Annotated in this window: 51 protein-coding genes (1 of these 51 cut by a window edge); 26 read left to right on the forward strand and 25 right to left on the reverse strand. The window is 65.1% G+C overall.

Annotation, left to right across the window (positions count from 1 at the left end; genetic code table 11):
- Positions 1–33: 33 nt before the first annotated feature.
- Together I6F09_RS31835 and ubiG are read left to right on the forward strand one after the other, a co-directional pair.
- Positions 34–501 carry a PH domain-containing protein gene (locus I6F09_RS31835; RefSeq protein ID WP_036014717.1) on the forward strand — a complete coding sequence of 156 codons (468 nt, stop codon included), beginning with the start codon at positions 34–36 and terminating at the stop codon, positions 499–501.
- Between the two features lie 14 nt (positions 502–515).
- Entirely contained in the window at positions 516–1283 is a 768-nt protein-coding gene (ubiG, locus tag I6F09_RS31840) for a bifunctional 2-polyprenyl-6-hydroxyphenol methylase/3-demethylubiquinol 3-O-methyltransferase UbiG (RefSeq protein WP_036026212.1), read from the forward strand.
- Positions 1284–1376: 93 nt separating this feature from the next.
- Here the strand turns inward: ubiG and I6F09_RS31845 are convergent, their stop codons facing one another.
- The gene (locus I6F09_RS31845) at positions 1377–2597 is read right to left on the reverse strand and encodes a citrate synthase family protein (RefSeq protein WP_225189819.1); all 1221 of its coding nucleotides are present in this window, start codon (positions 2595–2597) and stop codon (positions 1377–1379) included.
- A gap of 76 nt (positions 2598–2673) precedes the next feature.
- On the opposite strand from I6F09_RS31845, the gene I6F09_RS31850 reads away from it, so the two are divergent.
- Positions 2674–3768 (forward strand): citrate synthase/methylcitrate synthase, encoded by a 1095-nt coding sequence (locus tag I6F09_RS31850; RefSeq protein ID WP_225189820.1) that lies wholly within the window; start codon positions 2674–2676, stop codon positions 3766–3768.
- Between the two features lie 111 nt (positions 3769–3879).
- Here the strand turns inward: I6F09_RS31850 and I6F09_RS31855 are convergent, their stop codons facing one another.
- Positions 3880–4509, reverse strand: coding sequence for a DnaJ domain-containing protein (locus I6F09_RS31855; protein ID WP_225189821.1), 630 nt, complete (start codon positions 4507–4509; stop codon positions 3880–3882).
- Between the two features lie 127 nt (positions 4510–4636).
- Between I6F09_RS31855 and I6F09_RS31860 the strand changes: the two genes are divergently transcribed.
- Positions 4637–4906, forward strand: a complete 270-nt coding sequence (locus I6F09_RS31860) for a BolA family protein (protein WP_050995968.1) — start codon at positions 4637–4639, stop codon at positions 4904–4906.
- 201 nt (positions 4907–5107) lie between these two features.
- Here the strand turns inward: I6F09_RS31860 and I6F09_RS31865 are convergent, their stop codons facing one another.
- The 3 genes from I6F09_RS31865 to I6F09_RS31875 form a co-directional block, all read right to left on the reverse strand.
- Positions 5108–6460 (reverse strand): hemolysin family protein, encoded by a 1353-nt coding sequence (locus I6F09_RS31865; RefSeq protein WP_036014704.1) that lies wholly within the window; start codon positions 6458–6460, stop codon positions 5108–5110.
- A 67-nt stretch (positions 6461–6527) separates the two neighbouring features.
- Entirely contained in the window at positions 6528–7670 is a 1143-nt protein-coding gene (gene aroB / locus I6F09_RS31870) for a 3-dehydroquinate synthase (protein WP_036014703.1), read from the reverse strand.
- The gene (locus tag I6F09_RS31875; RefSeq protein ID WP_036042618.1) at positions 7667–8293 is read right to left on the reverse strand and encodes a shikimate kinase; all 627 of its coding nucleotides are present in this window, start codon (positions 8291–8293) and stop codon (positions 7667–7669) included. Before I6F09_RS31875 ends, aroB begins: the two co-directional genes overlap by 4 nt.
- A 174-nt stretch (positions 8294–8467) precedes the next feature.
- Here I6F09_RS31875 and I6F09_RS31880 point away from each other — a divergent pair, with 174 nt between their 5' ends.
- The 4 genes from I6F09_RS31880 (at position 8468) to I6F09_RS31895 (ending at position 12848) form a co-directional block, all read left to right on the forward strand.
- Complete coding sequence (locus I6F09_RS31880) at positions 8468–8614, forward strand: hypothetical protein (protein WP_036026218.1); 147 nt, start codon at positions 8468–8470, stop codon at positions 8612–8614.
- Positions 8615–8631: 17 nt separating this feature from the next.
- Complete coding sequence (gene xerD / locus I6F09_RS31885) at positions 8632–9588, forward strand: site-specific tyrosine recombinase XerD (protein ID WP_225113633.1); 957 nt, start codon at positions 8632–8634, stop codon at positions 9586–9588.
- A gap of 271 nt (positions 9589–9859) precedes the next feature.
- Positions 9860–10822, forward strand: a complete 963-nt coding sequence (locus I6F09_RS31890; RefSeq protein WP_036014693.1) for an acetyl-CoA carboxylase carboxyltransferase subunit alpha — start codon at positions 9860–9862, stop codon at positions 10820–10822.
- A 490-nt stretch (positions 10823–11312) separates the two neighbouring features.
- Positions 11313–12848 carry a murein L,D-transpeptidase family protein gene (locus tag I6F09_RS31895; RefSeq protein ID WP_057030185.1) on the forward strand — a complete coding sequence of 512 codons (1536 nt, stop codon included), beginning with the start codon at positions 11313–11315 and terminating at the stop codon, positions 12846–12848.
- Between the two features lie 20 nt (positions 12849–12868).
- Here I6F09_RS31895 and ligD read toward each other — a convergent pair whose 3' ends face one another.
- The 9 genes from ligD to I6F09_RS31940 form a co-directional block, all read right to left on the reverse strand.
- Positions 12869–14686, reverse strand: a complete 1818-nt coding sequence (gene ligD, locus I6F09_RS31900) for a DNA ligase D (RefSeq protein ID WP_225189822.1) — start codon at positions 14684–14686, stop codon at positions 12869–12871.
- 111 nt (positions 14687–14797) lie between these two features.
- The gene (locus I6F09_RS31905; protein WP_225189823.1) at positions 14798–15493 is read right to left on the reverse strand and encodes an ABC transporter ATP-binding protein; all 696 of its coding nucleotides are present in this window, start codon (positions 15491–15493) and stop codon (positions 14798–14800) included.
- Positions 15486–16217: an ABC transporter ATP-binding protein gene (locus I6F09_RS31910; RefSeq protein ID WP_225189824.1), complete on the reverse strand. Its 732-nt coding sequence runs from the start codon at positions 16215–16217 to the stop codon at positions 15486–15488. Before I6F09_RS31910 ends, I6F09_RS31905 begins: the two co-directional genes overlap by 8 nt.
- Positions 16207–17310 (reverse strand): branched-chain amino acid ABC transporter permease, encoded by a 1104-nt coding sequence (locus I6F09_RS31915; protein ID WP_225189825.1) that lies wholly within the window; start codon positions 17308–17310, stop codon positions 16207–16209. The genes I6F09_RS31910 and I6F09_RS31915 overlap by 11 nt, the downstream gene beginning before the upstream one ends.
- Positions 17311–17388: 78 nt before the next feature.
- Complete coding sequence (locus tag I6F09_RS31920) at positions 17389–18606, reverse strand: substrate-binding protein (RefSeq protein WP_036026233.1); 1218 nt, start codon at positions 18604–18606, stop codon at positions 17389–17391.
- Between the two features lie 4 nt (positions 18607–18610).
- Entirely contained in the window at positions 18611–19468 is an 858-nt protein-coding gene (locus tag I6F09_RS31925; RefSeq protein ID WP_225113637.1) for a branched-chain amino acid ABC transporter permease, read from the reverse strand.
- A 36-nt stretch (positions 19469–19504) separates the two neighbouring features.
- A complete protein-coding gene (locus tag I6F09_RS31930; RefSeq protein WP_225189826.1) occupies positions 19505–21019 on the reverse strand; it encodes an amidase in 1515 nt (504 codons plus the stop codon).
- Between the two features lie 149 nt (positions 21020–21168).
- Positions 21169–22353: a substrate-binding domain-containing protein gene (locus I6F09_RS31935; RefSeq protein WP_225189827.1), complete on the reverse strand. Its 1185-nt coding sequence runs from the start codon at positions 22351–22353 to the stop codon at positions 21169–21171.
- Positions 22241–22495 (reverse strand): hypothetical protein, encoded by a 255-nt coding sequence (locus I6F09_RS31940; RefSeq protein ID WP_162130848.1) that lies wholly within the window; start codon positions 22493–22495, stop codon positions 22241–22243. The genes I6F09_RS31935 and I6F09_RS31940 overlap by 113 nt, the downstream gene beginning before the upstream one ends.
- Positions 22496–22532: 37 nt before the next feature.
- Between I6F09_RS31940 and I6F09_RS31945 the strand changes: the two genes are divergently transcribed.
- The gene (locus I6F09_RS31945; RefSeq protein ID WP_225189828.1) at positions 22533–22976 is read left to right on the forward strand and encodes a MarR family transcriptional regulator; all 444 of its coding nucleotides are present in this window, start codon (positions 22533–22535) and stop codon (positions 22974–22976) included.
- Between the two features lie 86 nt (positions 22977–23062).
- Here the strand turns inward: I6F09_RS31945 and I6F09_RS31950 are convergent, their stop codons facing one another.
- Together I6F09_RS31950 and secA are read right to left on the reverse strand one after the other, a co-directional pair.
- Positions 23063–23467, reverse strand: a complete 405-nt coding sequence (locus I6F09_RS31950; protein WP_225189829.1) for a DUF6006 family protein — start codon at positions 23465–23467, stop codon at positions 23063–23065.
- A gap of 477 nt (positions 23468–23944) precedes the next feature.
- The gene (secA, locus tag I6F09_RS31955; RefSeq protein WP_109141738.1) at positions 23945–26785 is read right to left on the reverse strand and encodes a preprotein translocase subunit SecA; all 2841 of its coding nucleotides are present in this window, start codon (positions 26783–26785) and stop codon (positions 23945–23947) included.
- 352 nt (positions 26786–27137) lie between these two features.
- Between secA and I6F09_RS31960 the strand changes: the two genes are divergently transcribed.
- Both I6F09_RS31960 and argJ read left to right on the forward strand, forming a co-directional pair.
- Complete coding sequence (locus I6F09_RS31960; RefSeq protein WP_225148475.1) at positions 27138–28052, forward strand: peptidylprolyl isomerase; 915 nt, start codon at positions 27138–27140, stop codon at positions 28050–28052.
- A gap of 100 nt (positions 28053–28152) precedes the next feature.
- Positions 28153–29394 carry a bifunctional glutamate N-acetyltransferase/amino-acid acetyltransferase ArgJ gene (gene argJ / locus I6F09_RS31965; protein ID WP_036014660.1) on the forward strand — a complete coding sequence of 414 codons (1242 nt, stop codon included), beginning with the start codon at positions 28153–28155 and terminating at the stop codon, positions 29392–29394.
- 43 nt (positions 29395–29437) lie between these two features.
- Here argJ and I6F09_RS31970 read toward each other — a convergent pair whose 3' ends face one another.
- A complete protein-coding gene (locus I6F09_RS31970; RefSeq protein WP_225189830.1) occupies positions 29438–30763 on the reverse strand; it encodes a TadE/TadG family type IV pilus assembly protein in 1326 nt (441 codons plus the stop codon).
- 137 nt (positions 30764–30900) lie between these two features.
- Here I6F09_RS31970 and I6F09_RS31975 point away from each other — a divergent pair, with 137 nt between their 5' ends.
- Positions 30901–31311, forward strand: coding sequence for a (deoxy)nucleoside triphosphate pyrophosphohydrolase (locus I6F09_RS31975; RefSeq protein WP_225113640.1), 411 nt, complete (start codon positions 30901–30903; stop codon positions 31309–31311).
- A 119-nt stretch (positions 31312–31430) separates the two neighbouring features.
- Here I6F09_RS31975 and I6F09_RS31980 read toward each other — a convergent pair whose 3' ends face one another.
- Positions 31431–32279 (reverse strand): methyltransferase domain-containing protein, encoded by an 849-nt coding sequence (locus I6F09_RS31980; RefSeq protein ID WP_109141735.1) that lies wholly within the window; start codon positions 32277–32279, stop codon positions 31431–31433.
- 64 nt (positions 32280–32343) lie between these two features.
- On the opposite strand from I6F09_RS31980, the gene I6F09_RS31985 reads away from it, so the two are divergent.
- From I6F09_RS31985 to I6F09_RS32000, 4 genes are read left to right on the forward strand one after another with little or no spacing between them, the layout of a single operon-like run.
- The gene (locus tag I6F09_RS31985; protein WP_225189831.1) at positions 32344–33153 is read left to right on the forward strand and encodes a ComF family protein; all 810 of its coding nucleotides are present in this window, start codon (positions 32344–32346) and stop codon (positions 33151–33153) included.
- A gap of 34 nt (positions 33154–33187) precedes the next feature.
- Complete coding sequence (gene grxC / locus I6F09_RS31990) at positions 33188–33463, forward strand: glutaredoxin 3 (RefSeq protein WP_036026245.1); 276 nt, start codon at positions 33188–33190, stop codon at positions 33461–33463.
- On the forward strand, positions 33460–34338 hold the full coding sequence (locus I6F09_RS31995) for a carbon-nitrogen hydrolase family protein (protein ID WP_225189832.1): 879 nt from the start codon (positions 33460–33462) through the stop codon (positions 34336–34338). The genes grxC and I6F09_RS31995 overlap by 4 nt, the downstream gene beginning before the upstream one ends.
- Complete coding sequence (locus I6F09_RS32000; protein ID WP_036014648.1) at positions 34335–34817, forward strand: DUF1178 family protein; 483 nt, start codon at positions 34335–34337, stop codon at positions 34815–34817. The genes I6F09_RS31995 and I6F09_RS32000 overlap by 4 nt, the downstream gene beginning before the upstream one ends.
- On the opposite strand, the gene I6F09_RS32005 is transcribed toward I6F09_RS32000, so the two are convergent.
- Both I6F09_RS32005 and I6F09_RS32010 read right to left on the reverse strand, forming a co-directional pair.
- Complete coding sequence (locus I6F09_RS32005) at positions 34814–35713, reverse strand: EamA family transporter (protein ID WP_225189833.1); 900 nt, start codon at positions 35711–35713, stop codon at positions 34814–34816. The genes I6F09_RS32000 and I6F09_RS32005 overlap by 4 nt on opposite strands.
- A 140-nt stretch (positions 35714–35853) precedes the next feature.
- A complete protein-coding gene (locus I6F09_RS32010) occupies positions 35854–36507 on the reverse strand; it encodes a DedA family protein (RefSeq protein ID WP_225189834.1) in 654 nt (217 codons plus the stop codon).
- 294 nt (positions 36508–36801) lie between these two features.
- Between I6F09_RS32010 and cobS the strand changes: the two genes are divergently transcribed.
- From cobS to I6F09_RS32055, 9 genes are all read left to right on the forward strand, one after another.
- On the forward strand, positions 36802–37800 hold the full coding sequence (cobS, locus tag I6F09_RS32015; protein WP_036014642.1) for a cobaltochelatase subunit CobS: 999 nt from the start codon (positions 36802–36804) through the stop codon (positions 37798–37800).
- Between the two features lie 141 nt (positions 37801–37941).
- Entirely contained in the window at positions 37942–39843 is a 1902-nt protein-coding gene (cobT, locus tag I6F09_RS32020) for a cobaltochelatase subunit CobT (protein WP_036014640.1), read from the forward strand.
- Entirely contained in the window at positions 39840–40943 is a 1104-nt protein-coding gene (locus I6F09_RS32025) for an esterase-like activity of phytase family protein (protein ID WP_057027427.1), read from the forward strand. The genes cobT and I6F09_RS32025 overlap by 4 nt, the downstream gene beginning before the upstream one ends.
- Before the next feature lie 54 nt (positions 40944–40997).
- Positions 40998–41966, forward strand: coding sequence for a tripartite tricarboxylate transporter substrate-binding protein (locus I6F09_RS32030; RefSeq protein WP_225189835.1), 969 nt, complete (start codon positions 40998–41000; stop codon positions 41964–41966).
- Positions 41967–42171: 205 nt separating this feature from the next.
- The gene (locus I6F09_RS32035) at positions 42172–43284 is read left to right on the forward strand and encodes an NADH:flavin oxidoreductase/NADH oxidase (RefSeq protein WP_225189836.1); all 1113 of its coding nucleotides are present in this window, start codon (positions 42172–42174) and stop codon (positions 43282–43284) included.
- Positions 43285–43399: 115 nt separating this feature from the next.
- Positions 43400–43807 (forward strand): hypothetical protein, encoded by a 408-nt coding sequence (locus tag I6F09_RS32040; protein ID WP_036014633.1) that lies wholly within the window; start codon positions 43400–43402, stop codon positions 43805–43807.
- A 286-nt stretch (positions 43808–44093) separates the two neighbouring features.
- Positions 44094–45293: an efflux RND transporter periplasmic adaptor subunit gene (locus tag I6F09_RS32045; RefSeq protein WP_225157210.1), complete on the forward strand. Its 1200-nt coding sequence runs from the start codon at positions 44094–44096 to the stop codon at positions 45291–45293.
- A complete protein-coding gene (locus I6F09_RS32050; protein ID WP_225189837.1) occupies positions 45290–48454 on the forward strand; it encodes a multidrug efflux RND transporter permease subunit in 3165 nt (1054 codons plus the stop codon). Before I6F09_RS32045 ends, I6F09_RS32050 begins: the two co-directional genes overlap by 4 nt.
- A 287-nt stretch (positions 48455–48741) precedes the next feature.
- Positions 48742–49932: an ABC transporter substrate-binding protein gene (locus I6F09_RS32055; RefSeq protein WP_036014626.1), complete on the forward strand. Its 1191-nt coding sequence runs from the start codon at positions 48742–48744 to the stop codon at positions 49930–49932.
- A gap of 213 nt (positions 49933–50145) precedes the next feature.
- Here the strand turns inward: I6F09_RS32055 and I6F09_RS32060 are convergent, their stop codons facing one another.
- Genes I6F09_RS32060 through I6F09_RS32075 form a run of 4 tightly spaced genes read right to left on the reverse strand, consistent with a single transcriptional unit; the run spans position 50146 to position 54744 of the window.
- On the reverse strand, positions 50146–50532 hold the full coding sequence (locus tag I6F09_RS32060; RefSeq protein WP_057027794.1) for an MAPEG family protein: 387 nt from the start codon (positions 50530–50532) through the stop codon (positions 50146–50148).
- Between the two features lie 27 nt (positions 50533–50559).
- Positions 50560–51642 carry a lipocalin-like domain-containing protein gene (locus I6F09_RS32065; protein WP_225189838.1) on the reverse strand — a complete coding sequence of 361 codons (1083 nt, stop codon included), beginning with the start codon at positions 51640–51642 and terminating at the stop codon, positions 50560–50562.
- On the reverse strand, positions 51632–54094 hold the full coding sequence (locus I6F09_RS32070) for an FtsX-like permease family protein (RefSeq protein ID WP_225189839.1): 2463 nt from the start codon (positions 54092–54094) through the stop codon (positions 51632–51634). Before I6F09_RS32070 ends, I6F09_RS32065 begins: the two co-directional genes overlap by 11 nt.
- Entirely contained in the window at positions 54091–54744 is a 654-nt protein-coding gene (locus I6F09_RS32075; protein ID WP_036014611.1) for an ABC transporter ATP-binding protein, read from the reverse strand. The genes I6F09_RS32070 and I6F09_RS32075 overlap by 4 nt, the downstream gene beginning before the upstream one ends.
- 144 nt (positions 54745–54888) lie before the next feature.
- Here I6F09_RS32075 and I6F09_RS32080 point away from each other — a divergent pair, with 144 nt between their 5' ends.
- Positions 54889–56214, forward strand: coding sequence for an MFS transporter (locus I6F09_RS32080; RefSeq protein WP_225189840.1), 1326 nt, complete (start codon positions 54889–54891; stop codon positions 56212–56214).
- A gap of 258 nt (positions 56215–56472) precedes the next feature.
- Here I6F09_RS32080 and I6F09_RS32085 read toward each other — a convergent pair whose 3' ends face one another.
- Positions 56473–56695, reverse strand: the 3' portion of a protein-coding gene (locus tag I6F09_RS32085; protein ID WP_036026276.1) for an MFS transporter. It continues 986 nt past the right edge of the window; 223 of the gene's 1209 nt are visible here — the last part of the coding sequence; the start codon falls outside the window, past its right edge; it ends in the stop codon at positions 56473–56475.

Genomic DNA, 56695 nt, shown 5'->3' on the forward strand with positions numbered 1-56695 from the left:
GGGGCAGGGTGGGGTAGTGGGTTAAGCTAGATCATGGCGCGTTACATCGACGAGATCCTGCAGCCCGGCGAGCGCGTGCTGTATTCGACCAATGCGCATTGGATCTTCTACTTTCCGGCCATCGTGGCCTGGATCGCGGCGCTGGCCCTGCTCATCCTGTCGCGGCAGGCGACCGTCGACTGGCTCGTTCTGCTTTGCCTCGGGGCCGCGGGTCTCGCGGCTCTGGCGGCCCTGTATTGGACCGTGAAGGGCTGGTTCCATCGTTTCACCACCGAGACCGACGTCACCAACCTCAGGGTCGTGCACAAGACCGGCTTCATCAAACGCCGAACCTTCGAGATGGCGCTGGACAAGGTCGAGAGCGTCGACGTCGACCAGACCATTCTTGGACGTATTCTCAACTACGGCGACGTGACGATTCGCGGCGTCGGCGAGGGTATCGAGACGATCAAGACCATCGCCTCGCCGCTCGCCTTCCGTAGTTCGATCACCACGCGGTAGGACCGCGCCCAACCATGAGCATGCAGCAAAATACTTCTCTTTCCGCCCAGCTCGGCTCGAGCGTCGACGCCGCCGAGATCGCGAAATTCTCGAAACTCTCGGCGGAATGGTGGGATCCCAAGGGCAAGATGGCGCCGCTGCACCGGATCAACCCGTTGCGGCTCGGCTATATCCGCGACGCCGCCTGCCGCAAGTTCGAGCGCAACGTGCGCAGCCTCAATTGTCTTGGGTCCTTGCGCGTGCTCGACATCGGCTGCGGCGCCGGCCTGCTCTGCGAGCCGCTGTCGCGCCTCGGAGCGCAGGTCATCGGCATCGATCCCTCCGCGAGCAACATCGCGGCGGCGAAGCTGCACGCCGACAAGAGCCATCTGGCGATCGACTATCGCTGCACCACGGTGGAGGAGATCGACCCGCGCGAGCGCTTCGACATCGTGCTGGCGATGGAGGTGGTCGAGCACGTCACCGACGTCGGCATGTTCCTGAAGCGCTGCGCCGCGATGCTGAAGCCGAACGGCCTGATGGTGGTCTCGACGCTGAACCGCAACTGGAAGAGCTTTGCCCTCGCCATCGTCGGTGCCGAATACGTCCTGCGCTGGCTACCGCGCGGCACGCATGAGTGGAACAAGTTCGTCACGCCCGACGAACTGACGAAATACCTGCTCGACAACCGTCTTGTCATCACCGAGCAGACCGGCGTCGTCTACTCGCCCTTCGCCGACAAATGGTCTCTGTCGTCGGATATGGACGTGAACTATATGGTGGTCGCGGAAGCGATGGTGTGAACTGCCCAGGGTGAGTGCGAGCCGTCATTCCAGGAACGCTGTCCTCCTGCGTTCGCAGCGACGACAGCGGAGATTGCCGCACTGACAGAGGTTCTAACCGGCAGCCCCCGCCCTGCGTCCCGGCGCAGGCCCCACATATCTTGCCCTCGGTCTGATCAGCTTGCCGAACTGCAATTGCTCGCTGGCATGCGCGATCCAGCCGACGCTGCGGGCCATCGCGAACAGCGCCAGCTCGCTGCCGGCGGGCAGGCGCAGTGCGTGGACCAGCACGGCGAGCGCGTAGTCGATATTGACGAACTCGCCGGTGGCTTCCGCGATCCGCTCTGGCACTTCCCTGGTGAATTTGCGCGGCGCGCCGGAGCGCGACAGCGCGTTCAGCAGCGACTGCGCGCGGGGGTCGCCGTGCTTGTAGACGCCGTGGCCAAAGCCGGCAAAGCGTTCACCGAGGGCGACACGCTCGCGCACGACAGGCTCGACGTCGCGGTCGACCAGCGTCTTGACGAGCTGTGAGGCCAGGACGCCGGCGCCGCCATGCTTCGGCCCTTTCAACGCGGCGAGCCCGGCGATGACCGAGTCATAAAGGTTGAGGCCGGTCGAGGCAGCGCAGCGCGCGGTGAAGGTCGACGCGTTCAGCTCGTGATCGGCGAGCAGTACCAGCGCGCGGCGGATCAGGTCGGGCGCGTGCTTGTTGTCCGCCGCCCAGGCGCGCGCGACCTGCTGATGCAGCGGCTCGGCCGAGGCGTCCGCATTGAGCATGGTCGCAACCAGCAGGCGGACGATGCGCGCGCCGACCATAGCGCGGCCATCGGGTGCCCGGGTGAAGGCGCGGGGATCGACGCTGGCGGCCAGTGCGAGCACGGCGATGGCGCGGTCGATCGGTGCGGCCCGGCGCGCGGCCTTCGCGATCACGCGCATTTCCTCGGAGAGTTCCGGTTGATTGTCGGGGGCAAACGGATCGACGTCGGCGACATCCCACAGCAGCGTCGCGGCGTGCTCCAGCGTGTCACTCTCGGAAAGATCGACGCAATTGACGCCGCGATAGATGGCGCCCTCCTCGGTGATGGTCGAGATCTCCGTGTCCATCACCGGCAGATCGGCATCGAAGCTGCGCAGGCCGCGTGGCTCCGGCGACGGCACACGGCGCTCCTTCAGCGCCCGAACGTCCTCGGCGCGATAGCGGTTCTTTCGCGAGTCCGGCGTCGGCTCGGAGCGGATCAGGCCGCGGCTGACATAGGCGTAGAGGGTGGCCGGAGAGATCGCGAGCTCGGCGGCGGCTTCCCGAGCGGAGAGGTACAGCCCATTAGAATTTTTCATATTGATTTATGTAATCAAGATTGATCAATGTGTCGAGAGGCCTGACCTTGTTCTCCGTGAACAGGAGATTTGGGTCATGAACATCCACCTCACCAAAAGCCAGATCGGGCTGGACGGCGTTCCCGCGGCCGAGACCGTGCTGAGCCATGTCGACGGCGAGCGCGGCGAGCTCATCATCGCCGGGGAGCACGTCGGGCGGCTCGCCGCCATCTCGAGCTTCGAAGGCGTTACCGCCCGGCTCTGGAATGGCGCCAGCAAGACCACCCTCACCGAAGCCAATGTGCGCTCAAACCTGGGCGTGGCGCGCGAGCGCGCCTTCGCGCGGCTGCCGGACCTGCTGCCGGCGACGCGCGGCATGGGCATCATCGACGGGTTTCGTGCCGCCGTCGCCGGACTTCGCGCCGAGCACCGGCTGGAGCACGAGGCGACGATCGTCGGCGCGTTTCCGGTGATCGCGGGCGCGCTGGTCCGGCGCGCCAAGGGGCTCGAGCCGGTCGCGCCCGATCCCACCGTGAGCCATGCCGCCGACACGCTGCGCATGTTGCACGGCCGTTCGCCTGCAACGCGCGAGGTCACGGCGCTCGACGCCTATCTCGTCACCGCCAGCGACCACGGCATGAACGCATCGACCTTCGCCGCGCGCGTGGTGGCCTCGACGCAGGCCGACCTGTTCGCGGCCGTCACCGCCGGCTATTGCGCGCTGACCGGTCCGCTGCATGGCGGCGCGCCGGAGCCGGTGCTGGAAATGCTGGACGCGATCGGCTCGCGCGAGCGCATTCAGTCCTGGGTCGACGCGGCGCTGGCGCGCGGCGAGCGCATGATGGGTTTCGGTCACCGCGTCTATCGCGTCCGCGATCCGCGCGCCGACGTGCTCAAGACCGCGGTCGAGGCGCTTGCGTCCAATGGCACCGATTTGCCGTTTGCCGGCGAGGTCGAGGCTTATATCCGCAGCGCCTTGCGCAAGAAGAATCCGGAGCGGCCGCTGGAGACGAACGTCGAGTTCTTCACCGCGATCCTGCTCGATGCGCTAGCGATTCCGCGGCAGGCGTTCACGCCGATCTTCGCGGTCGCGCGCGCCGCAGGCTGGACCGCGCACGCCCGCGAACAGCAGCGGACGGGGCGTCTGATCAGGCCGAGCTCGTCCTATGTCGGGGCGATGCCGGAGGGGTAGGGAATGTGTAGTCCGGATGGAGCGAAGCGTAATCCGGGAAAGTCGCCATTGGGAGAGAAAGGTCCCGGATTACGCTTGCGCTCCATCCGGGCTACGAAGCTGGGGAAGGCCTTACGCCTCGCGCACGACCGTCTTCAGATAGTTGTAGGCCTTGATGATCTCGATCAGGCGGTCTTCGGTCGAGCGGTCGCCGCCATTGGCGTCGGGGTGGTGCTGTTTCACCAGCGCCTTGTACTTGGTCTTGACGTCGGCAAGCGTCGCGCTGGGGCCGAGGCCCATGACCTGAAGCGCCTTGCGCTCGGCGTTCATCACTTTGCGCGTCTCGGCCTTGGGCTCCGCTTCGGGGCCCTTGCGCCAGCTGGCGCGGCCGTTGATCTCGCTGAACATGCTGAAAGGATCGGCCGCCATGTCGATCTCTTCCGCGCCCTTCTTGCCGCCATTGGCGCCCATCTTCCAGGTGGGACGGTGACCGGTCAGCGCATCCTTCTGATAGCGCGCGACGGCTTCGGCATTCATGCCGGAAAAGAAATTGTAGTTCTGGTTGTACTCGCGCACGTGGTCGAGGCAGAAGTGCCAGTACTCGCGCTGGTTCTCGCGGCCCTTCGGCGCCCGGTGCGAGCCCTTGTTGGCGCAGCCCGCCCATTCGCAATTGACCGCGGTGTCGCGCGACTTCACTTCCGGCTGCTTGCCCCGCGGCTTCACGCGGATGGAGTCGAAGAATTTTGATGAATCGATCGGCATGGCTGACTTTGACTACGCAATGCAAAAACCTTCAAGTCTTGACATTGCAATTCGCTGAGCACCCGGTCGCGACGAGCTTGGACGTCCGGGTATTGACGGGATGCGAGCGCGCACCTTAATGGCACACATGGCTATGAAAGACACTATCAGCAACAAGTTGCAGGAAGCTTTCACGCCGGAAAGCCTGCAAGTCGTCGACGAGTCACATTTGCATGAGGGCCACGCCGGCCACCGAGCAGGCGGCGAGACGCACTTCCGTGTGTATATCGTGTCTGCCGCCTTCAAAGGGAAGAGCCGGATCGACCGTCATCGCATGATAAATTCAGCGCTCGCCGCGGAACTCGCCGGCAGCGTGCACGCGCTGGCGATCAATGCGCAGGCGCCGGGGGAAGGTTGAATTCTCTGACCCCTGCCCTGGAGGGGGAGGGTCGATCGCGCGCAGCGCGAGCGGGGTGGGGTGATCTCTCCACTCGGGTACTGTTGGACGTGGGAAGACCGTCACCCCACCCCGCTACGCATTGCGCTGCTCTTCATGCGTAGCGACCCACGGGCGAGCTACGCTCGTCCCGGACCCCTCCAGGGGAGGGTAAGGGAAAAATTAGAACGACGTCCCGGCCCGTCTCGGCTTTGCCTCTTCGAGCTCGGCCTCGCGCGTCACCGGTGAAATACGGAGCGCGGTGATGCGGTTGCGCTCGCGGCGGAGGACGCGGAAGCGGAAACCGTGGAAGGTGAAGCTCTGGCCGCGGTCGGGGATCGAGCGCGCCTCGTGAATGACGAGGCCGGCGACCGTGGTTGCCTCTTCATCGGGCAGATGCCAGTCCATGGCGCGGTTGAGGTCGCGGATCGGCACCGACCCGTCGACCACGACGGAGCCGTCCGGCTGACGGCGCACGCCGGCGACCACCACGTCATGCTCGTCGGAGATGTCGCCGACGATCTCCTCCAGAATGTCTTCCAGCGTCACGAGGCCTTCGACCTCACCATACTCGTCGACGACGAGTGCGAAATGGGTCTTGCGGCGGCGGAACGCCTTGAGCTGCTGGGATATCGGCCGCATCTCCGGCACGAACCAGGGCGGCAGCATGATGGTGGTGACGTCGATGCGCGACGTGTCGCCCTCCGATGCGCGGATCGCGCGCAACAGATCCTTGGCGTGCAGAATGCCGATGATGTTCTCCGACTTGTCCCGCCACAGCGGAATGCGGGTGTATTCGGTGGCCAGCACCTCCCGCACCAGCTCCTCCGGCGGCAGGTCGGCGTTGATCATCACCATGGCCGTGCGGTGGACCATCACGTCAGACACCGTCAGCTCGCCGAGACGGAAGACGTTGTGAATGTACTCGGCCTCGCCGCTCTCGATCTTGCCGTGCACGGCCGATTCCTCGACCAGGCCCTCGATCTCCGAATCCGTCAGGATTTCGTGTTGCGAGAACTCCTGCACCCCCATCAGACGGAGGATCGCGCTCGACGCCGTGTTGAGGCACCAGCTCAGCGGGTAGAACAGGAGGTAGGAAAAATGCAGCGGATAGGCAATCCACTGCGACACTGGCATCGGCTCCCTGATCGCAAGCGTCTTCGGCACCTGCTCGCCGATGACGATGTGCAGCGAAGAGAAGACCAGAAAACCCGCCACGAACGAGGTGAAGTGCAGCGTGGCCTCCGACATTCCGAGCGGGCTGAGGACGGGGCTCAGCAGCGCAGACACCGTCGGCTCACCGATCCAGCCGAGACCGAGCGAGGCCATGGTGATGCCGAGCTGGCAGCAGGCGAGATAGGATTCGATGTTCCCCATCATCGTCTGCAGCAGGCGCGCGCCGAAGCGGTTCTGCTCGACCATGGCCTTGACGCGGAAGCCGCGGCTCTTCACCAGCGCAAATTCCGCCGCCACGTAAAACGCGTTGGCGGCGAGCAGGAGGGCCGCAAGCAGCAGATTGATCGAGATCGAACTCATGTTTGCCTCGCGACCGCCCCGGCGTTCCCCGCCGTTTCGCGGGCGGCCGATCTGAACGGTCCCGTTATCACTGCGCGAGCTTCTCTTTCAGGAAGTCGCGCACCGGCGCCGGCTCGACGTCCTTTGCGATCACCGCGCGGCCCACGGCCTCCAGTAGGATGAAGGTGAGCTTGCCGCGCTTGACCTTCTTGTCCTGCGCCATCAGCGCCATCAGCGCGTCGGCATCGGCGAGCCCTTCCTGCGCAAAGCCGGCGATGTCCTGCAGGCGCGTCGGCAGGCCTGCCTCGATCAGGTGGCGCTCGATGCGCGCCGCCTCACGCTCGCCGATCATGCCGAGCTTCGCGGAGAACTGCGCTGCCAGCGTCATGCCGATGGCGACGCCCTCGCCGTGGAACAGGCGGTCGGAGAAGCCGGTCACAGCCTCCAGCGCGTGGCCGAAGGTGTGGCCGAGATTGAGCAGCGCGCGCTCGCCGGTCTCGCGCTCGTCGCGCGCGACGATTGCGGCCTTGGCCCGGCAGGAGGTCGCGATCGCATGCTCGCGGGCCGATCCGCCCCTCGAGATGTCGGCATGGTTCTTCTCCAGCCAGCTGAAGAAGGCCTCGTCGCCCAGCACGCCGTATTTGGCGACCTCGGCATAGCCGGCCCGGAACTGGCGCGGCGACAGCGTGTCGAGCACGGCGGTGTCGGCGATGACGAGCACCGGCTGGTGGAAGGCCCCGAGCAGATTCTTGCCCTGCGGCGAGTTGATGCCGGTCTTGCCGCCGACGCTGGAATCGACCTGCGCGAGAAGCGAGGTCGGCACCTGCACGAAATCGACGCCGCGGCGCAGGATCGCCGCGGCAAAGCCGGCGAGATCGCCGACCACGCCGCCGCCGAGCGCGATGACGAGATCGTTGCGCTCGATCTTCGCTGCGATCAGGGCCTCGCTGACCTTTTCGAGCCCGGCATAGGTTTTCGAGATCTCGCCTTCCTCGACGACGATGCGCGAGGTCGGAATACCGCTGGCTGCGAGCGACGCCTCAGTGGGCTCGAGCCAGTATTTCGCGACGGTGCGGTCGGTCACGATGGCCGTGCGCACGCCGGGACGCAGAGCGGCGACACGCTCGCCGAGCGAGGCCAGCACGCCGCGGCCGATGACGATGTCATAGGCGCGGTCACCGAGTGCGACGTCGACCTTGATGGGATCGGAATGTTTCAACGGCGCAGTCATCTTGACGCACTCGCAATGTCGGCAGGCGGTTGGGCTGGCTCTCCGCCGCAGAGACGGGCGTGCAGCGCCTCGATGCATTCCTCGACGATTCTGTCGTGCGGCACGTCGCGCGAGGCGATGGTGAGGTCGGCATTGGCATAGATCGGCTCGCGCTGGGCGAGAAGGCGCGTCACGGTTCCTTCGGGATCGGCGGTCTGAAGCAGCGGACGGTCGGCACGGCGCCGCACGCGGCGCATGATGACGTCATGGTCCGCCCTCAGCCAGATCGAGATGGCCTTCGCCGCGATGCGTGCGCGCGTCTCCTCGCGCATGAAAGCGCCGCCACCGGTCGCCAGCACGATCGGCCCGCCCTCGAGCAGCCGCGCGATCACACGGGCCTCGCCGTCGCGGAAATAGGGCTCGCCATGGGCCGCAAAGATCTCCGGGATGGTCATGCCGGCATGGGCCACCTCGATTTCGGTGTCGGCATCGATGAAGGGCAGCCTGAGCCGGGCCGCGAGGCGGCGGCCGATGGTGGATTTGCCCACCCCCATCATGCCGACGAGCACGATCGAGCGCGCCCCGAGCGCCGACAGGATGTCGGCCTCGGGCGAAGCAGGAAGCGGCAACGCGGCGTCGGACATCGTCTCGCTCGACTGGATCTCGCTCGAACTGCCGCCAGATGCGGCATGGCTTTGGCCACCTATACGACCCCATGGGGGCCCTCGCCAGAGGACTCTTGCCACGAAACGGCGAACATGTTGGATGATTTCATTGGTTAATTTGGCTGCCGCGCCCCGACCCGAGACCCCAGAACGATGCCGAGCCTGTTCCGCTTCCTGACGGTCGTCGCCGTGATCGGCGGCATCGTCTATGGCGTGGTCTTCGCGCTGGCGAACTTCGTCAACCCGAAGCCGCGGGAAATGACGGTGACGATCCCGCCGGACAAGTTTCTCAAGAAATAGGAGCTAGCCTCCCGGGCATGCCCGCCAAACCCTCAGACACCAGGCTCATCGGCCTGTTCCTCGACATGCTCGCCGCGGAACAGGGCGCCGGCCCCAACACGCTCGATGCCTACCGCCGCGACCTCAGCGATTTCTCGGAATTTCTGGGCCGCGTCGGCCATACATTCGTGGATGCCGAGACCCAGACGCTGCGCGACTATCTCGTCGATCTCGACACCCGCGGCTTCAAATCCACCAGTGTGGCCCGCCGGCTGTCCGCGATGCGGCACCTCTACCGTTTCCTGCTGAACGAGCGCATCCGCGGTGACGATCCCGCCGCGATCCTGTCAGGTCCGAAGCGCGGCCGCGGCCTGCCGAAAGTGCTGTCGATCGCCGACGTCGACCGCATGCTCCGCCGCGCCAGGGAATTGAGCGAGGCGGAAGATGCCTCGCCGTCGAAACGGCTGCGTGCCTTGCGGCTCTATTGCCTGCTCGAGGTGCTTTACGCCACGGGCCTGCGCGTCTCCGAGCTGGTGGCGCTGCCGCGCTCGGCGGCCAAGCGCGACGCCCGCATGATCGTGGTGCGCGGCAAGGGCAACAAGGAACGGCTGGTACCGCTCAACGACGCCTCGCGGCAGGCGATGGCGGACTATCTCGCCGCCACGGAAGCGGCAAAGGCCGACAGGAAGAACAGCGTGGCCGCGTCGAAATGGCTGTTCCCCTCGTTCGGCGAGAGCGGACATCTGACGCGCCAGCATTTTGCCCGCGACCTCAAGGAGCTCGCGGTTGCGTCCGGCTTGCAGGCCCGCCTGGTCTCCCCGCACGTGCTGCGCCACGCCTTTGCCAGCCATCTGCTGCACAACGGCGCGGACCTGCGCATCGTGCAGACCCTGCTCGGTCACACCGACATCTCGACCACCCAGATCTATACCCATGTGGTCGAGGAGCGGCTGAAGAGCTTGGTGCGCGACCTGCACCCGCTGGCGGAGAAGTAGTTGCTGCTGGTAGCCCGGATGGAGCGACGCGTAATCCGGGGCCGCCTCCTCGCGGCCAGACCTTCCCGGATTGCGCTGCGTTCCATCCGGGCTACGGGTAAAGGGTGAAACCGCCTTGACTTCGGCCACATCTCCGCGGAAAGAGCCGGGGCCTCACGGCTGATTTGGCCGACTGCACCAGCACACAAGCCAAACCATTGAAGACGCTACACTTCTTTCCGCCGCCCCAACTTGCTTCGCTTCTCGCGCCCCGTCCCCCTATATTGAGTTGATGCTAGACCAGATGCGCAGCTATCTCGACTTCGAAAAGCCCGTCGCCGAGCTCGACTCCAAGGTCGACGAATTGCGCGCGCTCGCCGCCACCGGCACCGACATCAGCGACGAGGTCGGGCGGATCGAGGACAAGGCGGCGCAGGCGCTGGCCGACCTCTATGCGAACCTGACGCCGTGGCAGAAGACGCTTGTGGCGCGGCATCCGCAGCGGCCGCATTTCAACGACTTCATCAAGGGCCTGATCACCGAATTCACCCCGCTCGCCGGCGACCGCAAGTTCGGCGAGGACGAGGCGCTGGTCGCCGGCTTCGGCCGCTTCCGCGGTGAGCCGATCTGCGTGATGGGCCAGGAAAAGGGCGATTCCACCGAGAGCCGCATCCGGCACAATTTCGGCATGGCGCGGCCGGAAGGGTATCGCAAATGCGTGCGGCTGATGGAGATGGCCGAGCGGTTCGGCCTGCCGGTGCTGTCGCTCGCCGATTCGGCCGGCGCCTATCCCGGCATCGGCGCCGAGGAGCGCGGCCAGGCGGAAGCCATCGCGCGCTCGACCGATGCGTGCCTGGCGCTGACCGTGCCCAACGTCGCGATCATCACTGGCGAGGGCATGTCGGGCGGCGCCATCGCCATCACCACCGCCAACAAGGTCTTGATGCTCGAGCACGCGATCTACAGCGTGATCTCGCCGGAGGCGGCGTCCTCCATTCTCTGGCGCGACGGCACCAAGGCGCAGGAAGCCGCCAACAACATGAAGATCACCGCCCAGGACATGCTCCGCTTCGGCGTCATCGACGCCATCCTGAAGGAGCCGGTCGGCGGCGCCCACCGCGACCCCGCCGCCATGATCGCCACCACGGGCGAGGCCATCGCCAAGGCGTTCGACGAGCTCCGGAACTTTGATGGGGATGCCATCCGCAAGCAGCGGCGGCAGAAATTCCTCGATATCGGCCGCAAACTGGGCTGATTCGCCTCGATTCCGCTCTCGTAAGGTGGGCAAAGCGAAGCGTGCCCGCCAATCCCGGCTGTACGAACGGCTCGTGGGCACGGCGCTTCGCGCCTTTGCCCACCCTACCAGGCCTTTCGAGCAGCCCCCGGTAACCCCGCCTTAACCCTTTTTTTGCCCAAATCGGCGATCTGAGTCCCCTCGGCCCGAAAGCCCAAGTTCCGTCCCAAGTCGCGTCCATTTAGTCTTCGTTGACCATGCCACTGGGCCAACGCCCTCGTGATCCCCGCTCGGGTTGCGACCACATGACCCAGAGGTTAGAATTTTAATCAATGGCTTCAGGGCATAAGCGCTGGAGCGGGGTCTGACCGGGCCCGTCTCGGCGGGTCGGTTTACCGGTCGGATTGCGCTTCGGAATAATTGGGGTTCGCGCTTCAATGCCCGGCACGGTGTGGGGTCCATCTTGATTTCTCGTTCGCTTGCTCGCGCGCTCTTGGTTTCGGTTGCGCTGATGACGGCCGGCGGTCTGCTCGCCGGCTGCAACACCGATCAGGTCTCGCTTGCGACCAACGCCAAGGCCAATCAGCCGGTGCCGCCGAAGCTGATCGCCGCGATGGCTGAGAAGGACATGGACCTGCAATCGCCGATCCTGGTCCGCCTGTTCAAGCAGGAGGCCGAGCTCGAGGTCTGGAAGCAGACCCGCTCGGGCCAGTTCGCGCTGCTCAAGACCTATCCGATCTGCCGCTGGTCGGGCGATCTCGGCCCCAAGGTGCGCGAAGGCGACCGCCAGGCGCCGGAGGGATTCTACTCGATCAATCCGAGCCAGATGAATCCGCAATCGTCCTATTACCTCTCGTTCAACACCGGCTACCCGAACGCGTTCGACAAGGCGCTGGGCCGCACCGGCTCGCAGCTGATGGTGCATGGCGATTGTTCGTCGCGCGGCTGCTACGCGATGACGGACGAGCAGATCGCGGAGATTTATTCGCTCGGCCGCGAGTCCTTCTTCGGCGGCCAGAAGGCGTTCCAGCTGCAGGCCTATCCGTTCAAGATGACGCCGGTGAACATGGCCAGGCACCGGAACAATCCGAACATGCCGTTCTGGAAGATGATCAAAGAAGGCTATGATCATTTCGAGGTGACGCGGCAGGAGCCGAAGGTCGATTTCTGCGAGAAGAGATACGTGTTCGACGCCGCCAAGCCGGCGGACGCCAAGCGCGATCTGGTGTTCGACGCCTCTGCCAAATGTCCGGCCTATGTGATCCCCGAAGAGATCGCCAGCGCGGTCCGCGAGAAGCAGGCCAAGGACGAAACCGAATACGCAAGGCTCGTCGCCAAGGGCACGCCGGTGGCGCGGATGAACACCGGCATTGACGGCGGCATGCACAAGGTGTTCGCCGCCAAGATTCCAGAAGGCTCGACCGGCCTGTCCGAGAGCGCCGAAGGCACCACGCTGCAGATGCTGGCCATGGCGAAGGCGCCGGGCACGATCCCCGGCCACGTCAACCCGCCCAAGCCGAACCTCGATGCGGTGGCAAGTGCGCCGGCGCCGCGGGAAGAGCCGGTGGTCGCCGTCAGCGCGCCTGCCGCGAGCACCCGCGTTGCCGCGGCGTCGCCCGCTGCGAAGTCTGAAAGCGGCGGCTTCTTCTCCAATCTCGGCCGCAAGATGGGGCTCGGCACCGCCGACACCACCGCGACCGCGACGCCTGCGCCGCAAGCCACCGCGTCCGTGGCCCCGGCCGCCCAGACGTCCACGACGCCGGCCACGGCCGCCTCGCGACTCAAGGCCGCCGTGACCCGCTTCGTGCCGGGACATGACAAGTCCAAGGATTCAGTCAAGGAGGCGGCGAAGGATACGCCGAAGCCGGCCGTAGCAGCCGCCAAGCCGGCCGAGCCGCCGAAGCCCGACACCCGCCTCGCCGCGACGCGTCCGGCGCTGAAGCCATCGGTGAGCGAAGGCGCGGGCGACAGCACCCCGATGATATCAGGCGCCGCGCCGGTGGTGCAGTCGAACTCGTTCGACAGCCGCTTCTCGGCGGTGAAGTAGGCTAGCGCCCGAGCGCGCAATTATCGCTCTTTCCTCCGCACCGCACGGTAGGGACTGTGAATCGTGAACGCGTCGGGCACTATGCCGCTTTCGATCCGCTTCCATGTCACCTGTGCAGCAATGGGAAAGTTCTCGCGTGCCCGCGGCGAGAAGGTGCCGATCGCGGTGGTGCCGCGGCCGTTGCGCAAATAGTCGAGAAAAATGCGGCCGCTGCGCCTGGCCTGGGCCGAGAGGACGTAGCGGTCCGGCCGACGCAATGCGAAATCGGCCACGAGGCTGCGCGCCACGCGATGCGCCTGATCGTGCAGCATTGCCACCTCAAGCGGTGCCGTCAGATGAATGCCCTTGCCACCGGTCAGCTTGGGCCAGGTCGCAAACCCCTCACGGCTCATCAGCGCGCGAAGCTCCAGAGCGGTCTCGATCACAGCATGCCATTCGACGCCCTCGCCGGGATCAAGGTCGATCACGATGCGGTCGGCGTGCTCGATATCCTCAACAGTCGAATTCCACGGGTGCAATTCGACTGCGCCGATCTCGACGAGCCCGAGGAAGCCCTCAAGACTGTCCACCCAAAGCCGCGTGCCTTCGCCGCCTTCGCGCTTTCGGATGCGTAGCTGGTGCACCGCTTGCGGAATGTCCTTCGGCAGCGGCCCCTTGTGATAGAACGTCGTGCCGTGCACGTGCCGCACCAGCTTGAGCGGGCGATGTCCTAGATGCAGCAGCGCCTTCTTCCAGACACGCGCCCAGTAATGCGCGAGCTCTTCCTTGGACGGCACGATCGCATCGGGCAGCAGCTGCAGGATATTCTCTTTGGGAACGCCGAGCTTCGGCCGCCCGACCGATGAAGGCACCAACCGGGGCGCCCTGACCTTCCGCGGCGCAAGATCGTCGCGCAGGCCCTTGAATACGGCTTCACGCAGCAGGCCATCGTCGGTCAGGGCGCCATATTCCACCTCGGCATTCACCAGCGGCTCAACCCACGTGGCCTTGGGCTTCTTGACCGGCAGATCGAGCGGAGAATCGCGCCGGATCAGTGGGTCGAGCCGCTCACGCAATTCACGCGCGGTCGCCTCGGTGTATCCGGTGCGGACCTTACCGGCATAAAGCAGGCGCTCATCCTCGTGACGTCCGACATAAAGTGAAGCCACCTTGCGCGGGCGCGCGCCCAGCTTTTCGACGAATGCCACGATCGGAAACGTCTCGCTCTTCTTGCATTTCAGCTTGAGCCAGGTTTCCTGCCGTCCGGAGCGATAAGGTGCGTCGGCGCGCTTGGCCAGCAGCCCTTCGAGGCCAAGCCTGCAAGCATGGCGAAGGATTTGCTCGCCGTCGGCTTCGACGTGCTCGACGTAGATGAAAGTCTCGGGCGCTTCTTTCAGAAGCCGCCGCAGCAGCTGCTTGCGCTCGACAAAGGCGACGGCGCGCAAATCGTATCCGTCAAGGTACAACAGATCGAACGCGTGATAGCGAATGCGGCGGCTCTGCCTGGCGCCGAGCTCGCGCCGCAGCTGCTGGAAATCCGGCAGGCCATTACTGCCGTAGACGACGGCCTCGCCATCAATGATCGCACTCCCGGCTCTGAGCTTTCGCGCGCCGGCTGCAATCGACGAGAACTGCCCGGTCCAATCGTATCCGGCGCGCGAATAGACCGTCGCCGCGCCCGCCTGCAGGTGAAGTTGCGCGCGATAGCCGTCGGCCTTTATCTCGAACACCCAGCCGCTGCCTTGCGGCGGGTTCTCGCGTAGCGTGGGATCGCATGGCACGATGTATGATCGAATCGGAATCTTCCGCGCGCCGGCTAGGCGCGATAGTCCCGACTGACGCAACGCAACGGCACACATGCGGGATTCAACGCGCCCCGACAGATTCGTTCCGATCTGAAATAAAATCGATGGAATGCCGCGAAGCTCTTGAACAACCCGAATATTTCGCAGTGCGAGGGGCGCCGCGCGCTAAGGCGCCAGATACCGCATCAGCTCCGGACTGCCTTTCACCTCGCCGGCGTCGCCCTGCAGCGCGACGCGGCCGCGGTCGAGCACATAGGCGTAGTCGGCGACTCGCAAAGCGAGGTCGAGGTGCTGCTCGACGATGATGACGGCGATGCTCTTGGCAAGCTCGATCAGGCGCTCGGTGATCTCCTCGATGACGCCGATCCAGACGCCCTCGGTGGGCTCATCCAGCAGCAGCAGTTTTGGATCCCCGAGCATGGCGCGGCCGATCGCGAGCATCTTGCGCTCGCCGCCGGAAAGCGTGCCGGCGGGCTGGTCGAGGCGCTGGCCGAGCTTTGGGAAGATCGCCAGCAAGCGGTCGATGGCGGAGGAATCCTTCTTAGCCAGCGAGCCGACGGCGAGATTGTCGCGCACCGACAGGCGCGCGAACACCGAATGCTCCTGTGGCACATAGCCGATGCCGGCGCGGACGCGCTCCTGGGTGGCGCGGCGACTGATGTCGCGGCCGTCGAAGGCGACCTCGCCCTTCCATGCCGGCAGCTCGCCGACGATGGTCTTCATCAGCGTGGTCTTGCCGGCGCCGTTGCGGCCGAGCACGGCAACACCGCCGCGCCAGGGAATGCCGAGGCTGACGTCGAACAGGACCTGGCTGCGGCCATAGCCGGCGTCGAGATGCTTGATGTCCAAAAATTCAGGCACGGCGCAGATAGATCTCCTGGACGGATGTGTTGGCCTGGATCTCGGACACCGTGCCTGTTGCCAGCACCTTGCCCTGGTCGAGCACGGTGAGGCGATCGCAGATGTCGCGAATGAAATCGAGGTCGTGCTCGACGATGACTAGCGAGCAATGTTTTTTGATCGGCTGCAGCAGCTCGCCGGTGACGCGGCGCTCTTCCAGGCTCATGCCGCCGGTGGGCTCGTCGAGCAATAGGAGCTTCGGCTTACCGGCGAGCGCCATCGCGATCTCCAGCCATTGCTGCTGGCCGTGCGACAGCGCAGCGGCCGCATCGAAGGCGCGGTCGGCGAGACGGAACTGCGTCAGCATGGACATGACCCGGTCGTGCAACGCACCGCGCGTGCGCGAGAACACGAGGTCGAACAGCGAGGACTGCGCCTGCAGCGCGAGCAGGATGTTGTCGTAGAGCGTGAGCGACGGCAGCACGGATGTGATCTGGAATTTCAGGCTCATGCCGGCGCGCGCACGTTCGGTCGGCGTGAACGCGGTGATGTCGGTGTTGACGAAGGAGACCTTGCCTTGGGTCGGCACTTCGGCGCCGGCGATGCACTTCATCAGCGTGCTCTTGCCCGAGCCGTTCGGGCCGATCAGGCCGTGAAACTCATTCTCGCCGACCGTGAGGGCTGCGCCGTCGAGCGCGGTGAGCTTGCCGAAGACCTTCTTGATGCCGGCCGCTTCAAGGAGCATTGCGCCTCTCCTTTTGCTTGGCACCAAAGCTGCCGACGCGTTCGCGCTCGCCGAGCACAAAACTGATCAGGCCGAGCGGCCGGAACAAGATCACGAGCAGGAGCAGCAGGCCGAGGATTATCGGCCAGATCTCGCGGTAATTGTCCGAGAGCCAGAAGCTGACGCCCTCGACGATGACAGCGCCGACGACGGCACCGATCAGCGTGCCGGAGCCGCCGAACAGCACATAGAGCACGACCTGGGTCGAAACCACGACGCCCACCATGTTGGGCCAGACGAAGCCTTCGTGGAAGGCATAGAGGCTGCCGGCGAGGCCTGCGACGGCGCCGCCGATGGTGAAGATAATGGCTTTGAGATGCTGCGCCTTGTAGCCGAAGAAGGCGATGCGCTGCTCGTTCTCGCGCAGGCCTGCGAGCGCAAGGCCGAATTGCGAGCGAACCAGGAAGCGGCAGAGCAGATAGACCACGACGAGGATGCCGAGCACGAGATAATAGAACGCTGGGCCTTCCGTGAAGTCGTATGACCCAAGCGACATCGGCGCGATCGAGGGGATGCCGTTCTGGCCGCCGAGATAGTACCAGCCGCGCGCGAGCCGATCGGCGGCGTAGGAGCCGGTCAGCGTGCCGAGCGAGACGAAGATCACGCTGGAGGGATGCCGTCCCAGCAGCAGGAAGCCGCCGAGCAGCAGCGCGAAGGTGAGGCCGATCAGCGTGCCTGCCGGCAACACCAGGAAGATGTTGGTGATGTCGAGGTCGCGCGCGAGCAGGGCGACGCCGTAACCGGCCGAGCCGAAGAACAGCGCCTGGCCGAAGCTCATGATGCCGGCATAGCCCCAGACCAGGTCGAAGGACAGCGCAAACAGCGCGAGGATGATCACGCGCGTCGCGAAAACCGTGAGATAGTCCTGCAGCACCAGCGGCGCGAGTAGCGCCGCGAGGAGCACGAGGCCCTCGATGACAGGCAGGATTTTTCGTCTTGCCTTGACCTCGTCATTGGCCCGTTTCGCCGCTGCGCCCTCAGCCATCGCACCGTCCATTTCGTCGTCCACGTCGGCGACGATGGCCTCTCTTACCACACTCATCGGCTTCAGCATTCCGAGTTCAACATCGTCAGAGGCAGCCGTGTCAATCACGGCGGGATTCACCTCTCCCCGAGAGGGGAGAGGCGAAAATCAGCATTCCTTGGGATCGACGAGGCCGTTGCTGCGCCCGACGATCTCGTAATTTCCGCTCTTGGCGACGGCGGTGTACATCTTCATCTTGCAGTGCCGCTTGCCCGGCACCATCTCGGCGGGTCCGCCCGGACCTTCGGCGATCTTGGCATGGTCGAGCGCGGCGGCCACGGACTCGCGGTCGATCTTGCCGGCTTCCTTGACCGCGGCTTCCCACAGCTTGAGACCGCGATAGGTGCCGGTGGCAGCGCTGCCGGCGGCGAACAGGAAGTTGCCCGGGAAATCCTTCTCATAGGCCGCCTGAATCTTGGCGTCGAACGGGTTCTCCTTGGTCAGCACCTTGAAATAGTCGAGGCAGCTCGCAAGGCCCTCGATCTCCGCGGCCTGGTTGATGTTGAGCGTGTTCTCGTCGTAGTAGACGCAGGCCAGGCGCCCGCCGTTCTTGAGGAAGCCTGCTTCATAGAGCTGCTTGAAGAACGGGCCGACGCCGGGCGGGATGACGGTGTTGAAGACGACGTCGACCTTGTTGGAGATGATGCGGTTGACGGTCGCGGAGAAGTCGACCTGGTCGAGCGGGTAGTACTCCTCGAAGACGACCTCGCCACCATTCGATTCGATCACCTTGCGGGCGTAGACGTTGAGCGTGTGCGGCCAGACGTAGTTGGCGCTGGGCAGCGCGAACTTCTTGCCGCCGTTCTTGATCAGCCAAGGAATGAACTCGTCGCATTGCTGCGCCGGCGTCGGGCCGGTGCAGAACAGGTACGGCGTGCACTCCTTGCCCTCGTAGAGCTGCGGATAGATGTAGAGCGTCTTGCCGCGCGAAACGATCGGGTCCTTGATCGCGTTGCGCATCGAGGAGGTGATGCCGCCGAGCACCATATCGACCTTGTCGCGCTGGATCAGCTTGCGAACGTTTCCGACGGCGACGGATTCGTTGGACGCGGTGTCCTCGATATAGAGCTCGAGCGGACGGCCGAGCAGGCCGCCGGCCGCGTTGATCTCCTTGATCACCATTTTCGCGACGTTGGCGTCGGCGTTGCCGGCATAGGCGATCGGGCCGGTGAGGTCGGTGGCGATGCCGACCTTGATCGGCGCCTCGGCCGCATTGGCCCAGGGCGCCGGAATCACCCAGCTGCCGACGCCGGTTGCGACCGCGCCGGATGCAAAGGCGAAATTGGACAGGAAACGACGTCGCGTGAGCTGAGTACGATCGAGCATGTGATTAAACCCCTTTTCCAGCGATGAGACCTTGCGGACGGAATTTGATGAAGACGATGGCGAGCACGAAGACGAGCACGTCGGCGACGACGGGTGCCATTACCCAGGGCAGCGCCGCGCTCAGCGTGCCGATGACGCCGGCGCCCGCGACCGGGCCGATGAAGGAGCCGACCCCGCCGACCATGACCGCGACAAAACCCTGGATCAGGAAGCGCAGGCCGAGATCGGCAAACAGGCTGAACACCGGCACGATCAGCGCGCCGGCAAGGCCCGCGAGCGCCGCACCGAAGGCGAACGTCGCGCCGTAGATCAGCGGCGTCGAAATGCCCGACGCACGCGCCAGCGACGGGTTCTCCAGCGTCGCCCGCACGCGCAGGCCGAAACTCGTCCGCGACAACAGCAGATAGCAGAGGCCCATCACCAGCAGCGTGATGATGATGATGGTGAAGCGCCACGCCGAGATGTGCATGGCGCCGATGTCGATCGAGCCGCCGATCGGCTCCGGCACGGTGAGGTAGAAGCCGCCGATCAGCCCGCGAACGGCCTCGCGGATGATCAGGCCGAGCGCATAGGTGCCGAGCATGGCAACGATCGGCGCGGCGTAGAATCGTCGGATGATCAGCGCCTCCAGCACGAAGCCGAGCGCACCGACCACGAAAGGCGCCGCAACCATGCCGGCCCAGATCGGCAGGCCCTTGGCATAAGCGAGATAGGTGATGTAGGCGCCGAGCAGGACGAACTCGCCCTGCGCGAAGTTGAAGATGCCCATCATGCTGGCGATGATCCCGAGCCCCAGCACAATCAGGACGATGATCGCGCCGAAGCTCAGGATCTCGAACGCCGCGACGAACGCGTTAGCCATGCGTTGCGTTTCCGCCGAGTTGAAGCAAAGGTTTCCTCACATCTTCTTCCAGTCGCCGATCTGCTCGAAGGCATGGGCGGCGCGGTAGATGGTGGATTCCTCGAACATGCGGCCGACCAGCATCAGGCCGACGGGCAAGCCCTCGACCATGCCGCAGGGCAGCGACATCGCCGGATGATGGGTGATGTCGAACGGCGCGGTGTTGGAGATCATCTCGAGCGCGCGGGCGACATATTCCTCGCGGCTGGCATTGGGCTCCGGCAGCTTGGTCGCCTTCATCGGCGTCGTCGGCATCAGGAGCAGGTCGTAATCCCCAAACGCCTTGTCGTAGGCCGCGGTCAGCCGGCGCGAGATGTTGAGGGCCTTGCCGTAGAAGCGAGGGCCGAAATTGTTGTTGATGTAGGTGCCGAGCATCATGAACAGCTTCGTGGTCTCGGACAGCGAATCGGCCTGCCGACGCCAGCCGCGATGGAAATCCATCAGCGAGGTCGAATAGAGATCGCCGCGGCTGAGGCCGTAGCCGTCGCCGAACATCATGGTCTGGGTCAGGCCTTCCGTGCCGATCGGCGTCCAGATCGCCCCGCCCATCAGGTGCATCGGGATCGAGACGGTCTCGACCGTGGCGCCGAGATCCCTAAAGCGCTTTGCGGCCTCGCGCACGCTTTCATTCACCGCAGACTCGGCGGTCGGCTGCTCGAAGCCTTCCTTGACGATGCCGATCTTCATGCCCTTGACGCCCTGGCCTAGCGCCTTGGTGTATTCCTCGACCTTCGGAGCCTTGATGCGCGGATCGTAGCCGTCGTCCCCGGCGAGCACCTCGAGCAGCAGCGCATTGTCTTCGACCGTTGCCGTCATCGGACCGGTGTGATCGACATAGATCTCGATCGGCATGATGCCGGTGTAGGGGACGAGGCCCCAGGTCGGCTTCATGCCGTAGATGCCGCAGAACGACGACGGCATGCGGATCGAGCCGCCCTGGTCGCCGCCAATGGCCATGTCGACCTCGCCGAGCGCGACCACGACGCCCGATCCCGACGACGAGCCGCCGGCCGAGTAGCCCATCTTGTGCGGATTATGCACCGGCCCGTAGGAGCCGGTGTGGCTGCCGCCGGACAGGCAGAAATGCTCGCAATGCACCTTGCCCTTGATCTCGGCGCCGGCATCCAGCATGCGCGTGACGATGGTGGCGTCGAAATCGGGCACATAGCCTTCCAAGGTCGACGAGCCGTTGGTCATGGGCACGCCGGCCAGCATGATGTTGTCCTTCAGCGCGATGGTCTTGCCCTTGAGCTTGCCGCTGGCGGCGCCCTTCACTGTCGACTTGCGATACCAGGCATTGCGCGGGTTCTCCTCCGCCGAGGGCCGATAGCCCGGCGTGCGCGGATATTTCACTTCGGGCAATTCGTCCGGCATCGCGGCAACGAGATTGTAGGCTTCGATCGAGCCCTGCATGAGACCGCGGAACGAGGCGACGTCGTCATCGGTGAGCGAAAGACCGCATTGCTCGGCGACACTGCGAAGTTGGGCTGGCGTGGGAAGGGCAACTGTCACGGCGCTCTCCTTGAAGTTCTTTGCAACGTTGGGCGTGGCCGCCCCGGCGCGACGCACGCACCCGCGGCCTCGCCGAAACATTCAAAACGGAAATATTTTCGTTTTCAAGTATTATTTTGCAAATGCGGGCCGGTCTAGCCGCGAGGCGGTCAGAGCGGCTTGATCAGCTTGAAATCGAGACCGTCGGCCTCGGCGAGATGCATCGGCATCCGCACGCGCCCGTTGCAGACGGTAACCCGACCGCGGGCGCCGCTGTAGACGATGTTGCGGCCGGCCGCGAGCAGCGGCCGCATCGCCAGCGAACCAGCCTTGTTCGCAACGGCTTCGAGGAAGCGCAGGCCTTCGTAACTCGATTGCCCCACCGAGCCGATCGGCGGCGCATTCGGCCCGAACATCGCGTGATAACGGCTCTGGAAGTCGTCATTGGCGCGCGCGCCGGTGCCGGTGAAGTAGCCGGAAGCGCAGAACATGTTCTCGCTGTTGTCGGCGCCGATGCCGAGTAGCACGGTATCGTCCATCGCGCCCGCGAGCCGCAGCGTCGTGGCGCCTAGCCCACATTCGCCGAAGGCTCGGTTGAAGGTGATGCTGTCGGTACCGATCAGCGAGATCAACACGACATCGGGCTTGGCGGCGCGGATCCGCGCCAGATGCGGCCCGTGATTGTCTTCGCCGAGCGGGACGAACTCTTCGCCGACGACGCGGCCGCCGGTTTCCTTGATGTAGTTCTTCACCGCGCGATGCGATTGCCAGGGCCAAACGTAGTCGCTGCCGATCAGGTACCAGCGTTTGGCCTTCTTGACGTCCGCGAGCCAATGGATGGCGGGGCGGCTCTGCCAGCGCGGCGTCTCGCCGATCGCCATCACGCCGGGCGTGCGCTCGCCGCCCTCGTAGACCGGCGTGTAGATATAGGGAATGCGGTGGCGTGTGGTGACGTCGCGGAGGCCCACGCGAACCGCGCTGGTGTGCAATCCGACGATCAGATCGACCTCGTCGAATGCGATTGCCTGCTCGGCGCGGTCCAGAACCTCATCCAACGGCCCGCCGGCATCGTAGATCGACAGCTCGAGCTCGCGGCCGAGAATGCCGCCGCGCTTGTTGATCTCGGCGACGGCAAGCTGCGCGCTGTTCGTGGCACACGGGCCCCACACGCCAGGCGAGCCGGTGCAGCAGATGAAGCCGCCGACGCGCAGCTTGTTGACGCCGCGGCGCTTGAACAAGGCGTCACCGTGCGGCGACAAGGCACCGCCAGCTGCCGAAGACGACAGATTCCTGAACAGCAAGGACGGCGGTAACGCCGAGCCGCCGTGAGCCGGGAAGTTCACCGTCGCGCGCACGCCAACTCCTGTCTGAGACCAGACCTGAAAGCACATTGAGCAGGCGGCCGCGGCTTCCGCCCTTTTGTTGGGCAATGATCTTATTTTGAAAATATTGAATATTCAAGAATTGAAGTGCATATAGATGCAGCATCGATTGCAAGACATTCACTCATTTGGGTCAAGGCGAAGTCTCAGCCGTGGCAAAATCGCCGAAACAAAATTCCCCAATCACCGAACACCTCGCTTACCTGCTCGCGCAAGCCAACCGGGAAATCAACCGGCAGCTCGAACTGAGGTTGAGCAAGGAGGGCGTGCCGGTCGAGCAATGGCGCATCCTGAAAGTGCTGTCGGACGGCGAGGGCCATTCGATGGGCGAGCTCGCGGACGCCGTGCTGCTCAACCATCCGACGCTCACGAAGATGATCGACCGCATGGTCTCCGACACGCTGGTCTACCGCGTGCAGGACCCGAACGACCGCCGCAAGGTGCTGATGTTCATCTCCGACCGCGGCAAGGTGCTGTGCAAGAAGCTCAACTCGCTCGCGGTCGACCAGGAGGAGCACATCCTGGAGAGCTACGGCGACAAGTCGACGAGCGAGCTCAAGCGGCTGCTGGAGAGCTTGATCGACAGCTCGAATTAGACCTCGTGAAGTGGAGCGTGGCGCCTAGCGAAGCGCACACACACATCTGCCGTTTCAATGCATAGCCAGAGGAAAGCACTCGCGCATCATCGCCAGCACGAGAGGCGATAGCGTTGGCCATTCCATGTCGTCCAGCCCACGGCCTTGTTGCTGACCGGCTTGGCTAGATACCATCTGTTGCCGTCGGCATGGTTGAAGTACACGCCGCCCTGGGTTCCGCTGCGTGGATTTGTCAACTTCACCCATCGCGAGCCATTATCTGAGAAGCGGCCTGACCAGCGTGCTCCCGAAGTGCTGGTGCAAGTGTTGCCGTTGCAGGTTGTCTGACTGTCATCGACGGCGGCCCATTTCATCCGGGCCGGGCGGCCGTCGATGTTGCACGACCATGTTCCGCCCCACCATCCGCCCACTTGGCTCGCAGGTGCGGAACCGCAGGCGTAAAAACTCAGGGCAAGGACACAAAAGGCGGTTGGCAGCGCGCGTTTGGACATTGTCTGGCTCCCAATTTTCAGGCCACGTCTCGTGATTCAATCAAACCACGGATTGAGCTCTGTAGCGGTGATCCAGATCACAATGAGCAGTGGTAAAAAATTGGATGGTCTACCCGAGGGCGTTCGCCGAGACGCGATGCCGCGCTTTGACCATTGGCTCTCCGGGTGAAGAGTTCTTCAGCGACGCAGCCGCGCGAGCGAGTGGCGGCCGGCCATCTGCAGAAGCAGCAGCACTCCGGAGTGATCACAGGAACAGGCGCTGAGGCGGGTTGCCAGATGACTGAAGCGTGCTCAGCCGCGCGTGACGGATAAAGGACCGTCTGACAATTGTGCGCCAGCCATCCTCAATGGCGTGCGCCTACCATTCGTTATGCAACGGAAGACCAGCAGGCATCATATGGATCGAAAGCATTCGACGCCTGGCGAACTCGTGGGCCAAGACAACACCGCGAGTTCGCTGGGTTTTGAGGTCATCGATCAAGCATACCGCCCGTGGCAGTGCTTGTACTTCTTGCCACTACCGCACGGGCAGTCCTCGTTGCGGCCGACCTTGCCCCAGCTCGTCGGGTTCTTCGGGTCGCGCAACGCCGCGTCGGTGGATTGGGCGCCGAGGGTGACGCTGGCGAGAGCCATCTCGTCCTCGCCGGTGTTCGGATCGAACTTGTGCGCCTCCATCGGCGGCAGGACGGGGGCCTCCTGCTCCGGCGGGACGATCTCGACGCGCATCAGCTGCGCCGTGACGGCCTCGCGCAAGTGAGCGCTCATCTCCTGGAAGAGATTGAAGGCTTCGGTCTTGTACTCCTGCAACGGATCGCGCTGGCCGTAGCCGCGCAGACCGATGACCTGGCGCAGATGGTCGAGCATGATCAGGTGCTCGCGCCAGAGATGGTCGAGCGTCTGCAAGAGGATGGTCTTCTCGACGTAACGCATCACGTCGGGACCCCATTGCGCGACCTTGGCCGCCATGTGTTCGTCGGCCTTGGTCTCGATGCGAGTCAGCAGCTCCTCGTCGGCGATGCCCTCTTCCTTGGCCCATTCGTCGACCGGCAGGTCGAGATCGAGCACGCGCTTCAATTCGTCCTTGAGCCCGGCGACGTCCCACTGCTCGGCATAGGCATGCTCGGGCACGTGCTTGGCGACGAGGTCGTCGATGAAGGCGTGGCGCATGTCGGCGACGGTCTCGGCGACGCTCTCGTCCTTCATCAGCTCGACGCGCTGGTCGAAGATCACCTTGCGCTGGTCGTTCTGGACGTTGTCGAACTTGAGCAGGTTCTTGCGGATGTCGAAGTTGCGCGCCTCGACCTTCTGCTGCGCCTTCTCCAGCGCCTTGTTGATCCAGGGATGGATGATGGCCTCGCCCTCTTGCAGGCCGAGACGCTGCAGCATGCTGTCGAGACGGTCCGAGCCGAAGATGCGCATCAGGTCGTCTTCCAGCGACAGGAAGAACTTCGAGCGGCCGGGATCGCCCTGACGGCCGGAACGGCCGCGCAGCTGGTTGTCGATGCGGCGGGATTCGTGGCGCTCGGAGCCGATGATGTAGAGGCCGCCGGGCTTCTTCACGGTCTTGGCAGGCTTGCTTCCCTTGGCCGGCTCGACCTCGACGGTCTCCTCGGCCTTCAGCACGATGTCGCGGAAGTGCTCGATATCGGCCTTGATCTGCTCGATCTTCTTGGCCTTCTCGGCCTCGTCGGTGATATCAGCAGTCTCCTGCTGGATGCGCATCTCCAGCGAGCCGCCGAGCTTGATGTCGGTGCCGCGGCCGGCCATGTTAGTAGCGATCGTGATCGCGCCCGGCACGCCGGCTTCGGCGACGATGTAGGCTTCCTGCTCGTGGAAGCGCGCGTTCAGCACCGCGAACAGTTTCGCCGGCTTGCCGGCGCGGGCGGCGGCATAGAGCTTGTCGAGCGCGCCCTCCTTGCCGAAATCGATCTGCTTGTAGCCGTTCTTCTTGAGGAATTCGGCGAGCACCTCCGACTTCTCGATCGAGGCGGTACCGACCAGCACCGGCTGCAGGCGCGCATTGGCGCGCTCGATCTCGGCGAGGATGGCCTGATATTTTTCCTTCTGGGTCCGATAGACCTCGTCGTCCTCGTCGAGGCGCGCGATCGACAGATTGGTCGGGATCTCCACGACCTCGAGCTTGTAGATGTCGAACAATTCGTCCGCTTCGGTCGCGGCGGTGCCGGTCATGCCCGCCAGCTTCTCGTACATGCGGAAGTAGTTCTGGAAGGTGATCGAGGCCAGCGTCTGGTTCTCGGGCTGGACCTGGACGTGCTCCTTGGCTTCCAGCGCCTGATGCAGGCCTTCCGAATAGCGGCGGCCCGGCATCATGCGGCCGGTGAACTCGTCGATGATGACGACTTCGCCGTCGCGGACGATGTAGTCCTTGTCGCGCGTGAACAGCGTGTGAGCGCGCAGGGCCTGGTTGATGTGGTGCACGACGGAGACGTTCTCGACGTCGTAGAGCGACTCGCCCTTGAGCTGGCCGGCATCGCGCAGCAGCGTCTCGATCTTCTCCATGCCGCCTTCGGTCAGCGTCACCGTGCGCTGCTTCTCGTCGACCTCGTAGTCGGTCTTGTCGAGCCTCGGCAGGAAGCCGTCGATGGTGTTGTAGAAGTCGGAGCGGTCGTCGAGCGGGCCGGAGATGATCAGCGGCGTGCGCGCCTCGTCGATCAGGATGGAGTCGACCTCGTCGACGATGGCGAAGAAGTGCGGCCGCTGGACCATGTCCTCGAGCCGGTACTTCATGTTGTCGCGCAGATAGTCGAAGCCGTATTCGTTGTTGGTGCCGTAGGTGATGTCGCAGGCATAGGCCGCCTTGCGCTCGGCATCGTCGAGGCCGTGCACGATCACGCCGGTGGTCATGCCGAGGAAGCCGTAGATCTGGCCCATCCAGCCGGAGTCGCGGCGGGCGAGGTAGTCGTTGACGGTGACGACGTGGACGCCTTTGCCGGCGAGCGCGTTCAGATACACCGCGAGCGTCGCGACCAGCGTTTTGCCTTCGCCGGTCTTCATCTCGGCGATGTCGCCCTCGTGCAGCACCATGCCGCCGATCAGCTGGACGTCGAAATGGCGCTGGCCGAGCGTGCGCTTGGCGGCCTCGCGCACGGTGGCGAAGGCCGGGACGAGGAGATCGTCCAGCGTCTTGCCGTTCGCGAGCTGCTGCTTGAATTCCGCGGTGCGGGCCTTGAGCGCCTCGTCGGAGAGCTTCGAGACCTCGGGCTCCAGCGCATTGATCGCGTTGACGCGGGACTGATATCCCTTCACCCGCCGGTCGTTGGCGGAGCCGAAAAACTTGCGGGCGAGCGCGCCGATCATGCCTGGTTCCTGTGTTCGCGATTCAACCGCGTTGGGCCTAAGAAGTTGTCACCCGCCCGCCTATCAACTCACCGTGACGCTTCGCGGCGTCAGAGCCCGGACTGCGGGGGACATCCGCCATATGGGTGGGAATTGGGCAAGTCTGGGTTCAACGGCCAAAAACGCAGCAAAATAAACGCCATCGCCATGGTCGCGACCGCGCAGAGATATGGCCCGGTCGGGGCCTTGTCAACGGCGGGCGCAGTGCGGCTAATTCATCATTTTGACAGACTTTTCGCGTTGCCAAGCCCCCCTGATTGGGCGAGTGTCCGCCCCGCTCGAGCAGCCCCCTGCTTCAACATAAGGATTTTCCATGACCACCTCGTTCCCGGCAACCCAGCGCTTCCGCTCCGCGTCCGCCCTGGCTGGCAGCCTCGCTCTGGCGCTGTCCCTGGCGTTTGCGGGCCCGCTCCGGGCCGCCGATGATCCGGTGCTGGCGAAGGTCAATGGCGCAGAAATCAAGAAGAGCGACGTCACCATGGCCGAGGAGGAACTCGGGCCGAGCCTTGCCCAGATGGACCCGGCGACCAAGGACGAGAACGTCCTGTCGTTCCTGATCGACATGAAGATCGTCAGCAAGGCTGCCGAAGACAAGAAGATCGCCGACGGCGAGGAGTTCAAGAAGCGCCTGGCATTCGCCCGCAACCGGCTTCTGATGGACAGCCTGCTCGCCAGCGAGGGCAAGGCCGCGACCACGCCGGACGCCATGAAGAAGGTCTATGAGGAGGCCGCCAAGCAGATCACCGGCGAGCAGGAGGTGCGCGCCCGCCACATCCTGGTCGAAACCGAGGACGAGGCCAAGGCGGTGAAGGCCGAGCTCGGGAAGGGGGCCGATTTCGCCGAGCTCGCCAAGAAGAAGTCCAAGGACCCCGGCTCCGCCGATGGCGGCGACCTCGGCTTCTTCACCAAGGAGCAGATGGTGCCGGAATTCTCGGCCGTGGCCTTCTCGCTGGAGCCCGGCAAGATCTCCGACCCCGTGAAGTCGCAGTTCGGCTGGCACATCATCAAGGTCGAGGAAAAGCGCAACCGCAAGGCGCCCGATTTCGAGCAGGTCAAGGCCCAGATCGAGCAGTACGTGACCCGCAAGGCCCAGGCCGAGTATGTCGCCAAGCTGCGTACCGAAGCCAAGGTCGAGCGGCTGGACCAGCCGGCGGCGGATGCGTCGAAGGACGCCAAGCCGGATGCGAAGCCGTCCGACAGCAAGATGGCGCCGCCGGCGAAGAAGTAAGAATTCGCTGTCACTTCGCGGACGCCAAGTATATCTAACGTCGCAATGGCCGGGGCTCCCCCGGCCATCTGCATGTCCAGACCCTACCAAGGCGCCCGCGATGTCCTCCTCCGTCTCTCCGCTCGCCCCCAAAACCGTCCCTGATATGCCCGTGATCGCGGGCATCCGTCTGGCGACGGCTGAAGCCGGCATCCGCTACAAGAACCGTACCGACGTGCTGCTCGCGGTGATGGACAAGGGCACTGCCGTCGCCGGCGTCTTCACCAGGTCGAAGTGCCCCTCGGCTCCGGTGGAATGGTGCCGCGCCAAGCTGAAGGGCGGCAAGGCGCGCGCGCTGGTGGTCAATTCCGGCAATGCCAACGCCTTCACCGGCAAGACCGGCCGCGCCTCCACCGCGCTGACGGCGAAGATCGCGGCCAAGGCGGTCGGCTGCAGCGAGAGCGAGATCTTCCTGGCCTCGACCGGGGTGATCGGCGAGCCGCTGGATGCCACCAAGTTCGACGGCGTGCTCGGCCGCCTCGCCGAAGCCGCCGAGCCCGGCGATTACCTCGCCGCGGCCAAGGCGATCATGACCACCGACACCTTCCCGAAAGTGGCGACCGCGACAGTCAAGCTCGGTAAGGCCAAGGTCACCATCAACGGCATGGCCAAGGGCGCCGGCATGATCGCGCCCGACATGGCGACGATGCTGTCCTTCATCTTCACTGACGCGCCGATCGCGCCCGCCGCGCTGCAGGCGCTGCTCAAGAGCGGCGTCGAGGACACGTTCAACGCCGTGACCATCGACGGCGACACCTCGACATCGGATACGCTGCTGGCCTTCGCCACCGGCGCCGCCGCTGAGCACGGCGCGCCAAAGATCAGCCGCGCCAGCGACCCGCGCCTGAAGGCCTTCGTCAAGGCGTTCAACCAGGTGCTCGCCAATCTCGCCGAGCAGGTCGCCCGCGACGGCGAAGGCGCGCGCAAGCTGGTCGAGATCACCGTGGAGGGCGCCAAGACCAAGGCCTCGGCTCGCAAGATCGCGATGTCGATCGCGAACTCGCCGCTGGTGAAGACCGCGATCGCCGGCGAGGATGCCAATTGGGGCCGCGTGGTGATGGCCGTCGGCAAGGCCGGCGAGCCGGCCGATCGCGACAAGCTGTCGATCTCGTTCAACGGCATCCGCGTCGCCAAGCGCGGGGCGCGCGATCCCGATTATGACGAAGCGCAGGTGTCGGAAGCGATGAAGGCGCCGGAGATTGCGATTCTGGTCTCGCTCGGCCTCGGCAAAGGCCGCGACCGCGTCATGACCTGCGACCTCACCAAGGAATATGTGGCGATCAACGGGGACTACAGGTCGTAGGTCTTCTCCCTCTCCCCGTTCTTACGGGGAGAGGTGAGCGCCATCATCCGGAGATCCGCGCGTCCGCGACCGCCTTCTTGAACAGCGCGTTCATGGCGTCCGCGATGCCTTGCGTCGGGCTGACCTCGAAATACAGGCCCGGCGAAGCGCAGCTCTGCATGTTCTGTGCGATCTGGCTGTTCGGCGACGGGCCATAGGGGCCGGCATTGAACGGATCGATCCACTTCATGTACCAGGGGTTGGTCGGCAGCGCGAGATACGTCGTGTACAACACCGCGACCTTGACGCCGCGATCCTTCATCGTCTTGCAAAGCGCAGGGTTGAGCGGCGACTGGCACCGCGTGCTGCCCGAGAGCGGTTTCAGGCATCCGGTGTTGCTCTCATCGGCCACGCCATCGGACACGAAGAACAGGTATTTGAGCGGACTGGCCGACGTGCCGCTTCCGGGGGAGCTGATCTCGCCGTTGATCGCAGGAAAGACCGCAGTGAATGGGGTATCTTGATCGTGATTCTCGTTCTGGCCGTTCACCGACATCAAGTCGATCTTGCCGGCCGCCGCCTTGGCGCTGGAGAGAGAGGCCGACAACGAAAACAGACTGCGCAGGCCGAGCGAACTTGCAGAGCCGCCGAAATCATAGATCGCCATTCTGAACTGGTTTGAATAGGTCTCGGTGGCGTTTGCCGTATCCATCAAGGACTCGGTGGCGCTCCGAAGCACGTCGATCCGGGTGGTCACGCCAAGCTTCTTGGCAAGGTCGTAATAGTTGTTCTTGTCCTTGAGATCGTGGCAGGCGAAAGCGCACTTGTCTGACGTGTTGTTGACCATCTTCTGCACGTCGGCCGGGGTCGCACCGACGCCCATCGACGGCGAATTGTCCAGCAGCAGGTAGAAATCGATATAGAGCGGCATGCTGGCCGTCGCCTTCGACGTGCCGCTCAACGTCAGCACCGACTTGCCGATCACGCCGAGGAACATGGTGTTCAAAGTTGCGGTGAACGAAACCGTCGCGGTGACGGTCGAGCCGGATTTGACCACGGTCGGTGTGAGGCCGGTCAGCGTGTAGCCGGACTGACTGGTGCGATTGGCATTGAAGATGTTCGTGGCGTCCGTGACGCCGACCGAAATCGAGCCGTCCGCAGTCATGTTGCCGGCGGCCTTGAAGGCGGGCGAAGCCTTGGCGATCGAGCCGACACTGGCGGCATCCGCCGCGGCCTGAAGCTTGGACCGGATCAGCGTCGCGCGCGAATAGTCGATGGCGCAGCCGACCGCACTGATCAGGGGAACGCAGGCGAGTGCGAAAATCACTGCGATATTGCCGCGCCGGTCGTCAACGAACCGGCGGAGGAGAGCCGAAAGCGCAGCGCGCATGAGGTGGCCTGGAGTGGTTTAAAGAGTTCCCACTCTAGGAACTGCGGATTAAATATGACTTATGGTGACCTTGGAAACGTAGACTGCAACGAGGTTAACAAACCGTTGCAAACGATCTCAGCGAGCGACAGACGCGCATGGCCGATCTCAAACTGACACTGGTGGTGGCCTGCGCGCTCGTCGACGCCGACAAACGCGTCCTGATCGCGCAGCGCCCGGAAGGAAAGGCCCTGGCCGGCCTGTGGGAATTCCCCGGCGGCAAGCTCGAGCCGGGCGAGCGGCCGGAGCAGAGCCTGATCCGGGAGCTTCATGAGGAGCTCGGCATCGACGTCGCCGAGCCGTGCCTCGCGCCGCTGACCTTCGCCAGCTACGGTTACGAGACCTTCCATCTGCTGATGCCGCTCTATATCTGCCGGCGCTGGGAGGGGTTGGTCACCGCACGCGAGGGCCAGAACCTTGCCTGGGTCCGCGCCAACAAACTGCGCGACTATCCGATGCCGCCCGCGGACATTCCGCTGATCCCGCATCTGATCGATTTGTTGATGTGAGGTCGAAGGGTACCGCTCTCTGGCGTCATGCCCGGGCTTGTCCCGGCCATCCACGGCCTTCTTGCCAGCCCGAAAGACGTGGATGGCCGGACAAGCCCGGCCATGACGGAAGAGAGAGATCACTCCTTCCCCGCCTTCTTCACCGCCTCCGCTAGGCTCGCTTTCGCCGACCCCGGCTTCAGCGGCTGCTGCTGGCTCGCATGCGGGGCCCAGCCCGAGAGCCAGACGATGTCGAAGGTCGCGCGGATGCGGCCGTCGGCATCGGCAAAACGCTCGGCGTAGATCTCGGCCATGCGCAGCAGCGTCGCGCGGCGCGTCGGTGTCCGCCGCCGCTCGATCAGCACGTTGGCCGCACCCATGCGGCGGAGATCCTGCATCAAGGCGAACGCATTGGCATAGCGCACCACGACACGGTCGACGTCGGTCACCGGCAGCGCAAAGCCCGCCCGCTGCAATAGCGCACCAATGTCGCGAAGGTCAGCGAACGGCGCCACGCGCGGCGACACACCGCCCTCGCATTCGGCTTCCGCCGCGGCAAAGGCCTGCCGCAGCTCGGTGAGGCTGTCGCCGCCGATCATGGCAGCAAGCAGCAGCCCGTCCGGCTTGAGTGCCCGGCGGATTTGCGCGAGCACGCCCGGCAGGTCGTTGACGTATTGCAGCGCCAGCGCCGAGACGACGAGATCGAGGCTCTCAGGCGCGAGGGGCAACTTCTCCGCGCCGGCCGCGTCGAGCGCGATGTGTTCGATGGAGGGAAGCCGCGTGCGCAACGCCGCCAGTCCCGCGCCGGGCGTCCAGAGGTCGGCGGGAGCGTGAAACTCCCGCATCACCGCTGCCAAGCGGTCGGACATGTCCTCGGCGACCCGCTCGAGCAGGAATGTGACCGCGCCTTGGGCCTGGGCGCGCTGCTGCCGCCTCTGCAGCAAGGCACGATCAAACAAGGCGGGCGGGATTTGAGCGGTCCGGACCATGCCGCTGGTTACGCCGATCTCCACAGTTCTGGCAATCCGCTGCGTGCAGCGTTAGCCTCCCCACATGGAAGCCGACGCTCCCCCCATCCGTTCCATCGCCGCACCGCTGCGGAGCGCGTGGACGGCCGGCCGCCACGTGCTGGCGCGGGCGGCGCGGCTCGCGCTCGACATCGCCCTGCCGACACAGTGCGTATCGTGCCGGGAGCCGGTTGATGGCGAGGGCGTTTGCGCTTCCTGCTGGGCGCGGCTGTCGTTCATCGAGCGGCCCTATTGCCCGCGGCTCGGCATTCCCTTCGTCTACGACCCCGGCCCCGAGATGCTGTCGATGGAGGCGATCGCGAGCCCGCCGGCTTACCAGCGCGCTCGCGCGGCGGTGCGCTACGACGACGTCGCGCGCACGCTGGTGCATGCGCTGAAATATCAGGACCGTACCGATCTGGCACCGGCCATGGGCCGTTGGATGGCGCGCGCGGGCCGCGAGTTGCTGACCGGCGCCGACATGCTGGTGCCCGTGCCCCTGCATTGGCGGCGGGCCTGGCGGCGCCGTTACAACCAGTCCGGCGCGCTCGCGCGTGTCATCGAGCGGCAGAGCGGGATCAAGGTGCGGGGCGACGTGCTGCGGCGGGTGCGCGCCACCGAGCAGCAGATCGGCCTGTCGCGGGCCCAGCGCGCCACCAATGTGCAAGGCGCATTCCAGGTATCTCCCGACCGTCAGGCCGAGATCCAGGGCCGCCGCGTTGTCCTGATCGACGATGTCCTGACGTCAGGGGCTACGCTCGACACCTGCGCGCGGGCCCTGCTCCGCGCCAAGGCGGCCCAGGTCGACGTGCTGGTCTTTGCCCGGGTTGTCGAGAGCGGGCCCCGTCCCATATAATTCAATGAATTCATGACATGAGAGCGCCAGACGAATGACTGCTGCTGTCGAGATCTACACCCGGCCGGGCTGCGGCTATTGTTCCGCCGCCAAGTCACTGCTGACCCGCAAGAAGGCGACCTTCACCGAATTCGACGTCGCCAAGAACCCGTCCTGGCGCCAGGAAATGTACGGCCGCGCCGGCCAGGGCTCGACCTTTCCGCAGATCTGGATCGGCGGCACCCATGTCGGCGGCTGTGACGACCTCTATGCACTCGATCGCGAAGGCAAGCTCGATGGCATGCTCGAAAGCGTGAAGGCGGTATCATGAGCGAGAACCGCACGTTCACGGCCGCCATGGTGCAGATGCGCACCGGCCTGATGCCCGGGCCGAGCCTCGAGCAGGCTACGAAGCTGATCCGGCAGGCTGCGGCCGATGGCGCCGACTACGTGCAGACGCCCGAAGTGAGCAACATGATGCAGCTGAACCGCAAGTCGCTGTTCGAGCATCTCCAGAGCGAAGAGGACGACGCCTCGCTGAAGGCCTACCGGGCGCTCGCGGCGGAGCTGAAGATTCACCTCCATGTCGGCTCGCTGGCGCTGCGCTTCTCGCCGGAGAAGGCGGTCAACCGTTCCTTCCTGATCGGGCCCGAGGGCAACGTGCTCGCGAGCTACGACAAGATCCACATGTTCGACATCGAGCTGCCGGACGGCGAGAGCTATCGCGAATCCGCCAATTACCAGCCGGGCGAGACCGCCGTGATCTCGGATCTGCCCTGGGGCCGCATCGGCTTGACGATCTGCTACGATGTGCGCTTCCCGGCGCTGTACCGTGCGCTCGCAGAAAGCGGCGCCTATTTCATCACCGTGCCGTCCGCCTTCACCCGCAAGACCGGTGAAGCGCATTGGCACGTGCTGCTGCGAGCCCGTGCAATCGAGACCGGCTGCTTCGTCTTCGCCGCGGCGCAGGCCGGCACCCACGAGAACAAGCGCGAGACCTACGGGCATTCGCTGATCGTCGATCCTTGGGGCGAGATCCTCGCCGAAGGCGATGTCGAGCCGGGCATCATCATGGCTAGGATCGACCCGGCCAAGGTCGAGACCGCGCGCCGGGCGATTCCCTCGCTCCAGCACGGCCGCCGCTTCGGCGTCTCCGATCCCAAGGCCGGGCCGGACCATTTGCACCTCGTGCGGGGCTCGGCATGATCCGCTACGCGCTCCACTGCGACCGCAATCACGCCTTCGAAAGTTGGTTCCAGAGCTCGTCGGCCTATGATTCGCAGGTGAAGCGCAAGCTCGTGACCTGCCCGATCTGCGGCTCAGCCAAGGTCGACAAGGCGATCATGGCGCCGCGCATCGTCGGCAAGAAGGGGCGCGGCCGCGCCACGCCGCCGCCGGAGCCCGTGGCCGCGACCACACCCGAGGCTGCGCCGTCAGGGCCGACCTCGCTGCTGATGGCGCAGGAGCGCGAGCTGCGCGCCAAGCTGAAAGAGCTGCGCGACCACATCGTCAAGAACGCGGACAATGTCGGTGAGCGCTTCGCCAACGAAGCCCGCGCCATGCATTACGGCGACAAGGAGCACCGCCCAATCTATGGCGAAGCCTCGCCCGAAGAGGCGAAGTCGCTGATCGACGAAGGCATCGAGGTCTCACCGCTGCCGACGCTGCCGGAAGACCGGAATTAAGCTCCCACCAGCACAGCGACGCCCAGGACAATCAGCGCAATGCCTGCAAGCTCGCGCGGCGCGATCGGCTGCTTGAACGAGTAATACGCCACGGCTTGCGCGAACAGCACCTCGATCAGCGCGAGTGTGCGGACGTTGGCGGCCGCCGTCAGTGCAAAGGCGAGGAACCAGAATTGCGAAGCGAAGGCGCCGATGAAGCCCGCGAGCATCGACGGTCGCCATAACCTGAGGATTCCTCGCAGCACGTCCGGCGCGCGCCAGAGCAGGTAGATCGTCAGCACCACCGTCTGCACGAACAGGCCGAGCGCCAGCGTAATTGACGCCGCGGTCACGAAGGACACGTCGGGCACATTGATGATGGCGCCGCGAAAGCCGACCGCTGACAGCGCGAAGGCCGCCGCGGCAACGAGGCCGGTGATGGTCGGCTTCAGCTCGGCAAAGCTCTTGTCGCCGCCGGGGCGGAGCGCGGTGATGACGACGCCGACGGTGGCGATCATGATCGCGAGCACCTTCAGCCAGGTCAGGTGATCGCCGAGGAAGACGAAGCCGAATATCGCGGTCTGGATCGCCTCGGTCTTCAGGTAGGCCGTCGTCACGACAAACGAGCGGTCGTTCATCGCGAGCAGCATCAGCCCGGTGGCGACGATCTGGCTGAGCGCGCCCAACAGCAGCCATGGCCAGAACACGGCTGGCGGCGGGCTCAGATGATCGCCGGTCGCGAGCAGCACCAGCCCCAGGAACAGCAGCGAGAACGGAAAGCCGAACAGGAAGCGGATATTGGTCGCGCCCCAGGTCCCCAGCGGCTTCGTCAACGACCGCTGCATCGCATTGCGCGCGACCTGCCCGAGCGCGGCAACGATGGTGAAGGGAATCCAGAGGCTGGCGATGGTGAACATGGGGTGGCGGGCGCGAGGATCCGGGCCAACGTGCCGCTAGCGGTGGAGCAGGTCAATCACACGGATGTCATGGGTGCGATGCTCTCGCACAAACTCGGTGCCTGCGAACGCAGGGACGACGGTTGTGATGTGGCGTCTGCCTAAATCTGCGGCTTGGCCGTCGCGCCGCCATACCGTCGGCGATAGATCCACATCCCCACGCCCAGCACGATCGCAACCCCTGCAACGGTCAGCATCCAGATGTGCTTGCCGACATGCGCATGATGATGCAGCCCGGCATATTCATGCAGGGCCGACACGGCCAAGACGCCCGGCAGCACATGGGCGGGCGCCCAGGCCAGGATCGCCGGGATGTTCACGGCATAGAATTTCGTGGGCGCCATGCCCAGCGCGCCGGCGGTCACGGGCACGAAGGCGCGGATCGGCGGCACGAAGCGGGCGAAGAACACGGCCCAGGTGCCGAAGCGGTTGAAGAAGTTTTCGCTCTCCGCGACCACGCGTGGATAATTGGTCAGCGGCCAGGTGTTGAGGATCTCGCGCTGCCGCCTGTGCCCGATCCAATAGGCCGACCCGTCGCCGAGGACGGCACCCGTTGCGGCCGCCAAGAGCACCCATGGCAACTGCAATTCGCCGCCGGGGACCAGGGCGCTCAGCGCCAGGATGATGGTCGAGCCGGGGATCACCGATCCCACCACCGGAACGGCTTCGAGCAGCGCCGCCAGGAACAGCGTCAGATAGGCCAGCCACGCATGGGCGGAAACGAAGGCGATGAGGGGATCGAGAAAGGACGTCACGTCGTCTCTTGAGGGGCTGGAGCATGAGGGCTTCGGACCTTACATAAGTAACTGCATACGGCCAAAGTACCATTCGCATGGATTGGGCGCGACCCGCCCGAATTTCGGCGTGATTCGCAAGGCAGCCCTCCAAAAACTGCGTTCCTTGCCTATCTAAATGAAAAGACAACGGAACTTTGATTGGTGGGCGGGCTTCTGCCGGCTCGTTGTCTCTGATAGGTTGATTTTCAGCACCCAGCCGCAGCCAACGTGCGAATAACCGGTTTCGGGACCGCCCGGGACCTCGGAGGATTGATGACGACCGCCGCCCTGTCCAAAGTTGAGGAAGTTTCCGGCCTGCCCGACATGAAGGTGTCGGTGCGCCAGGTGTTCGGGATCGACAGTGATCTCGAAGTCCCGGCCTATTCCGAAGTCGATCCTCATGTGCCCGAAGTGGATTCCGATTACCGCTTCGACCGCGCCACCACGCTGGCCATTCTCGCGGGCTTTGCTAGGAACCGCCGCGTGATGGTGACCGGCTATCACGGCACCGGCAAATCCACCCATATCGAGCAGGTCGCGGCACGTCTGAACTGGCCCTGCGTGCGCGTCAACCTCGACAGCCACATCAGCCGTATCGACCTCGTCGGCAAGGACTCGATCGTGGTCCGCGACGGCAAGCAGGTCACCGAATTCCGCGACGGCATCCTGCCCTGGGCGCTGCAGAACAACGTCGCGCTGGTGTTCGACGAATACGACGCCGGCCGCCCGGACGTCATGTTCGTGATCCAGCGCGTGCTGGAGGTTTCGGGCCGCCTGACGCTCTTGGACCAGAACAAGGTGATCAAGCCGCATCCGGCGTTCCGGCTGTTCGCCACCGCCAACACCGTCGGCCTCGGCGACACCTCGGGCCTCTATCACGGCACCCAGCAGATCAACCAGGGCCAGATGGACCGCTGGTCGATCGTCACCACGCTGAACTATCTCAGCCACGACGAGGAAGTCGAGATCGTGCTGGCCAAGGCCAAGCACTATCGCACCCAGGAGGGCCGCGACATCGTCAACAAAATGGTGCGCCTCGCCGACCTCACCCGCAACGCCTTCGCCAATGGCGATCTGTCGACGGTGATGAGCCCGCGCACGGTGATCACCTGGGCGGAAAACTCCGACATCTTCGGCGATATCGGCTTCGCCTTCCGCGTCACCTTCCTCAACAAATGCGACGAGCTCGAACGGCCCCTGGTCGCCGAGTTCTACCAGCGCTGCTTCAATGCGGAGCTGCCGGAATCGGCAATCAACGTCGCGCTGAGCTGATCTCTCACGGTGTGTCGTCCCGGCGAAGGCCGGGACCCATACCGCGTGATGTCTCGATTGAAGCGACGCTGATAGTTTCCTGACACAAGAGCGGCCGGTGGTTATGGTCCCGGCCTTCGCCGGGACGACAGATAGGGTCAGATGACCGCCTCCAACTCCAAATTCCGCAGCAACAAGGAAGCACCGACCGAGCCGTTCAAGCGCTCGGTCGCCTCCTGTCTGAAGGCGATCGCAAAGGCGCCCGAGCTCGACGTCTCCTTCGCAGCCGAGCGCCCGGGCCTTGCGCCCGGCAAGGCGCGGCTGCCTGAGCCCGCGCGCAAGATGACGAAGCGTGACGCCGCGATCGTGCGCGGCCATGCCGATTCCATCGCGCTCAAGCTGGCCTGTCACGATCCCAAGGTTCACCGCAAGCTGATGCCCGGCAATCCACAGGCGCGCGGCGTGTTCGAGGCGGTGGAGCAGGCCCGCGTCGAGGCGATCGGCGCGCGCCGCATGGCGGGAGTTGCCAAGAACCTCACCGCGATGCTCGACGACCATTTCCACCGCGGCAAGTTCGACGAGATCACCGACCGCGCCGACGCGCCGCTGGCGGACGCGCTGGCGATGCTGGTGCGCGAGCGCCTCACCGGCATGGCGCCGCCGACGGCGGCCAAGAAGATGGTCGATCTCTGGCGACCGATCCTCGAAGACAAGATCGGCAAGCGGCTCGATCGGCTCGACGGCGTGCTCGAGGATCAGACCAAGTTCGGCGATGCCGTGCATGACCTGCTGTCGGCACTCGAGCTCGGCGACGAGCGCAACGCCGACAGCGAAGACAATGACGAGAACGAGGAGAACCAGGACGGCGACAACGACCAGTCCGGCGCCGAAGGCTCGCCCGATTCCGACGCCGCGCAGGAAATGAGCGCCGACCAGGCGCAGGCAACCTCGGAGGAGATGAGCGAGAGCGCGATGGAAAGCGCGCAGGCCTCGACCTCCGACACCTTCGACGATGGCGAGCTCGGTGATGACGAGACGCCGGGCGAGGCGACGCGCCCGAACCAGCACGGCAGGAACGAGCCGCGTGGGCCGGAATATCACGCCTTCGCGCCCAAGTTCGATGAGGTCATCGCCGCCGAGGATCTCTGCGACCATGACGAGCTGGAGCGGCTGCGCGCCTATCTCGACAAGCAGCTCGCACATCTGCAGGGCATCGTCGCCCGTCTCGCCAACCGGCTGCAGCGCCGCCTGATGGCGCAGCAGAATCGCGCCTGGGAGTTCGATCTCGAGGAGGGCATCCTCGACCCTGCGCGGCTGTCGCGCGTCGTCACCGATCCCTATCACCCGCTGTCCTTCATGCACGAGAAGGAGGCGACGTTCCGCGACACCGTAGTGACGCTGCTGCTCGACAATTCCGGCTCCATGCGCGGCCGCCCGATCACGGTCGCCGCGACCTGTGCCGACATCCTCGCGCGCACGCTGGAGCGTTGCGGCGTCAAGGTCGAGATTCTCGGCTTCACCACGCGGGCCTGGAAGGGCGGGCAATCGCGCGAGGCATGGCTTGCCGCCGGCAAGCCGGCCAATCCCGGCCGCCTCAACGATCTCCGCCACATCATCTACAAGTCCGCGGACGCCCCGTGGCGTCGTGCGCGGAAAAACCTGGGCCTGATGATGCGCGAGGGCCTCTTGAAGGAGAACATCGACGGCGAGGCGCTGGACTGGGCGCACAAGCGCCTGCTCGGCCGGCCCGAGCAGCGCAAGATCCTGATGATGATCTCGGACGGCGCGCCGGTCGACGATTCCACGTTGTCGGTCAATCCGGGCAATTATCTCGAGCGGCATCTGCGCCACATCATCGAGGAGATCGAGACCCGCTCGCCGGTCGAGCTGATCGCGATCGGCATCGGCCATGACGTGACGCGCTATTATCGCCGCGCGGTAACGATCGTGGACGCGGAAGAACTCGGCGGCGCGATCACCGAAAAGCTTGCCGAGCTCTTCAGCGAGACCAACACGGCGCCAACGCAAGCGGCCGGTCGCCCGCGACGCAAATTGCATTCGTGAGCACGCATCCATCCCGCCGCAGCTTCGTCAGCCTCGCGGCGGCGGGATTTTCCACTCTCGCGCTGCCGCGCTTGGCGCAGGCGCAGCTGCAGCCCAAGACCGAGCCGCCGCCGCGCGCGCTCCAGCTCGAGCATGCCGTCACCGCGCCGGTCAGCGTCGAGGTCAACGCGCGCACCATCCCCAATTTCGAGCCGCGCGACCGCTCGCGCACGCGCTTCGGCTCGCTGGATTTTCGCAGCGGCCTGGTGCTGACCTCGCCCTATCGCGGCTTCGGCGGGCTGTCGGGCCTCCGCTTCCTCGACGGCAAGGGCGAGCGCTTTCTCGCGATCTCCGATCAGGGCGGCTGGTTCACCGGCAGCATCCGCTATTCCGGCCGCGAGATGATTGGGCTCGCCGACGTCGAGGCCGCGCCGGTGCTGGGCGCCGACGGGCGGCCGATCACCGAGAAGCGGCTCTGGTACGATACCGAGTCGCTCGCGCGCGACGGCAACCTCGTCTATGTCGGGCTCGAACGGGTCAACCAGATCCTGCGCTATGATTTCGCCAAGGGTGCTACCGGCGCCCGCGGCGAAGTGATCGCCGTCCCGCCGGCCTTGCGCAAGCTGCCCTACAACAAGGGGCTGGAGGCGATGGTCGTCGTGCCCAAAGCGCAGGGACCGGGCAAGAGCCAGGCCCAGCCGCTCGCGGGCACGCTGATCGCCTTTTCCGAGCGCGGGCTCGATGCCGACGGCAACCTCCTCGCTTTCCTGATCGGCGGCTCGACGCCCGGCCAATTCAGCGTGCGGCGCTCGGAGAATTTCGACATCAGCGACGCGGTGCTGCTGCCCTCGGGCGATCTGCTCATCCTCGAACGTAAATTTTCCTGGTTCACCGGCGTCAACATCCGCATCCGCGCGATCCCGCTGAAGGGAATCGCGCCGGGCGCCGTCGTCGACGGCCTGACGCTGTTCGCCGCCGATCTCGGCCACGAGATCGACAACATGGAAGGCATCGACGCCCACGTCACCGCCGACGGCGAGACGGTGCTGACCCTGATCTCCGACGACAATTTCTCGATGCTGCAGCGGACTTTGCTGCTGCAATTCACGCTGGCGGAGTAGAGATCGCGCCGGAACGGTTCTTGCAGCGATCGCGAGAGTCGACCGGAGATTTCGATGACCAGGTTCCTTCGCGTGTTTTGTCTATATGCGTCCTTCTGGATCGCCGCTGCAACACAAGTCCAGGCACAAGACTGGCCGGCGCGACTGATCAAGGCGACCATTCCGTTCGGTCCGGGCAGCGCGGCGGACGTGGTGCCGCGGCTGGTGTTCGAGCATCTCTCCGCCGAACTCGGTCAGCCGATCGTGATCGAAAACCGCGCCGGCGGCGGCGGTGTGGTCGGTTCGGCGGCGGTCGCGAAGTCCGATCCCGATGGTTACAGCCTGCTCGCCCAGTCGTCGGCGCTGACCATTGCGCCCCTGATGTTCCCGAATGCGAGCTTCGACCCCAGCCGCGATCTCGCCTCGGTGTTCATGATCGGATCCGGTGCCAATGTGATGATCGTGCCGAAGGAGCGCCCTTGGAGAACCATCCAGGACTTCATCGCCGCTGCCAAGGCAAAGCCCGGTTCGATCTCGTTCGGCTCGGTCGGCATCGGCAGCGCCGTGCACATCTCGAGCGAGAAGTTCCGCTACGCCGCCGGCATCGAGGCTATTCATGTGCCGTATCGCGCCGGCCCGGAAGCGATCGCCGACATTCTCGGTGGGCGCATCGATCTGTATTTCTGCCCGCTGGCGACCGCGTTGCCGCTGATCCGCGAGGGCCAAGTGCGCGCGCTGGTGGTCTCGACACCGAAGCGCGTTGCCGAGCTGCCCGATGTGCCGACGCCGGCCGAGATCGGCTTGAAGGACGCCGACAGCGAGATCTGGTTCGGCGTGTTCGTGCCGGCGAAGACCCCGCGCGAGGTCGTCGACAAGCTGCACGCGGCCGCCGAGAAAGTCCTGGCCACGCCGGCGACGCAGGTGAGCCTGACAAAGCTCGGGCTCGAACCGAGGCCGATGAAGCCCGCCGAGATGGACGACCTCGTCAAGCGCGAGCTGGCGGCCAATCAGGAGCTGATCAAGGCCGCCGGCATCAAGCCGTAGGGGCGGGTTACGCCCGCATTCCTCCATCGTCCTGGACAAGCGAAGCGCGGATCCGGGACAACAATAGGGAGACATGTTCGCCGCGGCATCTCCAGCGCAATGCATGCCGCTGCTGGTCGCCATGCTGCCCGTGCGGCTGGCAATTCGCCGCCCACCCACTAAACTTCATGCAATCGCTTCCATTTCTCCAGCCCCGGACCCTCGCATGAGCGCCCTGTTTTCTCCGATCAAGCTGCGCGGACTGACGTTGAAGAACCGCCTCGTGGTGTCGCCGATGTGCCAATATTCGGCCGATGACGGCGTCGCCACCGACTGGCACTTCACCCACATCAACAATCTCAGCCTGTCGGGCGCGGCGATGTTCTGCATCGAGGCGACGCATGTCGAGGCGATCGGCCGTATCACGCCGGGCTGCCTCGGGCTCTACAGCGACGCCTGCGAGGCCGCGCTGAAGCCGATCCTGCATTCGGTGCGCAAGCATTCCTCCACCGCGATCGCGATGCAACTCGCCCATGCCGGCCGCAAGGCCTCGAGCGCGCGCCCCTGGGACGGCGGCCAATTGATTCCGGAAGGGCAGGGCGGCTGGCAGACGGTCGGGCCGTCGGCGGTGCCGCACAAGGAGGGCGAGGCCGCCCCGCTGGCGCTGGATGCGGCAGGCCTGAAGCGCATCCGCGAGGCCTTCGTCCATTCGACCGAGCGCGCCGCGCGGCTCGGTATCGACGCCATCGAGGTCCATGGCGCGCATGGTTATCTCTTGCATCAATTCCTGTCGCCGATCTCCAACAAGCGCACCGACGAATATGGCGGCAGCCTCGCGAACCGCATGCGCTTTCCGCTGGAGGTGTTCGACGCGGTGCGCGCCGCGTTCCCCGCCGACAAGCCGGTCGGCATGCGGGTGTCGTCGACCGATTGGGTCGAGGGCGGCTGGGATCTGGCACAGACCATCGAATTCGCGAACGCACTCAAGGCGCGCGGCGTCGACTGGATCGATGCATCCTCCGGCGGCGTCTCGCCGCTGCAGAAAATCCCGCTCGGCCCCGGCTATCAGGTGCAGTTTGCAGAGGCGATCAAGCGCGAGACCGGCCTGCCCACCATCGCCGTCGGCCTGATCACCGAGTCGAAGCACGCGGAGGAGATCGTCGCGTCGGGCAAGGCCGACATGGTCGCGCTCGCCCGCGGCCTGCTCTACGATCCGCGCTGGGGTTGGCACGCCGCCGCCGAGCTCGGCGGCGTGGTCGAGGCGCCGCCGCAATACTGGCGCTCGCAGCCGTCCACGCAAAAGGCGCTGTTCGGCAAGACCACGTTCGGGGCGAGGTGAGAGCGAGTGGGGTGCGCGCGCTGCCACCCCTTACGCATCCGTAAACCTCCTCACCTTCCATGCCCCCCAAAACTGGCCTAACCTCTCCACACTCAACGCCTCGCGGAGGCTGGCCATGCGCTTTCGTTTTCGTAAAACTGCCCATGTGTTCGAGCGCGTTGGCCTTGCCATGGCGGGGGCCGCGTGCGGATTGTTCGTCGGCGCCTATGTCGGCTCGGCGATCCCCACCCTCACCACGCAGGGCTTCCTGCTGCTGATGATGCTGCTCGGCGGCATCGGCTTCTATCTCGGCATCGACACGCCGCAGATGCCTTTCGACGATGCGCACAGCCAAATTGACGCCGCCGAGCTCATGAGCGCCGCCGGCACGCTCTCCGCCACGCTCACCGCCTTTGCCTCGGTCGCCGTGATCGTGCTCCGGCTCGATCCGCACATGGCCTGGACCTGGCTCGTCTTGGTCGGCTGGATGGCCGGCGTCGCCATGCAGATCGTCGCCGGCGCCAAGGCCAGGCTGCGTAAGTAGCTCTCTTTGTCAGGATGGGCCCGCCTGAAGCGGGCGTCTCGAAGGACAGCCGCCGGGAAAAGCTCGCAATTCCGAGTGCCCGTCGTTCACGGCAGGGTTCGGCTTGCCGCAACTGCCTTGCCCGGCACCGTCTCTCTCTCTGTCAACCCGTCATCCGGTCAGGGCGCCGTTCGGAGCATTGCGCGCGCATTGGTCTTGAAGAGTTCATCTTTGCAACACATCTTGTGGCGCCCGCAGGTAGAGGCGTACCCTGCATCTTCTGCGGCTTTGATGCGAGGACCTGGGGATGAGCGGACCGGACGGAAGCAGGCAGTTGATCAAAAAGCACGATTTCGTTCAGGTCAGCGCAATTGCCGGGCTTCTCGCCGCCGCGTTCGCCCTGTCCGGCTGCGACAAGCCGGCATCGCAGGCTGCGGCTCCGCCGGCGCCGGCGGTGACGGTCGCCCAGCCGGTCAAGCGCACAGTCACCGATTGGGACGAGTTCACCGGCCGCTTCGAGGCGGTGGAGGAGGTCCAGGTGCGGCCGCGGGTCGGCGGCTTCGTCAACTCGGTCGAATTCCAGGACGGCGCCATCGTGCGTCGGGGTGACCTGCTCTACGTGATCGATCCGCGCCCGTTCGAGGCGGTGGCCACTCAGGCGGAGGGCCAGCTGTCAGACGCACGGGCGCGAGTGGAGCTCGCCAAGCGCGAGCTCGACCGTGGTCTCAGCCTCGTGCAGACCAGCGCGGTCTCCGAACAGGTCGTCGATCAGCGCCGCCAGGCCTTGCAGGCTGCGCACGCCGCCGAGATGCAGGCCGAGGGCGCGCTGAAGGCCGCCAAGCTCAACATCGAGTTCACGCATGTGGCAGCGCCCTTGACCGGCCGCGTCAGCCGCCATCTCGTCAGCCCCGGCAATCTCGTGCAGGGCAGCGACACCGGCACCTCGACGCTGCTGACTTCGATCGTCGCGCTCGATCCGATCTACATCTATTTCGACATGGATGAGGCGACGTTCATCAAATACAGCAAATTGTGGTTCGAAGGACGGCGGCCAAGTTCGCGCGATACCGCGAACCCGGTGCAAGTGACGCTGGCCGGCGAGACCAAGCCCTCGCGCGAGGGCACCGTCAATTTCCTCGACAATCGGCTGGACGTGTCGACCGGCACTCTGCGCAGCCGCGCGGTGGTGAAGAACACGGATCTTTCGATCCTGCCCGGCCAGTTCGGCCGCGTCCGCCTGATCGGCAGCGCGCCTTACGAGGCGCTGCTGATTCCGGACGCTGCGATCGCAACCGACCAGTCCCGCAAGATCGTGTTCGTGGTCAAGCCTGATGATACGGTCGAGGCACGCCCCGTCGTGCTCGGTCCGCTCGACGACGGCCTGCGCGTGATCCGTGAAGGGCTGAAGCCGGACGATCGCGTCATCGTCAACGGCATCCAGCGCGCCCGCGTCGGCGCCAAGGTCGCTCCCCAGACCGCGCAAGCGCCGGCCGGTGGCAAGTCATGAATCTTGGGCGCCTCTCCATCAACCAGCCCATTTTGGCGATGGTGCTGTCGATCGTGCTCCTGATCGTCGGTGCACTCGCCTACACCACGCTGCCGGTCTCCGAATATCCGCAAGTGGTGCCGCCGACCGTCGTCGTCACGACGCAATATCCCGGCGCCTCCGCCCAGACCGTGTCCGACACGGTCGCAGCTCCCATCGAGCAGGAGATCAACGGTGTCGAGGACATGCTGTATCTCTACAGCCAGGCGACCTCGAACGGCCAGCTCACCATCACCGTCACCTTCAAGCTCGGCACCGATCTCGACAAGGCCCAGGTGCTGGTGCAGAATCGCGTCGCCATCGCGCAGCCGCGCCTTCCAGAGGAAGTGCAGCGCAACGGCGTCACCACCCGCAAGAACTCGCCCGACATCCTGATGGTCGTGTTCATGCTGTCGCCGGACGACACGTTCGACCAGCTTTACATCTCCAATTATGCGCTGCTCCAGGTCCGCGACCAGCTCTTGCGCATCGACGGCGTCGGCGACATCCAGATCTTCGGCGCCCGCGACTATTCGATGCGGCTGTGGCTCGATCCAGACAGAATCGCCAATCTCGGCCTGACCTCGGCCGAGGTGCTCGCGGCCATCCGCGCCCAGAACGTGCAGATCGCGGGCGGCCAGATCGCCGAGCCGCCGATCGCCGATCGCGCCTTCCAGCCCAACCTCACCTTCACCGGACGTTTGAAGGACCAGAAGCAGTTCGAGGATATCCTGATCAAGGCCGGCCCTGACGGCCGCACGGTGCGGCTGCGCGACGTCGCCCGCATCGAGCTCGGGGCGCTGGCTTACAGCACCAACAGCTTTCTGCTGCGCAAGTCGGCGGTCGCGATGCTGGTGACGCAGCGGCCGGGCTCGAACGCGCTCGCGACCGCAAAGAACATCTCCGACACCATGACGAGGCTCAAGGAGAGCTTTCCCAGGGGGCTCGACTTCAATATCGGCTACAACCCGACCGAGTTCATCGCCCAGTCGGTCCACGAGCTGATCAAGACCATCTACGAGGCCATGCTGCTCGTGGTCGTCGTCGTGCTGGTGTTCCTGCAGGGATGGCGGCCCGCGATCATTCCGATCATCGCGATTCCGGTCTCGCTGGTCGGCACGTTCGCGGTGATGGCGGCGCTCGGCTTCTCCATCAACAATCTCACCCTGTTCGGGCTCGTCCTCGCGGTCGGCATCGTGGTCGACGACGCCATCGTCGTGGTCGAGAATGTCGAACGCCATCTCGAGCACGGCCTCAGTCGTCGCGATGCCGCGCTGAAGACAATGGAGGAGGTCGGCGGCGCACTGGTCTCGATCGCCCTGGTGCTATGCGCGGTGTTCGTCCCGACCGCGTTCCTCGGCGGCATCTCCGGGCAGTTCTTCCAGCAATTCGCCGTCACCATCGCCGTTGCGACGGCGATCTCCTGCTTCTGCTCGCTGACGCTCTCGCCCGCGCTGGCCTCGCAGATCCTCACACCACACGAAGAAAAGCGGCCGCCGGCCGCCTGGAACATCATCGCGCGCGGTTGGAATGCGTTCACCGGCGTGTTCAATCGCGTGTTCGACCGGCTGGCGCATGGCTATGCCGGCCTCGCCAATTTCGCGATTCGCCATTCGGTCCTGATGCTGCTGATCTACGTCGTGCTGATCGGCGGCGCCGGCTGGCTGATCGTGACCACGCCGCAGGGCTTCATCCCGGCGCAGGATCGCGGCTACGTCATCATATCCGTGCAATTGCCGGGCGCGGCGTCGCTGGCGCGCACCACCGAGGTCGTGCGCGAGATCGAGCGGATCTCGCTGGATACGCCGGGCATCGTTCGAGTCGCCGCCTTTGCCGGTTTCTCCGGCGCCACCCGCACGCAGGCCGGCAATGCGGCGGCGCTGTTCCCGGTGTTCGACGAGCCCGAGGCGCGGCTGAAGAAGGGCCTGTCCGCGAATGCTATCACCGCCGAGCTGCGCAAGCGCCTGTCCGCGATCCAGGGCGCTTTCATCATCGTGATTCCGCCGCCGGCCGTGCCCGGCATCGGCACCGGCGGCGGCTTTGCCATCCGCATCCAGGACCGCCAGGGCCGCGGGCCTGAAATGCTCGCAGCCGCCACCGACGAGCTTGTCGCCGCCGCGCGCAAATCGCCCTCGCTGCTCGCCCCCTCGGTGTTCTCGCCGTTCACGGCCAACACGCCGCAGCTCTTCGTCGACATCGACCGCACCAAGGCGCAGAAGCTGGGCGTGCCCATCTCCAACATCAACGAGACGATCCAGACCTATTTCGGGTCGACCTATGTCAACGACTTCAACCTGTTCGGCCGCACCTACCACGTCACCGCGCAGGCCGACTTCCCGTTCCGGAAAGAACCGAGCGACCTTGCGCGCCTGCGCACGCGCAACGCTTCCGGCGACATGGTGATGCTCGGCAGCGTGGTCGAGTTCAAGGACGTCTCGGGACCCGACCGCGTCGCTCGCTACAATCTCTATGCGGCGTCCGAACTCCAGGGCGAGCCGGCGCCGGGCACGAGCTCGACCACCGCGCTCAACGCCATCAAGCAGCTCGCGAACGATACTTTACCGAGCGGCTTCACCTTCGAATGGACCGACCTGTCCTATCAGCAGGTCACCGGCGGCAATGCCGGTCTCTACGTATTTCCGATCTGCGTGCTGTTCGTCTATCTCGTCCTCGCCGCGCAATATGGCAGCTGGACGCTGCCGTTCGCGGTGATTCTGATCGTGCCGATGTGCCTGCTGGCCGCCACCATCGGCGTTCGCGTCATGGGCCAGGACGTCAACATTCTGACCCAGATTGGCTTCGTCGTGCTGGTGGGACTGGCGGCGAAGAACGCGATCCTAATCGTCGAATTCGCGCGCGATATCGAGAACGAAGGCAAGCCGCGGCTGGAGGCCGTCATCGATGCCTGCCGCCTGCGCTTGCGGCCGATCCTGATGACCTCGTTCGCGTTCATCCTCGGCGTCTTGCCGCTGGTGATCTCGACCGGCTCTGGCTCGGAGATGCGCCAGGCCGTCGGCGTCGCCGTGTTCTTCGGCATGATCGGCGTCACCCTGTTCGGCCTTCTGTTCACGCCGATCTTCTACGTCGTGGTGCGGAACCTGACGGAAGGGCGGCGCGACAAGAAGCCGGAGGCGATGGCCTGACGTCTGTCTCGATGGCCAAAGACTCCGCCACATCCTCCGCTGTCATCCTCGTGAACGCGGGGATCCATAACCACAGGGAGGAGTTTAGCGCGACAGCGGCGAGTCTTCGCCAAACACCATCCTGTGGTTATGGGTCCCGGGCTCGCGCTGCGCACGCCCCGGGACGACGGTGGAGAATGTGGCACGCAGAATCCCATACTAACGACCAACATGAAATGGATGGGCGCGCGCGGGGTTCTTCACTACTATCCGCGCGATTTCACAGAAGAATGCCGGGAGTTAAACATATGAAATCAGCACTTTGGGCCGCAGCGGCCTCGGCCCTTTTGATTGCGGTTCCCGCCTCCGCGCAAGGCGTCAAGATCGGCATCCTCAACGACCAGTCCGGCGTCTATGCCGATTACGGCGGCAAATGGTCGGTCGAAGCGGCCAGGATGGCGATCGAGGATTTCGGCGGCGAAGTACTCGGCCAGAAGATCGAGCTCGTCACTGCAGACCACCAGAACAAGCCTGACCTCGCAAGCTCGATCGCGCGGCGCTGGTATGACGTCGAGAACGTCGACATGATCACGGAGCTGACGACCTCCTCAGTCGCGCTCGCGATCCACGAGCTCTCCAAGGAAAAGAAGAAGATCGACATCGTCGTCGGCGCCGCGACATCGCGCCTCACCGGCGATGCCTGTCAGCCCTACGGCTTCCACTGGGCCTACGACACCCGCGCGCTCGGCGTCGGCACCGGCGGCGCGCTGACCAAAGCCGGCGGCGACACCTGGTTCTTCCTCACCGCGGACTACGCCTTCGGCTACGCGCTGGAGAAGGACACCAGCGAGATCGTCACCGCCAATGGCGGCAAGGTGCTCGGCTCGGTGCGCGTTCCGCTCAATTCGTCGGACTTCTCCTCCTTCCTGCTGCAGGCGCAGAGCTCGAAGGCGAAGATCGTCGGCCTCGCCAACGCCGGCCTCGACACCACCAATTCGATCAAGCAGGCGTCCGAGTTCGGCATCGTCGCGAGTGGCCAGAAGCTCGCGGGCCTCCTGATGACGCTTGCCGAGGTGAACGGCCTCGGCTTGCAGGCCGCGCAAGGCCTGGTGCTGACCGAAGGTTATTACTGGGATCTCAACGACAGGACGCGCAATCTCGGCGAGCGCTTCCTCAAGCGCACCGGGCGGATGCCGAGCATGATCCACGCCGGTACCTATTCGGCGACGCTGAGCTATCTCAAGGCCGTCAAGGCTGCCGGCACCAAGGATCCGGATGCCGTCGCCAAGAAGCTGAAGGAGCTGCCGGTCGACGACGACTTCGCGCAAGGCGGCAAGGTGCTCGAGAATGGCCGCATGATCCACGACATGTATCTGTTCGAGGTCAAGAAGCCCTCGGAATCGAAGAAGCCCTGGGATTATTACAAGCTGCTCGCCACCGTCCCCGGCGACAAGGCCTTCTTCACCGCCAAGGAGAGCGGCTGTCCGCTGACGAAGTAGGGAAGTGGCACAGCGAGCGCCACACCCTCGCTGTCGTCCCGGACAAGCGCGCCTCAAGCGCGCGCCGATCATGGACCCATAACCACAGGCACGCGTGGTTACGGGGACTCGGAGTGATCAGCTCGCATCACGACATCTTCCTGTGGTTATGGGTCCCGGATCGGCGCTTACGCTTGTCCGGGACGACAGCGGAATGTGTGGCAACGGATTGCCTCACACCAACCGCAGCACCACCGCCCCGAGCGCCCCGACCCACAGCGCCATTGCGGCGAGCGCCTGGATCGCAAAGCCGGTGCCGCGCTTGGCCACGGCTTGCGAATAGCCGATGAAATAGACGATCCGGCCGATGATCCAGATCACGCCAATCGCCGCCGCGATGGCGTCGCTGATATAGATCGCGAACAGCCAAAGGGCTGGCAGGACGATCGGCATCCATTCCAACGTGTTCATCTGGATGCGGAAGGCCCGTTCGAAATCCGGATGCCCCGACATCGCAGGTACCTTCACGCCGGTCTTGGTGCGCGAGCGCGAGACGTTGATGGAGGTGAAGAAATAAAACGCGATCGCCAGCAGCGTGACGAGGGCGGTGAGATGATACATCGTCGGTTCCTTCATAGAAATCGCGCCTCAATAGCCGGTCAGCTCGAGATAGCCAATGCCGTCATGTGTGCCGGCAAAGCTGATCGGCCCTTCCCAGTACGAGAAGCCGGTCCCCATCCAGGCGTTCGGATTGAGCGGCTTGCAGAGGATCGAGAATGATCGCGCGGGGATCGCGATCTGCCATTGCACCGGCAACTTGCGTCCCGCGACCTCAGCCGTCGCCTTCGGCATCATCTGGATGTCGCTGCCTGCAATCATCTGCGTCTCGCCGGCCGCGCTGATCCAATTGCCGAACGGATAATTTCTGCCGTCCTTCTGCCGCAGCCGGTACAGCATCAGCTTGTCTCCGGATGACAGATGCAGCGACAGCCAGTCCCAGCCGGTCTGGTCGGCGTCGAGCGGCTGGCTGCTCCATTCCCGGTCCATCCAGGCCTGGCCCGAGACATCGACCGGCTTGTCGTCGATGCTGAGCATACCGCGCGCGCGGTAGAACGGCTGGCTGTAGTAGTACGAGGCCTGCCCACGCTCCGACTTTCGGCTGAAGCCGCGATCGCCCTGCAGCACGACCGGCCGGTCGGCCTCGAGCGTCAGTGCGTAGCTGAAATCGGCGCCAGCTGCCTTCAGCGACAGCGGCGCCAAAGCGCGGTCATCGGTGCGGTCAAAACTCTTCATCTCCCAATCGTCAATCCAGGCATCGAACGGTTTTGCCGTCACGCCGGCTTGCCCGACGCCACCCCGTGAAAACGTTTCAGAGAAGCGGTGAGTGTCGGCGCGCGTCACCGCGGCATGCGCCATCCACACCTGTTGATTGGCCCAGCCCTCGCCTTGCGGACCTGGCTGCGCCGCCTGGCGGAACAGCGTCCATTGCAGGCCGCACGCCGCGCCGCGCGCGTCGACGAGGTTTGCCGTGAGATACCACCACTCGATACGAAACTGCGGATGCGGTCCGTGATCTTCGGGGAAGGTGAATGTCTTTCCCGGCGTTACCTTTGTAAACCCATCGGCGGTCTCGGCGAGTCCGGCATAGCCCTGCGCGCCGGCGCGGCGCGGGAGGGCGAGGGCGACGATGCCACCGGCGAAGGCGCGCCGCGTGATTGCTTCAGCGCTCATTGGCAAACACCTTGACGAGGTTCGCCGGTTGCATCCGCGCCAGCCGCACCATCGGGAGCAGCGCCGCAAGCAGCGAGGCGAAGAGCGCCACCGCGACCAGCTCCACCAGATGCAACGGAAAGACGTGGAACGGCAGCCGCCAGCCGAAAGCTTTCACGTTCACGATTGCAATCAGGCACCACGCGACCAGCAGTCCGAGCGGCACGGCCAGCAGTGCCGTGAACAGCGCGACCGAGAGCGTCTTGGTCAGCTCGATTGCGGCAAGGCGTGGCCGGGTCAGGCCGATCGCCCACAGCGGCGCAAGCTGCGGCAGTCGGGAGTTCGCCAGGGTCAGCAGGCTCGTGAGCAATGCGATTCCGGCGACGCCGAGCGTGAAGGCGTTCAGCGCCGACGTCACCGCGAAGGTGCGGTTGAAGATGCGGATCGATTCCGCCTTCACCGTCGCCTGGTCGGCGATTCTGCGGTCGTCGAGCCCGAACTGCTTCTGCAAAGCCGCAATCAGGCCGGGGATATTCTCTCTCGCGACGATCAGGCCGATCCGCGTCTGCGGCGTCTGCGGAAACTGCCGGATCAATGCGGCGACGTTCACAGTGAGCTGCCCCTTGGGGTTGCCGTAATCGGCATAGATGCCGACGATGTCGAGCTCCCAGGTCCCGCCAGGCGCCGGCACCTCGACGACGTCGCCGATCTGCACGTTCAGCCGGCGGCTCAATTGCTCGCTGATGAAGGCGGCATTGCCCGGTACCAGGCGGGTCCAGGCGCGCGGCGCGGTCTCGAGTAGCGGCCAGCGCTCGCGATAGAGCGCGTGATCGGGCAGGCCGAGCAACTCGACCGGCTGGCCCTGAACCTGCGCCTCCGCGCGCCCGCCCGAGAGGATCGCCTGAACATCGCTGCGATCCTTCAGCCAGTTCCGGATCGCGACGCCTTGCGCATTGTCGGACGCGCTGACGTAGACGTCGGCGGCGAGCCGCCCGTTGAGCCAGCCGATGAAGGTGCGGCTGAAGGTCTCCACCATGGTGGAGACCCCGATGTTGACGGCAAGCGCGAGCAAAAGCGCCATTAGCGCCAGCGACAATCCGGAGAGCTGCTGCCGGCTGTCCGCCCAGAACCACAGCACGAGCGGGCCTCGCGCGAAGCGCTGGCCTACGAGCAGGATGATGTCGAGGAAGGCCGGCAGGATCAGTGCCGCACCGAACATCAGCGCGGCCAGCACGCCGAACCCTGCGATCAGTGATTGCCCGTAGTGGAGCAGCAGCACCGCGACGGCGAACGCGCCGCAGGCCGCACAGCTCTGCAGGATCAGCCAGCGGCGTTGCCGCTGCTGCCAGGCGCCCGGCTGCGCCGTCGCCAGCACCGGCATCCTGATCGCCTTGATCAGGCTGGTCGCCGCCGCCACAAGCGCACCCGCCACGCTGATCCCGATGCCGGCGAGCCACCATTCGGGCCGCAGGCTGAGCTGCCCAGGGATCTGCGCGCCATAGAGTCCGCGCAGCGAGGCCGCGACATCGGGCAGCAGGGCGGCTGCGATGAAATAGCCGCACGCGAGCCCGATCAGGCCTGCGACCAGCGCCAGCGCCACCAGCTCGACCACCAGCACCGTATTGACTAGCCGCGCCGAGGCGCCACAGGCCCGCAAAGTGCGCAGCATTGGCAGCCGCTGCTCGAACGCAAGGCCGACGGCCGAATTGACGATGAACAGGCCGACGAAGAACGACAGCAGGCCGAAGGCGGTGAGGTTGAGATGAAAACTGTCGGTGAGACGCTCGAGCTCCGTCTCCGCATTGGGCTCGACTCGCTCTAGCTGCTCGCCGACCACGCTCGCGAGCGGTGCGGGCTTGCCCCTCGGCTTGCCGATCAGCAGCCGCGAGACCTGGTCGGGCTTGCTCAGCAGCCGCTGTGCCACGCCGATATCGACCACGAGCACATCGGGTGCGAGCTGCGGCTGGACCCGCAGCGGCGGCAGCCTTGCGCCGCTGCTGATCGCCGGGGCCGCGCCTTCTGCTTGCTGCAAGCCCCTCAACGTCTCCCGGGCCACCAATGTCTGGCCGGGCGGAGCAACGAAGCTGCTGAGATCCGTGGCACCCAGGCGTGGCGCGTTGCCGACATCGACCGGCAGCGTGACCGGCTCGATGCCGAGCAGCCGCACCGAATGCCCGTTGATCTGGACGCGCCCCTCCAGCACCGGCGACACCGGCCAGCCGGCGCGGCGGAGCTTTATGAACAGCTCCTGCGGGAAAGTCGCCGCATTGGGAGCGACCAGCATCGCGGTGCGCACGCCGCCGAATGTCGCTGCAGCGCGGTCATAGGCATTGCGGGCCTGCTGATTGATGGCCTGCACCCCGCTCCACAGCGCGGTCGCCGCAATCAGGCCAATCAGCAGCGTCGCGAACTGCATCTTGTGGAGCCGCCAATGGCTGAGCAGCACGGCGAGAACCCAGAGCGCGCGCTTCATGAAATGCGCCCCGCATGCAACGTGAGATGACGGTCGAGCGTGGCGGCGAGATGCAGGCTGTGCGTCACCATCAGGAAGCCGCAGCCGGTGCGCGCGACGAGGTCGCGCGCCAGCGCCAGCACCTCCTCGGCGGTAGCTTCGTCGAGATTGCCGGTCGGCTCGTCCGCCAGCAGCAGCGCGGGCTTTGTCGCCAGCGCCCGGCCGATCGCGACCCGCTGCTGCTGGCCGCCTGATATTTGCTCTGGATACCGTTTGAGCAGGCTGCCGAGTCCGAGGCGCTCGACAAGCTCTTTCGTCCAGGCCGCATCATGCCGGCCGGCGATCCGCGCCTGGAAGGCGAGATTGTCCGCGACGGAGAGGCTCGGGATCAGGTTGAACTGCTGAAAGACCAGGCCAACGCGATTCCGCCGCAAGCTGGCGCGTCCGGCATCCGATAGCGTGGTGACCTCGGCGTCACCCAGCCGGATCGAGCCGCCATCGGCGGCGTCGAGGCCGGCGATCAGGTGCAGCAGGGTGCTCTTGCCGCTGCCGGATTCACCGGTCAGCGCGACGCGCTCGCCAGCCCCGAGGTCGAGGTCGACGCCGCGCAGAACATGGACGGGCTCGCCGGCCGAAGAGAAGGTCTTTGAGAGGTTTCGGATGCTCAGCACGATGACGGCGCCGGACGGAATTAACGGAATTGCTGCCTAGCACACCTGATGCGGAAATGCCGGGGTTGCGTTGGCCCTGAAGCCGCTGTTAGCTTCCAAGACGGCCAAATCAAATAGGTACCGAAAAGACATACGGGGAGAATGATGAGCGCTCAGGAAATGCCGAATGTGGCGGCTGGGACGACCAAAACGCCAAAGGGCGCCTGGACTGTTACATTTCTCCTCTTTCTTTTCATGGTGGTGAACTTCGCCGACAAGATCGTGGTCGGTCTCGCCGGCGTGCCGATCATGACCGACATGAAGCTCAGCGCCGAGCAGTTCGGCCTGCTCGGGTCCTCGTTCTTCTTCCTGTTCTCGATCTCGGCCATCGTGGTCGGCTTCATCGTCAACAAGGTGCCGACGCGCTGGGTGTTGTTGACGCTGGCGGTGATCTGGGCGGTGTCGCAGTTCCCGATGGTCGGCACAGTCTCCTTCACCACGCTCTTGATCTGCCGCATCGTGCTGGGGGCGGGCGAAGGGCCGGCCTTCTCGGTCGCCGCGCACGCCATCTACAAATGGTTCCCCGACGAGAAGCGCACGCTGCCGACTGCAATCCTGTCACAGGGCTCGGCCTTCGGCGTCATCCTGGCGGTGCCGGCGCTGAACTGGATCATCGTCAACCATTCCTGGCACTACGCCTTCGGCGCGCTCGGCGTCGTCGGCCTGATCTGGGTCGCAGCCTGGCTCGCGCTCGGCAAGGAAGGCCCGCTGGAGGATACCGAGGTCCTGGCCGTCACCGAGCCGAAGATTGCGTACGTGCAGCTGCTGACCTCGCGCACCTTCCTCGGCTGCGTGATCGCGACCTTCGGCGCTTATTGGGCGCTGTCGCTCGGCCTCACCTGGTTCACGCCGTTCATCGTCAAGGGGCTCGGCTTCTCGCAGAGCCAGGCCGGCTTCATCTCGATCCTGCCCTGGGTGTTCGGCGCCACCATCGTCATCCTCACCGGCTGGATCTCGCAGGTGATGATGGCCCGCGGCTACACCACGCGCGTCTCGCGCGGCGTGCTCGGCTCGGTGCCGCTCATCGTCGGCGGCCTGATCCTCACCGCGATGGCGCATGTCGAGGGCGCCGGCCTGCAGATCGCGCTGCTCGTCCTCGGCTCCGGACTCTGCGGCGCGATCTACGTGGTCTGCCCGCCGATGCTCGGCGAGTTCACGCCGGCCTCGCAGCGCGGTGCAGTGCTCGCGATCTACGGCGCGCTCTACACGCTTTCAGGCATCATCGCGCCGAGCGTGATGGGCACCGTGATCCAGCGCGCCAGCAGCATGCTCGATGGCTACCTGACGGGCTTCACCATCAACGCGGTGGTCATGATCGGCTCCGGCGTCATTGGCCTGCTGCTGTTGTGGCCGAACACGGAGAAAGCCAGGCTGACACGTGGTGCGGCGGCGCAGGGCACGGCGCTGAAGGGCGCAGTGTCGCCGACGTAAGTCGCGGCTCTCTCTTACCGTCCCCTGGAGGGGGAGGGTCGCTGCGCATGTAGCGAAGCGGAATGCGTAGCGGGGTGGGGTGACGGTGTTTCCCCATCCAGCAGTGCCCGAGAGGAGAGATCACCCCACCCCGCTCGCGCTGCGCGCGATCGACCACGGGCGAGCTTCGCTCGTCCCGGACCCCTCCAGGGGAGGGTAAGCGGCTGCCTCGTTAGCCTTCGCAGGAACGACAGTTGAATTTGTGTCGATGCCGACGGCTCAATTTGCTTTCGCCGGCCGGCGCTCCGTGAACGGCGACAGCACCACCGTCGCCACCATGAAGATCACGGACGCGCCGAACACCCAGTGCGGCGCGCTTTGATCCATGATCCAGCCGAACAGCAGCGGTGAGACGATGCCACCGAGGTTGAAGCCGGTAGAGGCGATGCCGAAAGCGCGCCCCGCGGCACCCGGAGGCGCGGCATTGCGCACCAGCATGTCG

Origin of the sequence: Bradyrhizobium sp. IC3195, assembly GCF_020193585.1 — a bacterium.
Classification (GTDB): Bacteria; Pseudomonadota; Alphaproteobacteria; order Rhizobiales; family Xanthobacteraceae; genus Bradyrhizobium; species Bradyrhizobium yuanmingense.

What these genes read in the sequence shown, in the direction of transcription:
- I6F09_RS31835 (WP_036014717.1), top strand. Translation starts at nt 34, where the DNA reads ATGGCGCGTTACATCGACGAGATCCTGCAGCCCGGCGAGCGCGTGCTG.
- ubiG (WP_036026212.1), top strand. Translation starts at nt 516, where the DNA reads ATGAGCATGCAGCAAAATACTTCTCTTTCCGCCCAGCTCGGCTCGAGC.
- I6F09_RS31845 (WP_225189819.1), bottom strand. Translation starts at nt 2,597, where the DNA reads ATGAAAAATTCTAATGGGCTGTACCTCTCCGCTCGGGAAGCCGCCGCC.
- I6F09_RS31850 (WP_225189820.1), top strand. Translation starts at nt 2,674, where the DNA reads ATGAACATCCACCTCACCAAAAGCCAGATCGGGCTGGACGGCGTTCCC.
- I6F09_RS31855 (WP_225189821.1), bottom strand. Translation starts at nt 4,509, where the DNA reads ATGCCGATCGATTCATCAAAATTCTTCGACTCCATCCGCGTGAAGCCG.
- I6F09_RS31860 (WP_050995968.1), top strand. Translation starts at nt 4,637, where the DNA reads ATGGCTATGAAAGACACTATCAGCAACAAGTTGCAGGAAGCTTTCACG.
- I6F09_RS31865 (WP_036014704.1), bottom strand. Translation starts at nt 6,460, where the DNA reads ATGAGTTCGATCTCGATCAATCTGCTGCTTGCGGCCCTCCTGCTCGCC.
- aroB (WP_036014703.1), bottom strand. Translation starts at nt 7,670, where the DNA reads ATGACTGCGCCGTTGAAACATTCCGATCCCATCAAGGTCGACGTCGCA.
- I6F09_RS31875 (WP_036042618.1), bottom strand. Translation starts at nt 8,293, where the DNA reads ATGTCCGACGCCGCGTTGCCGCTTCCTGCTTCGCCCGAGGCCGACATC.
- I6F09_RS31880 (WP_036026218.1), top strand. Translation starts at nt 8,468, where the DNA reads ATGCCGAGCCTGTTCCGCTTCCTGACGGTCGTCGCCGTGATCGGCGGC.
- xerD (WP_225113633.1), top strand. Translation starts at nt 8,632, where the DNA reads ATGCCCGCCAAACCCTCAGACACCAGGCTCATCGGCCTGTTCCTCGAC.
- I6F09_RS31890 (WP_036014693.1), top strand. Translation starts at nt 9,860, where the DNA reads ATGCTAGACCAGATGCGCAGCTATCTCGACTTCGAAAAGCCCGTCGCC.
- I6F09_RS31895 (WP_057030185.1), top strand. Translation starts at nt 11,313, where the DNA reads ATGACGGCCGGCGGTCTGCTCGCCGGCTGCAACACCGATCAGGTCTCG.
- ligD (WP_225189822.1), bottom strand. Translation starts at nt 14,686, where the DNA reads ATGTGTGCCGTTGCGTTGCGTCAGTCGGGACTATCGCGCCTAGCCGGC.
- I6F09_RS31910 (WP_225189824.1), bottom strand. Translation starts at nt 16,217, where the DNA reads ATGCTCCTTGAAGCGGCCGGCATCAAGAAGGTCTTCGGCAAGCTCACC.
- I6F09_RS31915 (WP_225189825.1), bottom strand. Translation starts at nt 17,310, where the DNA reads ATGCTGAAGCCGATGAGTGTGGTAAGAGAGGCCATCGTCGCCGACGTG.
- I6F09_RS31920 (WP_036026233.1), bottom strand. Translation starts at nt 18,606, where the DNA reads ATGCTCGATCGTACTCAGCTCACGCGACGTCGTTTCCTGTCCAATTTC.
- I6F09_RS31925 (WP_225113637.1), bottom strand. Translation starts at nt 19,468, where the DNA reads ATGGCTAACGCGTTCGTCGCGGCGTTCGAGATCCTGAGCTTCGGCGCG.
- I6F09_RS31950 (WP_225189829.1), bottom strand. Translation starts at nt 23,467, where the DNA reads ATGTCCAAACGCGCGCTGCCAACCGCCTTTTGTGTCCTTGCCCTGAGT.
- secA (WP_109141738.1), bottom strand. Translation starts at nt 26,785, where the DNA reads ATGATCGGCGCGCTCGCCCGCAAGTTTTTCGGCTCCGCCAACGACCGG.
- I6F09_RS31960 (WP_225148475.1), top strand. Translation starts at nt 27,138, where the DNA reads ATGACCACCTCGTTCCCGGCAACCCAGCGCTTCCGCTCCGCGTCCGCC.
- argJ (WP_036014660.1), top strand. Translation starts at nt 28,153, where the DNA reads ATGTCCTCCTCCGTCTCTCCGCTCGCCCCCAAAACCGTCCCTGATATG.
- I6F09_RS31970 (WP_225189830.1), bottom strand. Translation starts at nt 30,763, where the DNA reads ATGCGCGCTGCGCTTTCGGCTCTCCTCCGCCGGTTCGTTGACGACCGG.
- I6F09_RS31975 (WP_225113640.1), top strand. Translation starts at nt 30,901, where the DNA reads ATGGCCGATCTCAAACTGACACTGGTGGTGGCCTGCGCGCTCGTCGAC.
- I6F09_RS31980 (WP_109141735.1), bottom strand. Translation starts at nt 32,279, where the DNA reads ATGGTCCGGACCGCTCAAATCCCGCCCGCCTTGTTTGATCGTGCCTTG.
- I6F09_RS31985 (WP_225189831.1), top strand. Translation starts at nt 32,344, where the DNA reads ATGGAAGCCGACGCTCCCCCCATCCGTTCCATCGCCGCACCGCTGCGG.
- grxC (WP_036026245.1), top strand. Translation starts at nt 33,188, where the DNA reads ATGACTGCTGCTGTCGAGATCTACACCCGGCCGGGCTGCGGCTATTGT.
- I6F09_RS31995 (WP_225189832.1), top strand. Translation starts at nt 33,460, where the DNA reads ATGAGCGAGAACCGCACGTTCACGGCCGCCATGGTGCAGATGCGCACC.
- I6F09_RS32000 (WP_036014648.1), top strand. Translation starts at nt 34,335, where the DNA reads ATGATCCGCTACGCGCTCCACTGCGACCGCAATCACGCCTTCGAAAGT.
- I6F09_RS32005 (WP_225189833.1), bottom strand. Translation starts at nt 35,713, where the DNA reads ATGTTCACCATCGCCAGCCTCTGGATTCCCTTCACCATCGTTGCCGCG.
- cobS (WP_036014642.1), top strand. Translation starts at nt 36,802, where the DNA reads ATGACGACCGCCGCCCTGTCCAAAGTTGAGGAAGTTTCCGGCCTGCCC.
- cobT (WP_036014640.1), top strand. Translation starts at nt 37,942, where the DNA reads ATGACCGCCTCCAACTCCAAATTCCGCAGCAACAAGGAAGCACCGACC.
- I6F09_RS32030 (WP_225189835.1), top strand. Translation starts at nt 40,998, where the DNA reads ATGACCAGGTTCCTTCGCGTGTTTTGTCTATATGCGTCCTTCTGGATC.
- I6F09_RS32035 (WP_225189836.1), top strand. Translation starts at nt 42,172, where the DNA reads ATGAGCGCCCTGTTTTCTCCGATCAAGCTGCGCGGACTGACGTTGAAG.
- I6F09_RS32040 (WP_036014633.1), top strand. Translation starts at nt 43,400, where the DNA reads ATGCGCTTTCGTTTTCGTAAAACTGCCCATGTGTTCGAGCGCGTTGGC.
- I6F09_RS32045 (WP_225157210.1), top strand. Translation starts at nt 44,094, where the DNA reads ATGAGCGGACCGGACGGAAGCAGGCAGTTGATCAAAAAGCACGATTTC.
- I6F09_RS32050 (WP_225189837.1), top strand. Translation starts at nt 45,290, where the DNA reads ATGAATCTTGGGCGCCTCTCCATCAACCAGCCCATTTTGGCGATGGTG.
- I6F09_RS32055 (WP_036014626.1), top strand. Translation starts at nt 48,742, where the DNA reads ATGAAATCAGCACTTTGGGCCGCAGCGGCCTCGGCCCTTTTGATTGCG.
- I6F09_RS32060 (WP_057027794.1), bottom strand. Translation starts at nt 50,532, where the DNA reads ATGTATCATCTCACCGCCCTCGTCACGCTGCTGGCGATCGCGTTTTAT.
- I6F09_RS32065 (WP_225189838.1), bottom strand. Translation starts at nt 51,642, where the DNA reads ATGAGCGCTGAAGCAATCACGCGGCGCGCCTTCGCCGGTGGCATCGTC.
- I6F09_RS32070 (WP_225189839.1), bottom strand. Translation starts at nt 54,094, where the DNA reads ATGAAGCGCGCGCTCTGGGTTCTCGCCGTGCTGCTCAGCCATTGGCGG.
- I6F09_RS32080 (WP_225189840.1), top strand. Translation starts at nt 54,889, where the DNA reads ATGAGCGCTCAGGAAATGCCGAATGTGGCGGCTGGGACGACCAAAACG.